Genomic DNA, 56,387 nt, shown 5'->3' with positions numbered 1-56,387 from the left:
CCAATCTGCAACCTGGCGAGACCTTGCTGGTGCTTGGTGCCTCCGGCGGTGTCGGTCTGGCTGCGGTGGAGATCGGCAAGGCCATGGGCGCGCGAGTCATCGCGGCCGCCTCCAGCGCCGAGAAACTGGAGGTAGCGAAGAACGCCGGTGCCGACGAGCTGATCAACTACAGCGAAGGCAGCCTGAAGGAGCGCCTGAAGGAACTCACCGGCGGCCAGGGCGTGGATGTGATCTACGATCCGGTGGGCGGCAAGCTGTTCGAGGAAGCCTTCCGCAGCATCGCCTGGAACGGCCGCATGCTGGTGGTGGGATTTGCTGCCGGCGGGGATATCCCGGCGCTACCGGCTAACCTGCCACTTCTCAAAGGAGCTTCGCTGATCGGCGTTTTCTGGGGCGCCTTCGCCCAGCGCCAACCGCAGGACAACGCCGCGAACTTCCGCCAGCTGTTCGCCTGGCATGCCGAAGGCAAGCTCAAGCCGCTGGTATCGCAACGCTTTGCCCTACAGGACACCGGCAAGGCCATCGCTACGCTGGGGCAGCGCAAGGCGGTCGGCAAACTGGTGGTGCAGGTGCGCTGACGCGCAGAAGGAGGATGCAGGAAGCGTCAGACGCTTCCTGCACGATCCGTATCAGTGGGCGGTGCTGGGTGCTTCGCCGGCGCCCTGCATACGCGCCATTTCCTGGGCGTAGAGCGCGTCGAAATTCACCGGCGCCAGCATCAGCGCCGGGAACGAGCCGCGGGTTACCAGGCTGTCCAGCGCCTCACGCGCGTATGGGAAGAGGATGTTCGGGCAGAACGCGCCAAGGGTGTGGCTCATGGCGGCGGCTTCGAGGCCTTTGATCAGGAAGATCCCGGCCTGCTGCACTTCGGCGATGAAGGCAACTTCTTCGCCGGTCTTCACGGTGACCGAAAGGGTCAGCACAACTTCATGGAAGTCGCCCTCAAGCGCCTTCTGCTTGGTGTTCAGGTCCAGCGCGACACTCGGATTCCATTCCTGACGGAAAATTTCCGGGCTCTTCGGCGCTTCGAAGGACAGGTCGCGGACGTAGATGCGCTGCAGGGAGAACTGCGCGCCCTGTTCGTTCTGCGACGCTGCGCCGCCGTTGTTAGCTTGTTCGGTCATTTCTGCAACCTTCTATCCAGTTGTGCGTGTCGTTTGAATTGTTCGCGGACCCGCGCTGCCGGCCTCAGGCCTGCAACAACGAGTCGAGACGTCCGGCGCGCTCCAGAGCGTGCAGCTCGTCGCACCCGCCGACGTGTTTATCGCCGATCCATATCTGCGGTACCGAGGTGCGTCCGGCCTTGCTGGCCATTTCGGCGCGCAGGGACGGATTGCCATCCACGGGAATTTCCTCGTAGGCGACACCCTTGCGATCGAGCAGCGCCTTGGCGCGGATGCAGAACGGGCACCAGGCGGTGGTATAGATGACGACGTTGGGCATGATTACTTGACCACTGGCAGATTGTCGCCGCGCCAGCTGGAAATCCCTCCCGACAACTTGGCGGCGGTGAAGCCTGCCTTCTGCAACTCACGGCAGGCCGTTCCGGCGTGCTGCCCCATGGCGTCGACCACGATGATGGTCTTGGCCTTGTGCTTTTCCAGCTCGCCTGTGCGGCTGACCAGCTTCTCGTAGGGAATGTTCAATGCATCGACGATATGACCGGCGTCGAACTCCTTCTTGACGCGCACGTCCAACACCACGCCCTCGCCACTGTTGACCAGTGCCGTCAGTTCGCGATTGCTCAGGCTCTTGCCACCCTTGCGTGTCTCGGTGATGAACAGAAGGATCAACAGCACCACGAACAGGCTGCTGAGTACATAGTGGTTAGAGACAAATTCAATCAGGTTAGCGAGCATCAACGGGTACCCGGACGATAAAATGCGGGCCAGTATACACAGCCCCTCCTACCGGCTGAACCCTGATGATTCGTGACCTCGCCCCGGCCAGCCAGTAGACTGGCCGCCCTTTTCCGCCCCCGTGCAAGGAGCCCGAAAGCATGTCCGTCGCCCCCACCGCCGCGCCCAAACCTCTGGTACTGATCATTCTCGATGGCTTCGGGCACAGCGACAGTCCGGACTTCAATGCCATCCACGCCGCGCGCAAGCCGGTCTACGATCGCCTGCTGGCCAGCCAGCCGCACGGATTGATCTCTGGCAGCGGCATGGATGTCGGTCTGCCGGACGGGCAGATGGGCAACTCCGAGGTCGGCCACATGAACCTGGGCGCCGGGCGCGTGGTGTATCAGGACTTCACCCGCGTGACCAAGGCGATCCGCGACGGCGAGTTCTTCGCCAACCCGACCATCTGCGGTGCAGTCGACAAGGCCGTGGGTGCCGGCAAGGCGGTGCACATCCTCGGCCTGCTCTCCGACGGTGGCGTGCACAGCCATCAGGATCACCTGGTGGCCATGGCCGAACTGGCTGCCCAGCGCGGCGCCGAGAAGATCTACCTGCATGCCTTCCTCGATGGCCGCGACACCCCGCCGAAGAGCGCACAGCACTCCATCGAACTGCTCCAGGCCACCTTCACCCGCCTGGGCAAGGGCCGCATCGCCAGCCTGATCGGCCGCTACTTCGCCATGGATCGCGACAACCGCTGGGACCGCGTGCAGCAGGCCTACGAGCTGATCGTCGAGGGCAAGGCCGAATACCGCTCCGACTACGCCGTGGACGGCCTGATCGCCGCCTATGAGCGCGGCGAAAGCGACGAATTCGTCAAGGCGACCACCATCGGCGAACCGGTGCGCGTCGAGGATGGTGACGCCGTGGTGTTCATGAACTTCCGCGCCGACCGCGCCCGCGAACTGACCCGTTGCTTCGTCGAACCTGGCTTCAGCGAGTTCCAGCGGGCCCGAGTGCCGCAACTGGCCGAGTTCGTCATGCTCACCCAGTACGCCGCGAGCATTCCCGCGCCGGCCGCCTTCGCCCCGGAAGCGCTGACCAACGTGCTCGGCGAGTACCTGGCCAACAACGGCAAGACCCAACTGCGCATCGCCGAAACCGAGAAGTATGCCCACGTCACCTTCTTCTTCTCCGGCGGCCGCGAAGAGCCCTTCCCGGGCGAAGAACGCATCCTCATCCCGTCGCCACAGGTCGCCACCTACGACCTCAAGCCGGAAATGAGCGCTCCCGAGGTCACTGACCGCATCGTCGATGCCATCGAGAACCAGCGCTACGACGTCATCGTGGTCAACTATGCCAACGGCGACATGGTCGGCCATACCGGCGTGTTCGAGGCGGCGGTCAGGGCGGTGGAATGCCTGGACAGCTGCGTCGGTCGCATCGTCGAGGCGCTGGACAAGGTCGGTGGCGAAGCGCTGCTGACCGCCGACCACGGCAACGTCGAACAGATGGAAGACGTCATGACCGGCCAGGCGCACACCGCGCATACCTGTGAGCCGGTGCCGTTCATCTATATCGGCAAACGCAACGTCTCGATCCGCCAGGGCGGCGTGCTGGCCGACGTCGCCCCGACCATGCTGACCCTGCTCGGCATGCCGGTGCCAGCAGAGATGACCGGTCGCTCGATCGTTGAGCTGAACTGACTGCGCCAGGTGGGAAGCGGATGGCGTCAGCCGCCGTTTCCCGCTACAGGCTTCAAGCTTCCAGCTTGCTTTTTAGGCATACTACGTCGGTCATAACGCTCGGTTGACGCCCTCCCATGCCTCGTACTTTTCTCGCCCTCGCCTTCCTCTGCCTGCTTGGCCCTGCCGTGGCGGACGAACGTGCCGCAGCGCGGCAGCAGATCGAAGCCGCTCGCCAGGACATTGCCGAACTGCAGAAGCTGCTCAAGCAGATCGAGCAGGAGAAATCCGGCGTCCAGAAGCAGCTGAAGACCACCGAAAGCGAGATGGGCCAGCTGGAAAAGCAGGTCGATACTCTGCAGCAGGAGATCGACCGCAGCGAGGCTGAGCTGGAGCGCCTGAACGACGAGAAAACCACCCTCGAAGGCGCCCGTCTGGAACAGCAGCGGCTGATCGGCCTGCAGGCCCGTGCGGCCTACCAGAACGGCCGCCAGGAGTACCTCAAGCTACTGCTCAACCAGCAGAATCCGGAAAAATTCAGCCGCACCATCACCTATTACGACTACCTCAACAAGGCGCGTCTCGAGCAGCTCGACAACTTCAACGAGACGCTGCGCCAGTTGGCCAACGTAGAAGCCGATATCGCCACGCAGCAAAGTCTGCTGGCGGAGAAGAAGGATGGCCTGCTCGAGCGCCGCAACCAGCTCGCCGAGGTGCGCAAGGAACGCCAGCAGACCCTGGCCAAGCTCAACAGCGACTTCTCCAGCCGCGAGCAGAAACTGCAGGCCCGCCGCCAGGAGCAGGCCCAGTTCGAACGTGTGCTCAAGACCATTGAGGAAACCCTGGCGCGCCAGGCACGTGAGGCTGAGGAAGCACGGCAGCGCGCATTGCTTGCCGAGCGCCAGCGCCAACAACAGCAGCAACAATCCCAGACCGGCGCCAGCAGCGCGCCGAGCGGCCCGCTGGTGTCCAGCGCAGGAGGCAACTTCGGCGGCCCGTTCGCCAAGGCCAAGGGCAAGCTGCCATGGCCGGTCGACGGACGCCTCGTCGCCCGCTACGGCACTCCGCGCGGCGGCGACGCTCGAACCAAGTGGGACGGCGTGCTGATCGGTGCCAGCGTCGGCACTCAGGTCCGCGCCGTGCACGGCGGCCGGGTAGTATTCGCCGACTGGCTACGTGGTGCCGGGCTGCTGGTGATACTCGATCATGGAAATGGTTACCTGAGCCTGTATGGTCACAACCAGAGCCTGCTGCGTGACGCCGGCGACATCGTCAAGGCCGGCGATCCGATCGCCACGGTAGGCACCAGCGGCGGCCAGGAAACCGCCGCACTGTATTTCGCCATTCGGCAGCAGGGCCGCCCTAGCGACCCCGCCCAATGGTGTCGCGCGCAAGGCTAGCGAGTCGCGGCTTCGGTCCTTGCCGAGCCGTCCGCATCGCCAAGCACGCCCTCTCATAACTGGAGTTCGACATGTTGCACCTGCGCCGTTTCGCCCGCCCATCCACGCTCGCCCTGGCCATATTGCTGGGGATGCAAGGCGGTGCCTGGGCCCAACAGCCACCGGCAGAGGCTGCGGCGCCGAACTCCAAGGCTCCCCTGCCACTGGATGAGCTGCGCACCTTCGCCGAGGTGCTGGACCGCATCAAGGCCGCCTATGTCGAGCCAGTGGATGACAAGACCCTGCTGGAAAATGCCATCAAGGGCATGCTCAGCAACCTCGATCCGCATTCCGCCTACCTGGAGCCCGAGGCATTCGCCGAACTGCAGGAAAGCACCAGCGGCGAATTCGGCGGGCTCGGCATCGAGGTCGGCATGGAAGATGGCTTCATCAAAGTCGTCTCGCCGATCGACGACACCCCAGCCTCGAAGGCCGGCATCGAAGCCGGCGACCTGATCGTCAAGATCGACGGCCAGCCGACCAAGGGCCTGTCGATGATGGACGCCATCGCCAAGATGCGCGGCAAACCGGGCAGCAGTATCAGCCTGACGCTGGTGCGCGAGGGCGGCCAGCCGTTCGATGTCAAGCTGACGCGCGCGGTCATCAAGGTACGCAGTGTCCGCAGCCAGATCCTCGAACCGGGCTACGGCTACCTGCGCGTCACCCAGTTCCAGGTCAATTCCGGCGAGGAAGTCGGCAAGGCGCTGGCCAAGCTGAAGAAGGACAACGACGGCAAGAAGCTGAACGGTCTGGTTCTCGACCTGCGCAACAACCCGGGCGGCGTGCTGCAGGCGGCAGTGGAGATTTCCGACCACTTCCTCACCAAGGGCCTGATCGTCTACACCAAGGGCCGCATCGCCAACTCCGAGCTGCGCTTCAACGCCGACCCGGCCGATGCCAGCGAAGGAGTACCGCTAGTGGTGCTGATCAACGGCGGTAGCGCTTCGGCATCCGAGATCGTTGCCGGCGCACTGCAGGACCACAAGCGCGGCGTGGTGATGGGCACTGACAGCTTCGGCAAAGGCTCGGTACAGACTGTGCTGCCGCTGAACAATGATCGCGCGCTCAAGCTCACCACCGCGCTCTACTACACCCCCAAAGGCCGCTCGATCCAGGCCCAAGGCATCGAGCCGGACATCAAGGTCGAGCGTGCCAAGCTGACCCGCGAGCAGGCTGCCGATGGCTTCCGCGAAGCCGATCTTGCTGGCCACCTGGGCAACGGCAACGGCGGCCCGGACCGCCCGACCGCCACCCAGATCGCCAGCGACTCGCCGCGACCGCAGGACGATGACTACCAGCTCGGCCAGGCATTGAATCTGCTCAAGGGATTGAACCTCACCCGCGGCCAATGAGGATGGCAGGCTGGGCTGCAGGCCTGGCGCTGTTGCTGACGCTCGCCAGCCAGGCGCTGTACGCTGGCGAGCCTGCGGCCACGCCGGAGCATTCCGCGAGACCCCGGCTGACCCTGATAATCGACGACCTCGGGCAGAACCCGGCACGCGATCGCCGTGTGCTGCAACTACCAGGGCCGGTCGCGCTGGCGATTCTTCCCGACACCCGCCACGCCGCAGACTTGGCCGAGCAGGCCCATCGTGCCGGCAAGACGGTCATGCTGCACATGCCGATGGCGCCTGCTCAGGGCCGCTTCGCCTGGCACCCCCAGCTACCCCATGACGAACTGGCCCGACGCCTCGATGCAGCCTTGGCGGCAGTGCCGCATGCCAGCGGCCTGAACAACCACATGGGCAGCGCCATGACCGACCAGGCGCAGGCCATGGGCTGGCTGATGGGCGAACTGCAGCGCCGCCACCTGTTCTTCCTCGACAGTCGCACCAGCCCGCGCACCGTGGCCGCTGCCAGCGCCCAGCGCACGGCACTGGCCAGCCTGTCGCGGGATATCTTTCTCGATGACGACCCCTCGGCGAATGCCGTAGCCGAACGCTTCCAGGCTGCGATCGCACTGGCGCGCAAGCAGGGCTCGGTGGTGATCATTGGCCACCCCCACGAAAGCACGCTGGCGATGCTGGAGCGCGAGCTACCGAGGCTGTCGGCGCAGGGCATCGAATGGATCGACGTGGGGCAGATGATCGCCACACGGAGCAACCGGGCCATGGCCGCGCACGGTCGCGGTGGCGTCTATCGCTGAGCTATCAGAGATAACGGCGCAGCAGCGCATCCACCGTGCCGTCGGCGCGCATCGCATCCAGCGCTCTTTGCAAACGCTCGACCACCTCGTCCGGCGTCGCCCGGTTAAGCGCAAGGAACAGCCGCGCTTCGTTGAAGCGCAACACCGGTTTCAGCCCGGTCACGCCTTCCTGCTTGGCCAGGTAGGGCCCGACCGGATCGGCGGTCGCCCAGACGTCGATCTGCCCCCTGAGCAGCTTGCCGACGTTCTCCTGGTCACGCAGCGAGTTGATCGGCGCCAGCCCCTTGCTCTCCAGATGCTGACTCACTGCATCGTTCTTGTAGGCACCGATACGCAGGTTGCGCGCCTCGTCCAATCCAGAGAGGCGTAAAGGGCTGTCGGCTGGCGCGAGCAGTACCCAACTGATGCTGGCTAGAGGGCCGACCCACTTGAATTGCGATTCACGTTCGGCGGTGAAGGTAGTGGAAAACAGGCCCTGATCGGGCTGTTCTAGCACCTGCTTGTAGATGCGATCCCACGGGAAGCGCAGGCTCAGCTCGTAGCGTATCTTCGCCCGGCGGAACATCTCACGCACGATGTCGGCATTGATGCCGTGGATCTTTCCATCGGCCGCGTAATTCTTGTTGTCCTCGGCCATGTTGAACGGTGGAAAGTTTTCGGTCAGCAGCACGACACGATAGTCATCAGGCAGCCCGGCGTGGGCGTGACTGCAGAGCAGTAGCGCGATGACGGCTAGGATTCGTTTAAGCATGGCTCGCTCCCCTTGTTCCGGTTTTCCCGACCCGCCCCTCCGCGGATCAGCAAGGAACGGTGGAAAGCAAGATGCGAACCAGCGCAGCGCCGCAGCCGCGTAGCTCAGGAAGCGGTAAAACATGGCAGCGATGGATGCGCCAGAACGGCACGAGAGGACTGCGCGACGCACCCAGCTGGCGCGTCGCTATTACATCCTGGTTGCCCGAGGGCGACCGGAGCGGTCAGAGGTAACGTGCGTTGATCGCGTCGATCACACCTTCGCTGCGCATCTGGTCGAGCGCTTTCTGCAGCTTCTGTACCGTCTCGTCGGCGACCTGCTTGTTCAGTGCCAGGTACAGCTCGGCACTGTCGAAGCGCAGCACGCGCTTGAGTCCGGTCACGCCTTCCTGGCGCGCCAGGTAACGACCAGCGGGATCACCGGTGGCCCACAGGTCGATCTTGCCGTCGATCAGCTTCTTCACGTTCTCCTGATCGCGTAAGGCGAGCGCCGGCTGCAGGCCCTGGCCTTCCAGGTGTTCGGCGATGGCATCGCCCTTGTAGGCGCCGACGTTGTACTGGCGGGCCTGGTCGAGACTGGTCAGATTGATCGGGCTGTCGCCACGGGCCAGCAGCACCCAGTCGTCCGGGCCGATGGGGCCGACCCACTTGAACAGCTCTTCACGCTCGGGCAGCCGCGCGGTGACGAACACCCCATAGTTGGCCTGCTCCAACGCCATGCCGTAGATGCGCTCCCAGGGGAAACGCAGTGTCAGCGTGTAATCGACACCGGCGCGCTTGAACATCTCGCGCACGATGTCCACGGCGATACCGCTGATGTTTTCATCGCGGGCGAAGTTCTTGCCGTCAGCCGCCATGTTGTAAGGCGGGAAGTTCTCCGTCAGCAGATCGATCTTCACCGGTGTCTGCGCATGACCCAGCGAGGCTCCGAACAGCAGTGCCGCAGCGACGAGGGAAGCGATGGTCTTGAGCATGCGTGAAATCTCCTGATTGTTTGTCCGCAACAGCGGCGGACATGTCCTTATTTCGCCATTAAGCCTTGTTCAGCTGCACGTTGAGATCAACGCATCACGATGCCGCGGGCCGCCAGATAGGCCTTGGCTTCCGGAATCGTGTATTCGCCGAAGTGGAAGATGCTCGCGGCGAGCACCGCATCGGCCTTGCCTTCGAGGATGCCATCGGCCAGGTGCTGCAGGTTGCCGACGCCACCGGAGGCGATCACCGGAATGCACAGCGCCTCGCTGATGGCACGGGTTACGCCGAGGTCGTAGCCGCTCTTCACGCCGTCCTGATCCATGCTGGTCAGCAGGATTTCGCCGGCGCCGAGGTCTTCCATCTTCTTCGCCCAGGCCACCGCATCCAGGCCGGTGGGCTTGCGCCCGCCATGGGTGAAGATTTCCCAGCGTCCCGGCTCACCCGGCGCGGAGACCTTCTTCGCGTCGATGGCGACGACGATGCACTGCGAGCCGAAGCGGTCCGCGGCCTCGCCGACGAAATCCGGGTTGAACACCGCGGCGGTATTGATCGAGACCTTGTCCGCGCCTGCGTTGAGCAGGTTGCGGATGTCCTGCACGCTGCGCACGCCACCGCCGACGGTCAGCGGGATGAACACCTGGCTGGCCATGCGCTCGACGGTGTGCAGGGTGGTGTCGCGGTTGTCGACGCTGGCGGTGATGTCGAGGAAGGTGATCTCGTCGGCGCCCTGCTCGTCGTAGCGGCGGGCGATCTCCACCGGGTCGCCGGCGTCACGGATGTTCTCGAACTGGACGCCCTTGACCACGCGGCCGTTGTCGACGTCGAGGCAGGGAATGATGCGTTTGGCCAGGGCCATGGCTTTCTCCGATAGCGGCTTCTTTCAAGCCGCAGGCTTCAAGCTGCAGGTAGCGTGTAGGGTGGATCACGCTGCGCCGATCCACCACGGATCAGCGAATCACTCGTCCTTGTACTTCAGGTCGCAGAGCGCCTGCGCCTCGGCCACATCCAGCGTGCCTTCGTAGATTGCCCGGCCGGTGATGGCGCCGACGATCCCGCGGGTGTTGGTGTCGAGCAGCTTTTGGATATCGCCGATGTTGTGAATGCCACCAGAAGCGATTACCGGGATGCGGCTGGCATTGGCCAGGGCCACGGTGGCCTCGACGTTGCAGCCCTGCATCATGCCGTCCTTGGCGATGTCGGTGTAGACGATCGCCGAGACGCCATCGGCCTCGAAGCGGCGCGCCAGATCGACCGCCTGCACGCTGGAGACTTCGGCCCAGCCATCGGTGGCGACAAAGCCGTCCTTCGCATCCAGCCCGACGATGACCTTGCCCGGGAACGCGCGGCAGGCTTCACCGACGAACTCAGGCTCTTTGACCGCCTTGGTGCCGATGATCACGTAGCTGACGCCGGCGCGCACGTAGTGCTCGATGGTTTCCAGGGTACGAATGCCGCCACCGATCTGGATCGGCAGGTTCGGATAACGCTTGGCGATTGCCGTGACCACCTCGCCGTTGACCGGCTGGCCTTCGAAGGCGCCGTTGAGGTCGACCAGGTGCAGACGGCGGCAACCGGCCTCGACCCACTTGGCCGCCATGGCCACCGGGTCGTCGGAAAACACCGTGGCATCGTCCATCAGGCCCTGACGCAGACGCACGCAGGCGCCGTCTTTGAGATCGATAGCGGGGATAATCAGCATGGCTCGAACCTGTTCAAATCAAGTGTCGGTTAAGGGTCAGCTCTTCTCGAGTGCCCACAAGTCGCTTTCGATGCTCTCGAACCGTTCCTTCAGGTGGCTCTGCACGTCGAAGATCGCCTTGTTGTAATACAGCGGCGCGATTTCACGGGCGAACAGATCGAGCACCTCCTGCGCCTCGAACGAGCCCAGCTCGAGTTCGAAACGCTCTTGCAGAAAGCGCTTGATGACCTGTTGCGCCGCCTGCTCCTGAGCGGCATCCAGCGTCAGGACTGGCGGCTTGAGCTTGGCCCGGCTCATCTACCAGCGGCCATCCCAGGCGGCGAAGTTCTGCAGCAGCTGCAGGCCGTGGGTGTGGCTCTTCTCCGGATGGAACTGCACCGCGAAGCGCGAGCCATCGGCCAGTGCGGCGGCGAAGTCGTTGCCGTAATGGCCGCGACCGACCACCTGCCGCGGATTGCCGGCTTCGATGTAATAGCTGTGCACGAAATAGAAGCGGCCATTGTCCGGGATCGCATGCCAGAGCGGATGGTCGACCACCTGCTTGACCTCGTTCCAGCCCATGTGCGGCACCTTCAAGTGCTCGCCGTCCTCGTGCAGGTCCTTGCCGAAGAAGCGCACCTGACCGGGGAACAGGCCGATGCAATCGACGCCGTCGTTTTCTTCGCTGCGCTCCATCAGCGCCTGCATGCCGACGCAGATGCCGAGAAATGGGCGGTCCTGGCTGACTTCGCGGACCAGCTCGTCGAAGCCCAACCGGCGGATCTCCGCCATGCAGTCGCGAATCGCGCCGACGCCGGGAAACACCACGCGGTCGGCCTCACGGATGACCTGCGCATCGCTGGTGATCAGCACGCGGCCAGCGCCGACGTGCTCCAGCGCCTTGGCCACCGAGTGCAGATTGCCCATGCCGTAGTCGATGACGGCAACGGTCTGCATTACAGGCACCCTTTGGTGGAAGGCATCTGCCCGGCCATGCGCGGATCGAGCTCGACGGCCATGCGCAGCGCGCGGCCGAAGGCCTTGAACACGGTTTCGATCTGGTGGTGGGTGTTGATGCCGCGCAGGTTGTCGATGTGCAGGGTCACCAGGGCGTGATTGACGAAGCCCTGGAAGAATTCCTGGAACAGGTCGACGTCGAACTTGCCGACCACCGCGCGGGTGTAGGGCACGTTCATGGTCAGCCCCGGGCGCCCGGAGAAGTCGATCACCACGCGCGACAGCGCCTCGTCCAGCGGCACGTAGGAATGCCCGTAGCGGGTCATGCCCTTCTTGTCGCCGATGGCCTTGGCGAAGGCCTGGCCGAGGGTGATGCCGACGTCCTCGACGGTATGGTGGTCATCGATGTGCAGGTCGCCGTTGCATTCGATATCCAGGTCGATCAGCCCGTGACGGGCGATCTGGTCGAGCATGTGCTCCAGGAAGGGCACGCCGATGGCGAAGCGCGCCTTGCCGGTGCCATCCAGATTGATGGTGACCTTGACCTGGGTTTCCAGGGTGTTGCGCTCTACGTAAGCCGTACGTTCGGACATCAACAGCTCCGCTGATCGTGGGCGAAAAGGGGCACATTATAGGCGCAAACGCCGCAGCACGGATACGCGCCGGGCTTACTGGACTGCATCTTGCAGGAACCTGCGCGTCAACCCGCGGAGGTGCCGCCCATGCACGGACGGAAAATGCCTGCGACCCTGCGCTTCATGCTGGCGTCCCGGCGCAGCGAACTGCTCGGCCTGGAAGACCTGGCGCGCACCTGCGAACTGGTCACCCGCATCAGCCAGCTGGTGCACGCGCTGCAGAAAGAGCGCGGCTACTCGAACATCTACCTCAGCGGCAACGCCGCCCATCAGCGCCAGCAGTTGGACGTGCTCAGCCTGGAAGCCGAGGCGCTGGAGCGCGAGGTGCGCCTGGATCTGGATCGCATCGATCTGGATGCCGTTAGCACTGCGGACAAGACCCGGCTGTTCACCCGCATCGCCTATGCCCTGCACAGCCTCGACGAGCTGCCCGCGCTGCGCCGGCGCATCCGCGAGCACGCCATCAGCATGCAGGACGCCACGGCAACACTGGTGCGGCTGATCGGCGGGCTGCTGGCCGTGGTGTTCGAGGCGGCCGACACCGCCGCCGACCCGGACATCACCCGCTGCCTGGTGGCGCTGTTCAATTTCATGCAGGGCAAGGAACTGGCCGGCCAGGAGCGCGCGCTCGGCGTTGTCGGCTTCGCCAGCGGCTATTTCCGCGCGGATATGCTGGAACGTCTGGAACATCTGCTCGAAGGCCAGGAGCGCTGCTTCGCCACCTTCAGCCGCTTCACCAGCCCGGCAGCGCAGACGCTTTGGCAAGCGCTGTGCGCCAGCGAGACGAACATCAACGCCTGCCGCCTGCGTGACATCGCCCGCCGGACCAGCCCGGGCGCGGCGGTCGAACCGCAGTTGTGCGAACTCTGGTTCGAACTGCACACGCACCGCATCGACGCGATGAAGCAGGTCGAAACGCGCTTGGAGCAGGACCTGTTGCAACAGTGCCGCTACAGCATCGAGCGCATCCGCAAGGATCTGCAGAGCCATCGCAAGCTGCTCGATGGCATCGCCGACATGCACGCCGCTGCCGAGCAGGCCAAGCTGTTCAGTGTGCAGGCCAGTGATCTCGACACGCCACCGCCGGACGGCATGACCGCAATGGTGGCTCGCTCGACCCTGGAACTGCTGCTGACCCAGAGCGTGCGTCTGCAGGGCCTCAATGAAGAATTGCGCGAGGCTCGCCAGGCGCTGGATGAGCGCAAGCAGGTGGAGCGCGCCAAGCAGCAGCTGATGCGCCAGCAGGGCTTCTCCGAAGGCGAGGCCTACGGCTGGCTGCGTCAGGCGGCAATGAATCAGGGCCTGCGCCTGGAGGAGGTCGCCCAGCGGCTGCTGGCACTGGCACAGCCTTCGGCCGAACTCGCCCCGGCCCGCACCCTGGGCCAGCGTTCCAGGCACTGAAAACAGGCACGCCGCACCATCAGGCCAGCCTGCCTGCCCCGCGGCTGTGCATGCGCCGCCAGCCCTGCAGGATCGCCGAGCGCAATTCATCTCGAGCAAGCCAATCACGGAGCTGGTGGCGCGCTGTCTGCGGCGGCGCCGCAAGTGCTTGATTTGCCGGAAACCTCCCGGCAATTCGATGCCACTGCAACAGCCGTTCCGCGTCAGCTAAGCAGTTCTGGCACAGCTTTCGCAAAGCTCAGGCAAGGCCGGATCTTTCGGCTTTCACAACTCCTCATCAGGACAACGGTGTCCACGCTCTCCGGTTCCAGCCGGGCGGTGTGGCGCCGTTTTTTTTCGCCCAAAGGAAAACCCGACCATGACCGACAAGCCGAACAACGACCAGCCCAGCAGCGTCACGCTGGCCTCGCGCCGCAGCTTTCTCAAGCACTCGATCATTGCCGCCAGCGGTGTCGCCCTGTTCGGTGGCATGTCCCTGGGCATGCGTTCGGCCGCCTGGGCGGCGGGCGGGGATGTGGAAACCAGCAAGGCCAAGCTCGGCTTTATCGCCCTGACCGACGCCGCACCGCTGTTCGTCGCCGCCGAGAAGGGCTTCTTCGCCAAGTACGGAATGACCGAAGTCGAAGTACTCAAGCAATCGTCCTGGGGCACCACCCGCGACAACCTGGTGCTCGGTTCGGCGAAGAACGGCATCGACGGCGCGCATATCCTCACGCCCATGCCGTACTTGATAAGCGCCGGCATCGTCACGCCGAACAACCAGCCGGTGGCCATGTCGATCCTCGCGCGGCTGAACCTGTCCGGCCAGTGCATCTCGGTCGGCGAGGAATATCGCGACCTGAAGATCGGCCTCGACAGCACACCATTCAAAGCCGCACTGGAAGCGAAAAAGGCCAGCGGCAAGAAAGTCAGTGCGGCGATGACCTTCCCCGGCGGCACCCATGACCTGTGGATGCGCTACTGGCTGGCGGCCGGAGGCATCGACCCGAACGCCGACATCAACACCATCGTCGTGCCGCCGGCGCAGATGGTCGCCAACATGAAGGTTGGCAGCATGGACACCTTCTGCGTCTGCGAGCCGTGGAACGCCCAGCTGATCAACCAGAAGATCGGCTACACCGCCAACACCACCGGCGAGCTGTGGCACAACCACCCGGAAAAAGCCTTCGCCCTGCGCAGCGACTACGTGGCCGCCAATCCCAACGCAGCCAAGGCGCTGACCATGGCGATCATGGAAGCCCAGCAGTTCTGCGAGAAGCCGGAGAACAAGGAGGAAGTGGCAAAGATCTGCTCGCAGCGCAAGTGGATCGGCGCGCCCTACAAGGACATCGTCGACCGCATGAAAGGCAACTTCGCCTACGGCACCGGCAAGGTCATCGAGAACCATCCCGAGCAGATGCGCTACTGGGACGACCACGCCTCCTACCCCTTCCAGAGCCATGACCTCTGGTTCCTCACCGAGAACAAGCGCTGGGGCTACCTGCCGGCCGACTTCGACAGCCAGGCGCTGATCGCCAAGGTCAACCGCGAGGACATCTGGCGCGCCGCCGCCGGCGAACTGAACCTGCCCGCCGAGCTGATCCCGGCCTCCACTTCTCGTGGGGTCGAGAAGTTCTTCGACGGCAAGGTATTCGATCCGGAAAACCCGCAAGCCTATCTGGACAGCCTGACCATCAAGGCCATGGCCTGATAACCGCAACCCGCGAGGAAAAGCCCATGAATGCCAACGTCAAACTGCAGCCCGCCAGCGCCGAGCCGGTATCCATCGTCCGCCCTTCCCGGCTCGCCGTACTGGTTCGGCGCAGCGGCCGCTACGCCGTGCAGCAGCTGGTGCCGCCGCTGGTGATCCTGCTGCTGCTCGGCTTGATCTGGGAAATGCTCTGCTCCGGTGCCGATGCCGCGCTGCCGCCGCCCTCGCAGGTGGTCGCGGAAACCTGGGAGCTGATCATCGATCCGTTCTACGACAACGGCGGCAATGACGTGGGCCTGGCCTGGCAGCTGCTGGCGAGCCTGCAGCGGGTTGCGGTGGGTTATATGCTGGCAGTGGTCGCCGGGGTCGGCCTCGGCGTGCTGATCGGCCAGTCGGACTGGGCCATGCGCGGCCTCGACCCGATCTTCCAGGTGCTACGCACCGTGCCGCCACTGGCCTGGCTGCCGCTGTCGCTGGCGGGCTTTCAGGACAGCCACCCCTCGGCGCTGTTCGTCATCTTCATCACCGCGATCTGGCCGATCATCATCAATACCGCGGTGGGCATCCGCAACATCCCGCAGGACTACCGCAACGTCGCCCAGGTGCTGCAGCTCAACGGTTTCGAGTACTTCAAGACCATCATGCTGCCGGCCGCCGCGCCGTACATCTTCACCGGCCTGCGCATCGGCGTCGGCCTGTCGTGGCTGGCGATCATCGCCGCGGAAATGCTCATCGGCGGCGTCGGCATCGGCTTCTTCATCTGGGATGCGTGGAACGCCTCGCGCATCAGCGACATCATCCTCGCGCTCGTCTACATCGGCGTGGTCGGCTTCGTGCTCGATCGCCTGGTGGCCTTCGTCGGCCAGCGCATCACCCGCGGCATTCCGGCCAACTGAGGAGCAACGCCATGAGCTATCTCTCCATCGAACACCTGGACAAGAGTTTCGTGCGCGGCAACCTCGCCTCGCAGGTGCTCAAGGACATCAACCTGAACATCGCCAAGGGCGAGTTCATCTCCATCATCGGGCACTCCGGCTGTGGCAAGTCGACGGTGCTGAACATCGTCGCCGGCCTGCTCGACCCAAGCCTCGGCGGCGTGATCCTCGACGGCAAGGAAGTCCGCGGGCCGGGCCCGGATCGCAGCATGGTGTTCCAGAACCACTCGCTGCTGCCCTGGCTGACCGTCTACGAGAACGTCGAAGTGGCGGTGAACAAGCTGTTCAAGCGCAGTATGAACAAGCGCGAACGGCGCGAGTGGATCGAGCACAACCTGGCGCTGGTAAACATGAGCCACGCGCTGAACAAGTATCCGCAGGAAATTTCCGGCGGCATGAAGCAGCGCGTCGGCATCGCCCGTGCACTGGCGATGAAGCCCAAGGTGCTGCTGCTCGACGAGCCGTTCGGCGCCCTCGACGCACTCACCCGCGCGCACCTGCAGGACGAGGTGATGAAGATCCAGAAGGACCTGGGCAACACCATGATGATGATCACCCACGACGTCGACGAGGCCGTGCTGCTCTCCGACCGCATCGTGATGATGACCAACGGCCCCTCGGCAACCATCGGCGAAATTCTCGAGGTGAAGCTGCCGCGCCCGCGCGACCGCATCGCCCTGGCCGACGACCCGGAGTACAACCACTATCGCCGTGCGGTGCTGAGTTTCCTCCACGAGCGCCATCGCCTGCACTGAGCAAACGCGCCCACCGCCGGCGTCTCGTGCGCTGGCGGTGGTTCGGCGTATCCTTGCCGGCACTTCTGCTCAGCCGTCGCAAGGTCGCCATGCCCGTCTACGTCGAATCCGTCACCCAGCCCAGTCCGCAGGATTTAACCGATCTGGCGAAAATCTACGCCGATGCGCCCGAGTGGCTGCTGATGCCCTATGCCACAGCCGCGGCGCTGATCGAAGCGGCGCTGGCCGATGGCAGCCTGATCGCCGGTCGCTTCAACGACCGCTTGCTCGGCGCTGCCCTGCTGCAGCGCGGCGACGATGCCTGGCGCCTGTCGCACCTATGCGTACGCAAAGTCACCCGCAAGCGCGGTGTCGGCCGCCGCCTGCTGGAAGAAACCCAGCGCCTGGCCAGCGAAGCCGGCAAACCGCTGCGCCTGGCAGCCCCTGCAGGTCATCTGGAAGCCAGCGCGCTGGCGGCGCGAACCCATTTGCCGCTGGATTCGCTCTAAGCTGCCCATGACTGCGCCGCAGCCGCCGCTGCCCGACCTGGTCGGCCGGCGGGCCGCGCCTGGCCGGCACAGTGGCCATCTGCGGAACCCGCACTCCTGATGCCACTCCAACGCCGACCGCGTTCCCGACATGCCCAGGCACGGGGCTATACTCGGCACCTTTCAGATCGCTCATCTACAAGGACTCGTCCATGAAATCGCTCGGCAAAATCCTGGGTCTGGTCTTTCTCGGGCTGTTGCTGATCCTGGTGGCGGCAGGCTTCGCCCTGACCCACCTGTTCGATCCCAACGACTACAAGGACGAGATCCGCGACCTGGCGCGCAGCAAGGCCGGGCTCGAACTGGACATCAAAGGCGACATCGGCTGGAGCCTGTTCCCTTGGCTCGGCCTGGAGCTGCACGAGACCACCCTGGCCAGCGCCCAGACACCGGAGCAACCGTTCGCCGACCTGCGCATGCTCGGCCTATCCGTGCGAGTAATGCCGCTGCTCAGCCGCGAAGTGCAGATGAGCGACATCAAGGTGAACGGTCTCAACCTGACGCTGAACCGTGACGAGCAGGGTCGCGGCAACTGGGAGGGCGTCGGCCAGCCGGCCAAACAGCCAGAGCAGTCCGCGCAAACCCCGAAGGCCAGCGAGCCAGGCCCAGAACAGGCCGACCAAGCGCCAGCTTCGCGCAACAAGCCGCTGACGCTGGATATCGACAGCCTCACCATCAGCGATGCCCGCGTCACCTACCACGACGCCAAGACCGGCCAGCAGTACAGCGCAGAGAGCATCGAGCTGACTACCGGCGCCATTCGCGAAGGCAGCTCGATCCCGGTCAAGCTCAACGCCTTCTTTGGCAGCAATCAACCGGTCATGCGTGCACGTACCGAACTGCAGGGCGCGCTGCGCTTCGACAACCAGCTCAAGCGCTACCAGTTCGAGGACATGCGTCTGTCCGGCGAGGCTTCCGGTGAGCCCCTGCAAGGCCAGACGCTGACCTTCAGCGCCCAGGGCCAGCTGCTGGTAGACCTCGCTGCGCAGATCGCCGAATGGAACAGCCTGAAGTTCACCGCCAACCAGCTGCGCGGCCTAGGCGAGTTGAAGGCGCGTGATCTGGACAAGGAGCCGAAGATCAGCGGCGCGCTGACCGTGGCGCAGTTCAACCTGCGCGAATTCCTCCAGGGCACCGGCCAGCAACTGCCAGCCATGGCTGACGCTGCCGCACTGGGCAAGGCCGAACTGGTCAGTCGCCTGAGCGCTACGCAAAACAGCCTGGCGCTGGAAGAGCTGACCCTGAAACTCGACGACAGCACCTTCACCGGCCGCCTCGCCGTCAGCGACTTCGCCCGCCAGGCGTTACGCGTCGACCTCAAGGGCGACCGCTTCAATCTGGATCGCTATCTGCCGCCCCCGAGCAAGGAGCAGCCGGCCGAGGCGGCGCGCAAGAGCGAGGTCAAGAGCACTCAGGCCAGCGCAGTCGGCAGCGGCACCACGCCGCTGCCCAAAGCGCCGACCCAGCAAGCCTGGAGCGAGGCTTCGGTATTGCCGCTGGATCAGCTGCGCAAGCTCGACACCGAGGTCAACCTGGCCATCGGCAGCCTGACCGCAATGAAGATCCCGCTGGACGGCTTCAACCTCAAGGTACGCACCCGCAACGGCCTGCTGACCCTGCAGGAAATGCGCGCTGGCTTGTATGGCGGTCGCCTGGACGGCGCGGCCAGTCTCGATGTACGCCCGGCCCTGCCATTGCTGACCGTGCAGCACCGTTTCAATGGCGTGCCAGTCGAGCGCCTGCTGGAAAGCCAGGGCGAGGACGTGGTGATCAAAGGCCTGCTGAACCTGGATGCCGACCTGCGCACCCAGGGCAACAGCGAAAAGGCCTGGATCGACAACCTCAACGGCAAGGTCGGCTTTCTCATCGACAACGGCATGCTGGTCGATGCCAACCTCGAGCAGCAGCTGTGCCGAGCGATCGCCACGCTCAATCGCAAGCCGCTCGCCAGCGAGCCACGCAGCAAGGACACGCCGTTCCGCGAACTCAAGGGCAACCTGACCCTGCGCAACGGCGTGGCCAGCAACCCCGACCTCAAGGCCAGCATTCCGGGCCTGACCGTCAACGGTAACGGCGATGTCGATCTGCGCGTGCTGGGCATGGACTACCGCGTCGGCATCGTCATCGAAGGCGACAAGGGCGCCATGCCGGACCCAGCCTGCCAGGTCAACGAGCGCTACGTCGGCATCGAATGGCCGCTGCGCTGCCGCGGCCCACTGGAGCTGGGCGCCAAGGCCTGCCGCTTCGACAACGACGCCCTGGGCAAGGTCGCCGCGCGGCTGGCTGGTGAAAAACTCAACGAGAAGATCGAAGAGAAGCTCGGCGGCAAGGTCAGCCCGGAACTCAAGGATGCGCTCAAGGGCCTGTTCAAGCGATGAATCCCGAGCAGTTCGGCGCGGCGGTCCTCGACTGGTTCGACCGCCACGGCCGCAAGGATCTGCCCTGGCAGCAAGGCATCACCCCGTATCGGGTGTGGGTGTCTGAAATCATGCTGCAGCAGACCCAGGTCAGCACCGTGCTCGGCTACTTCGACCGCTTCATGGACGCGCTGCCCAGTGTCGAAGCGCTCGCCGCCGCCGAGGAAGATGAGGTGCTGCACCTGTGGACTGGCCTCGGCTATTACAGTCGCGCGCGCAACCTGCACAAGACTGCCAAGTTGATCGTCGCCGAACATGGCGGCGTGTTCCCGGCCAATGTCGACAAGCTCGCCGAAATGCCGGGGATTGGCCGCTCCACGGCAGGCGCCATCGCCAGCATCAGCCTGGGCCTGCGCGCGCCGATCCTCGACGGCAACGTCAAGCGTGTGCTGGCCCGCTATGTCGCCCAGGAAGGCTATCCCGGCGAGCCGAAGGTGGCCCGCCAGCTGTGGGAGGTGGCCGAGCGTTTCACCCCGCAGCAGCGGGTCAACCATTACACCCAGGCAATGATGGATCTCGGCGCCACGCTGTGCACCCGTAGCCGCCCGAGCTGCCTGCTCTGTCCACTCAAGAACGGCTGCCGCGCCCATCTGCTCGGGCGCGAAACCGACTTCCCGGTGCCCAAGCCGCGCAAGGCGCTGCCGCAGAAGCGCACGTTGATGCCGTTGCTGGCCAATCGCGACGGCGCCATCCTGCTCTATCGCCGCCCGTCGACGGGCCTGTGGGGCGGGCTCTGGAGCCTGCCGGAGCTGGACGACCTCGCCGCCCTTGATCCCCTGGCCGAACGGCATGCCCTGCAGCTGGAAGATCGCCGCGAGCTGCCAGGCCTGACCCACACATTCAGCCATTTCCAGCTGGCCATCGAACCCTGGCTGATCAGGGTCAAGTCCGCGCCCGACGCCGTGGCCGAGGCGGACTGGCTCTGGTATAACCTCGCCACCCCGCCGCGCCTCGGCCTCGCCGCGCCGGTAAAGACACTGCTCAAGCGCGCCGCCGCTGAATTGCATGCAGGAGAGAACCCATGACCCGCACCGTGAACTGCCGCAAGTACAACGAAGAACTCCCCGGCCTCGAGCGCCCGCCGTTTCCAGGACCGAAAGGCGAGGACATCTACAGCAACATCTCCAAGCAGGCCTGGGATGACTGGCAGAAGCACCAGACCATGCTGATCAACGAGCGCCGGCTGAACATGATGAACGCCGAGGATCGCAAGTTCCTCCAGGGCGAGATGGACAAGTTCTTCTCCGGCGAGGATTACGCCAAGGCCGAAGGCTACGTGCCGCCGAGCGAATGACCTTCGGCTGCGCTAAGCGCCCGTCCGGATTAAATATTTTTCCGGACCACGCTTGACAGGCAAAAGCCAAATCCGTCTAATAGCGCCCCGTTGCCCAGGTAGCTCAGTCGGTAGAGCAGGGGATTGAAAATCCCCGTGTCGGCGGTTCGATTCCGTCCCTGGGCACCACCTTTCGTTTTCAGGTGGTGCCAAAACCACCCGAAAGCCCACAAGAAGCCCGCCTAGTGCGGGTTTTTTGTTGTCTATACTTCCCGTGGAAACCCTTGTAAGCCCCAATCTTTAGGGGCATTCTTTGGGGCATGACCGGTTCGGTCAAATTTATGCCCCTACGAGGTGCGCCCCATGCCACGGAAAGCCACGCCGCTGACGGACAGCGCGATCAAGGTAGCCAAGCCCAAGGACAGCCCCTACAAGCTGACGGACGGCCAAGGGCTGTATCTGGAGGTCACGCCCAACGGCTCGAAGCTGTGGCGCCTCAAGTACCGTTTCGATGGAAAGGAAAAGCGGCTGGCCTTGGGCGCTTACCCTGCCGTGTCGCTACAGCAAGCCCGCCAGAGGCGCACAGATGCACGCGAACTGCTGGCCCATGGGGCTGACCCCAGCGCAGAGAAAAAAGCCGCCAAACAAGCGCAACGGGCCGATGGCGTGACGTTCGAGACACTGGCGCGGGAGTGGTACGCCTACAACGCGCCACGCTGGGCCGAAAGCACCGCCTACAAGTCGCGGCTGTATATGGAAAACGACCTGATACCCGGCATCGGTGCGCGTCCGGTTAAAGCCATCACCCGCCCGGAACTGGTCGAACTGGTGCGCAAGGTCGAAGCGCGGGGCACGCTGAACGCCGCTGGCAAGATTCGCCAATGGCTACACCAGATATTCCGCTTCGGTCTGGCTAGTGGCGTGGTCGAAGCCAACCCGGCCACCGATCTGGACGTGGTAGCCGCTCCACCGAAAGCCACCCGCCACCATCCGCACGTTGCCTTTGCCGAACTGCCCGAGCTGCTGGGCAAGATCGAATCGACCACGCTTAACACCCTGACCCGCTGCGCCATCCGCTTGCTGGTGCTGACTGCCGTTCGACCTGGTGAGCTGCGCCAGGCGCCCTGGTCGGAGTTCGATCTAGACGGCGCGACCTGGACCATTCCGAAAGCGCGCATGAAAGCCCGCCGCCCGCATGTGGTGCCCCTACCCCGCCAAGCCGTCGCCATCCTGCGCCAGCTCAAGGAGATCACGGGCGATTACCCACTAGTGTTTGCAGGGCAGCAGAACCCCGACAGGCCAATGTCGGAGAACACGATAAACAAGGCGCTGCGCCTGATGGGCTACGAAGGGCGCCAGACCGGCCACGGCTTCCGCCACTTGCTGAGCACCGAACTCAACGGACGCGGCTATAACCGGGACTGGATCGAACGCCAGTTAGCCCATGGCGACAACGACGAAATCCGCGACACCTACAACCACGCCACCTATCTGGAGCAGCGCCGGGAGATGATGCAAGCCTGGGCCGACTCGATAGACGCGCTATGCGGCGGCGCCAACGTGGTGAGCATCAAGCGCAAGGCTTAAGCAACCAGTGCAACCCGTAAGCGCAACAGAAACAATTTGATACATATAGATTGAAGCGTACCAATACGTACTATTGGGTGCGCTGGGGTGCTTTAGGGTGCTTTAAGGTGTTTTAGCTTTATCTAAGGGCACTTGCTGGGCGCAAGTTTTAGACAGCACCGCGTAGACAGGCTTTGAAACTCAATAACGGCACAAGTAACATCGGGGCCACTGGCTAGACATACAGCAACCGTGCGGTGGTCGCAGTAACACCACGGTACAGCACGGCAGCTGTAGGATCGCAGACAAAGAAAAGCCCAGCGCTACCAACGCTGGGCCTTCGATGGGGATAGACGCTACCAACGTCTGTAACCGGCAAGCCAGTTAACGACCCCCGAGGGATGAAGCTTTTGAGATGGGCTTCTACAACACGCAGTTGTATGCGTGTGCCGCAGACTGTATTGCCACCGGCATTGATACGTCAATGCATGACCCCGCCTAGGGGACCGGAGGCATACTGTCCCCCTCGGGTTTTTGACCAACTGCACAAGGACCAATCCATGCAGACCAAAAACCCTATCTACCGACCTGTAGCCGAGCTGTGCGAACGCTATCAGGTTTCCCGCACGACTTTCTGGCGCTGGAGCAAGGCTCCAGGCTTTCCGTCCCCGGTTCGCTTTGGGCGCTCGGTGCGCTGGAATCCCGAGTTCGTTGACGCCTTCCTGACCAAACGGGAGGCTTAACAATGATGACTTCGAAGCCCCGCGACGGGGTTATGGGATCGGCTTGCCTAGAGAAAGTCACACCCCCTCGCCGCTTTATCAAAATGGCCAAGGTGAAGGACTACACCAGCCTTTCCACATCCGAAATTTACCGGCGCATTGCTGCCGGAACCTTCCCGGCTCAAGTAACACTTGGGCCGAAGTCGGTCGCTTGGGTGGAATCGGAAATTTTGCAGTGGTGCGATTCGCTCGCTGCTCAACGCGGGGAGGCTGCATAAATGGCTGACAAAACAACACAGCGCCATAGCACCAGTGTCGAAGCACAGCGCGCCCGCCTGCTGGCACGGCTACGGATCGGCGCCCTAGACACGTTCACCGCCCGCCGTGAGCTTCACGTCATGCACCCTGGGGGGCGCATCAAGGAGTTGCGCTCTGCTGGCCACCCCATCCGCACCGAGCGGGTCACTCTGACGGATGAGGACGGCATCACCCACAACGGCGTTGCCCTTTACTACCTGAGCAGCACCAGCGCGGAGGCGACCGAATGAACACACCGCGCTTGCGCTTCCCGATTGCCAATAAGCACCAGCGGCGCTATGGTTCGCCCGTTGCTGCAAATTCAGCGACCGGGTTTGGCGACCCGAACTATCCAAGGCGCACAAGCGCCGCACCGCAGACAGCTGGCGCTTTTTTTGTGCCCGCAGTCCGTTATGGCGGCTGTGCGTGGGAGACCGAAAGGTCTGCCGGTTCCCTTGGATGCCGGTTCGCCAACCCGCGTACAGCTGCCACCCTTAATCGTTTGGCGACGGTTCGTGGCAGCTCCACAATCCAAGGAGCTACACCCATGCAAACCACCCGCAATCCGTCCACCCATGCCGCCGCCTGGAAGGCCCGCGCCTTCGCCGCGCTGCGCGCTGATTCGTCCCTGTCCGTCCGCCTGCGCCGCTACAACGAAGCGATGGCCCGCGCCCGCTCCCTGGAAACCGTAGGGGGTGTGCAATGAAGCCCGTTTGCTGGAGCCACCTACTGCCCGATCCGATGGTTCTTAACGATTACTCGGATGACAAGCTCGAAGCCATCGAGCGCACAGCCGATTGCGAGGTTCTGAACCTGACGCTTGGAATCGCCGCAATTGGTGAGCTGCTGGCCTTCACCGCCGACGCTGGCGAGTTGGAGAAGGACACCGCCCGAAATATCGGCTGGCTGATCAACTCGCTGGGCAAGCTGTCGAGCAGGCTGGTCGATACCTCGAACGGCGCGGTGGAGGAACAACACTGCCGCAAGGCCGTCGCACCGTCCCCGACCGCAGAGGGCTAAATCATGACCATTCAAAACGGCGCCCGTGCGCCGAGGGGATCGGCTTGCCTGGAGAAAGCCGAACTGGCCTTCCGCGACGCCCTGCAAGCCACGTTCGGGCCGCTGGATTGGCTGCCAGTAGCAGACGGCACCATTCACCGTTTCCGCGTGCCAGACGACAAGCCCGGCACGCTTAACGGCTGGTACGTCCTACACCTGGACGGCATCGCGTCGGGTGCGTTCGGTAGCTGGAAGGCGGGAGGTTCGAGCACCTGGAGCAGCCGCAAACCAGCCGACCCGATGGAGGCCGAATTGATCCGCCAGCGGGTTGAGCAGGCCCGCCACCAGCGCGAAGCGGAGCAGCACCAGCGCCAGCAAGCCGCAGCCATCGAGGCGCAGCGACTGTGGAGCACCAGCGCCCCGGCTGATCCGCATCACCCTTACCTGAGCGCCAAGGGCTGCCGGCCGCACGGCCTGCGCCAACGTGGCGACGTTCTATTGGTGCCGCTCTACCTGGGGCGCGTACTGGTCAACCTGCAACGCATCGCAGCGGACGGCGGCAAGCGGTTTCTGTCCGGGGGCCGGGTGAAGGGCTGCTATTCGCCCATCGGCGCACTGGAGCCAGGCCAACCGCTGTACGTCTGCGAAGGCTGGGCAACCGGCGCGACCATCCACGAGCACAACGGCGCCGCCGTGGCCTGTGCCATGAATGCGGGCAACCTGCTGGAAGTCGGGCGCCAGCTCCAACGGCACTACCCCGAGAGCCCGTTGATTATCGCGGGAGACGACGACCGCCAGACCGAAGGCAATCCCGGACGCACCGCAGCCACTCAAGCCGCCGCCGTGCTTGGCTGTGGCCTGGTGCTGCCGCCCTGGGGTGGAGCGGAGCCGCTGAACCTTTCCGACTTCAACGACCTGCGCCAGTGGCGGGAGGCGAACCAATGAGCAACCTGGCCGAACTGATCCCCGAACCTGTACCGGCACCCGATCCCATCGCGGACGCGCTCGCCAGGAGCAAACAAGATCCCGGCGCCATCTTCGAACCCGAGGTGCTGGCCTTGCTGCGCCAGGTGAGAGACGCCGACCCGGCGCGCTGGGCACGCATTCGCCACGCGGTAAAGGAAGCCAAGACGGTAAGCATGGCTGACCTGGACAAGCTGACCAGCGCCGCCAACGAAGCTACGGCGGGCACCGACGAGCTGTTCCCCGAAGTGACGCTATGGCCTGAACTGGTAGACGGTGCCGAGCTGCTGGAAGCGCTGACCACGATCATTCGACGCCATGTGATAGCCGACCCGGCCACGGTCCACGCCGCCGCGCTTTGGGCCGCCTTCACTTGGTTTGTGGACGTGGTGAACGTCGCACCGATTGCCAACATCACCGCCCCGGAGAAGCGTTGCGGGAAAACGGTAATGCTTGGCGTGCTGTCGCGTCTCGCCTGCCGTCCGCTGGCCGTTTCCAATATCGCACCGGCTGCGTTGTTCCGCGCCCTGGAGCTGTGGACGCCGACACTGCTGATTGACGAGGTGGACGCCTTCTTGGCCGAGCATGAGGAAGCGCGGGGCATTCTCAATGCCGGGTTTACCCGCGACTCCGCTTTCGTGATTCGCTGCGTCGGCGATGACCACATGCCCACCCGGTTCAACGTATGGGGCGCAAAGGCGCTGTGCGGCATCGGGAAGATTGCAGACACCCTGTCCGACCGGAGCATTCCGCTGCGCCTGCGCCGCAAGCTGCCGGGGGAGCGTACCGTAAAGATTCGCCACGCCGACCCCGCTGCCTTCGCCGAGCTGGTAAGCAAGCTGGCGCGCTTCGCCATCGACAATCGGGAAGCCATCCGAACGGCCAGGCCCGCCGAGGTGGATGGCTTGAACGACCGCGCCAACGACTGCTGGGAGCCGCTGCTAGCGGTTGCCGAAGTGGCCGGGGGCAATTGGCCACGCATTGCCCGCAACGCCGCCGCGACACTTCACGGCCTGGAGGAAGACACGCCGAGCATTGGCGCTGAGCTGCTGGCTTCAATCCGCGACGCTTTCGACACCCGCCGCACCGAGCGTCTGGCGACCGCTGATCTATTGGAGGCACTTGCCGAAGATGAGGAAGCACCGTGGGCAGCGTGGAACCGGGGCAAGCCCATGACACCGCACCAGCTTTCCAAGCGGCTTTCTGAGTTCGGGATCAAGCCCGGCGCCCATCGCATCGGCTTCAAGACTGCCAAAGGGTACAAACGGGAGCAGTTCGAGGAAGCCTTTAAGCGGTATCTGTCCGCCGACACCCCCGGAAAATCGGTAACACGGTTACAAGCCAGCAACCATGCGGCTTCCAGCGATTTTGAAACCGTAACACGGAGCGCTGCCGTTACCGATCAAAACGGGCTGAAAGCCAGTAACGGCGCGGGTTGTAACCATGTTACCGATCCAAAGGGGGTACAGACCGAAGACAACGCGGAGTACTTCGGCTAATGGCCGCCTTGGACTACCTGCGCCGGGCTGGTCTGACTGTCGAGAGCGTGGCCGACCGGCTGCGCGTCTCGCCCGTCGAGCGCATCACCGACCCCTTGCGCCACTTCATACGCGAGCACCTTGCCGAGCTGCTGGCCGAACTGAACGCGGCCAACGACTCGACGCACTTGCCCACCAGCGAACCGAAGCGCACCGCCTGGAGGATCACCCGAGCAGGCCAGCCGATTGGCTACATGGTCGGCCAGCCAATGACCTATTCCGAAGCCCTGGCCGCCGCTCGCTGGCGCTGGGCTGATGCCGAACTAGACGGCGCACCAAAGGAGCCGAACCCATGAAAGCCAGCCAGATTCGAGCACTCGCCAACATAGCCGACAAGCCAGGCGCCAGCGTGAGCACGCAACTAATCGCCATGCGCCGGGTGTGTCGCCTTTTTTGTCATGAGCGCGCAACGATCCACCAAGAGCGCCGCGCATTGCGACGTAAAGCCGCCAAGCTGAAAGCCTTTTTGCCATTCACTGCCGCAGCCGTTGCCAACCTGGAGCAGCAAGCCAGGGCGCACGAAGCCGAATCGCTGGAAGGTATGAACCGGGCGCTGATCGGGATAGGCCGGGCCGTCATCCTGCAAAGCACCAGTACCACGGCGGCACTTGGATTTGATCGGCTGTGCGATCTGCTGAGCGTGAACCCCGCGCATCGAGCACAAGCGATCCGCGACGGCGACACCAACATTACGGCGCTGGTCTTTATTGCCTGCCTGGAGGACAGCGCAACGGGGCACGGCGCCGCCTGGGGCAATGGCGGACCGCTGTATAAAGCCTGCCTACTGGCTATGGCTGACTTCATCCGCACCGCACCAGAGGGAGCGCTACCCGATCCGTTCGCACCCGGCGCACCCTTCGGGCCGAAGCTGCCGCCCGTGCTGCGCGTGGTTTGATCGCTGGCGCCACGGACGGCGCTACCCCCCCCGTTAGGTTCTCCCCCGCCCCGGCACCATCACGGGTGATTCGCGCCCCGCCTTTTCGCTTCATACGGACTTTTCCAGCCTGACCCCGCTTCCGGTTCCGCCTTCCGTTGGAAGCCCAGCCAGCACGCCCGCAACGGACACCAGCAAGGCGGAAACGACCGGCACCAGTTGGCCTATTGCCCAGCACCAGCGCCCGACATATGAAGCCTGGCGCGAGACAACGAAACAACAACCAACCCACCAGCCAGCGCCGTATATAGCGAACGGTCACGGCACGAATCACCCGCAATGGGGGCGCCCCCTTGGGAGGACCCAACACCACGGGGAGGGCCGGTTGAAAGTCTGAGCAAGCGCAATGCCCGAACGACGGGGGGAGCCAGATTTTCGCGCCGTCATAATTCAGATTTAAAAACGGGCAATGCGATGGCGCTGTAAATCCCCCTGATTCGGGGCATTTAAAGTGACCCTGAACCACCTTTGCGCCTGACAGCAGGTCACAGGTTCGCAACCGCTTCGCGCAACTGGTTCGCAAAGCCGGTACGCACGGAAACTACGCACTTTCACGCGCACTTTTCACGCACTACCCCGTTTTGGGGAATCGACCCATGAATGCCAGTTAAGTGACCAGTACGCGCGCGAGGCCGAAAGGCTTTTAGGGACTCCGAAAACACCGGAGGGCGATATTGGGGCGAGGTGAACATCGAGATCGCAACAAGGCGAAATGGTAAGGACACTGTATGCCATGAGCAGCGCGTCGCATGCGGCTTGGATCATTCAACCTTATCTGGCAGATTCCAGAGTCAGTTATTCAAAGTCTATGGAGAGGCGAACTATGGAGCTTTACCGGCTAACCGAAGCGGGACGCAAATTGGAGATAGGCTATCGCCGCAACGCACGGATAGCGCTCGAAGCACTCGGACCCACGTTTACTGAGACCAGAGCTATGGACGCACTAGCCGTGCTCGACGCATTCAATATGCTTGGCGAGGGGACACCGGCCAGCTTTTGGCATCGATTCACGGCGCAAGGTGCCCACTCGCACAAGACACCGTTTATCGAGCACGTTTCTGATTGAGATAGGGGCACTTTTCGTTTTGGGGGCATTTTTGGGGGCATCGACAAACAAGCGAACCACACAAACCCAGCAAATACGCCGCCTTTAGCGAATGGTTCGGTTCCGTCCCTGGCACCACTAATACCGAGAAACCCCAAGCGAGCTTGATCTCCTTGGGGTTTTTTATTGCCTGCGATTCGTTCCAGTGGCCCGCCGTGCACCAGTCAGGCTGCGCAGAGCGGCTCAAGATGCACGCTTATGTTGCGGCCCCTAGCCTGCGAGTATTGCGTGACGCCCTACCTCGCTGGTTGAAGGCCGATGCGGATCGACACCCTAGTCGCCCACTGCGAGGGATACTCTCAACACTGGCGCGCACGGCTGGCAAAGCGTTATGCCTCATTCAGCGCGATGCGTTGACCTGGTTGTGCGCTAGGCTAATGCTAACGGAGCGGGCCGCGCGGGATGTTGCCCGGCTGCGTCGAACTGCCAAGGAACGCCGCGCAGTGCAAGGAGCCGAACGGTGCACAGGATTCTCTCGATTCTGCTGATATGGCTGACGTCGACGGCCGCCCTAGCCGGTGCGGCGCAGTGGCGTTTCGTAACCGAAGAGTTTCCCCCATTCACCTATCCTGCTAGCGCCCCAGTCAGCGAAACCGCAGGCGTCGCTGCGGCCGGCCCGTTTGTAGAGGTGGTAAATGCCGTCTGCGCGCGCTTGCAGCGCCAGTGCACGATCACCCTGTATCCGTGGCAGCGAGCATTCCGCCTGGCCGAACAGGGGCGGGCGGACGGGATCTTCACGCTGGCACCTTCACCGCAGCGCGAGCAGATCTTCCATATCAGCCGGATGCTGGTCACTTCTCGCTACAGCGTTTTCGCCCAGGCTGACAGCAGCTTCGTCTTCAACCAGCCAGCTGACATGGCTGGCCGGCGGGTTGGCGTCTATGGCCCATCCGGAACCTCGTACGTACTGTCCGAACGTCTGAAGTCGGTGCCTGACGTACGCCTGCACCTGACCACCGACAATCGCCGACTCTTGCGCATGCTGCAGTCCGGGCGCTTTGGCGCGGAGGGCCTTGCGGTCCTCAATCAGGATGTCGCCTGGCATCTGATCGAGGACGAGCTCCTCGAAGGCATACGGGAGGCCGGCGAAATGGGGCCAATCAGCTATGGCATTGGCCTTTCGCGCAAAACGGTAAGCGCGGCACAGTTCGAAGCCTTCGCCCAGGCGCTCGACGCGGCAATAGCCGACGGCACGGTGCCGAAGATCCTGCGCCGGCACCAACTCGAAGCGGCCTACTGAGCGCAGCGTGCACCGCACCATTGCCGGCTACGAAGCGGCAGATGAGCCGCGCTGCTGCTCGGCGAAATGCCTCCGCTGTGCGTGATCTGTTGCGCGCTCGCCAAGCGAAGCAAACCATCTGAGACCTGGCTCCGGTCCGGCCGGCGGGTGCCCTGTTACCCTCGCCCGCCTTTGAACCGCACGGACGCCATCATGCTGCGCTATCTATTCGCCGCCCTGCTCATCACAGCCATGCCTGTCGCAGCGGAAACAATCGATTGTCGAGTGATCGGCATCGCCGATGGCAACACCTTCAGCTGCCGTACCGACGAAGGTGAAAGGCTCAGGGTGCGGATGGCGGAGACCTATGCGCCAGAGCTCAAGCAGCCTTACGGCAGCCAAGCCAGGCAGGCGCTTTCAAGCTACGTCTTCGGCAAGAAGGTGCAGCTGACGATCAAGGGCCGCGACGAACAAAATCGGACCCTCGCGCGGGTCAGAGCGGGCGATATCGACGTCAACTCGCAAATGGTCCGAACCGGCAGCGCCTGGGCCTACCGCGGTCAGCTGGACGATCGCACACTGCTCGATCTCGAGGCCGTGGCAAGAGAATTCAGACGTGGCATCTGGTCATTGCACAAGACCGAGCAACAACCCCCATGGGAATGGCGCAAGGAACCTCATAGCGGCATGCGCTAGCGATCTGGCTGGCCCCGCCCGCCTGGCGAGGCCGGACCTCTGCGCTTCAATGGGGCGCTGACCGCTGATGACACCGTTGCCCAAATTCTGCGAAAAGCACCGGCTGGATCCTGCGCTCCAGGCAGCTCTACCCGGCATTCGAGCTTTCCAGACGTATTTTCTCTGAATCATTCGGCGCTTCGGGCCGTCTACCCAGAAGGCAGCGTTCGGGCACTCCGGAGGTTTCGCCGCGTACATCCCGCTCATCACCCGCGCAAACGGAGGCTGACCGTCCATGGACGCCGCCAAGAAAATGCCCAAGGCCATCATTCTGTTCCCCGTGTTCATTCCAGCAGTGATCGTCACACTGCTGCTGGTGATCGGAACCATCAGCAATCCGGAACTGGCCGGTGAAGTATTCAGCTCGACGCTGGCTTTCATCACCACCAACTTCGGCTGGTTCTACATGCTCTCGGTGGCGTTTTTCCTGGTGTTCATCGTCGGCATCGCCATGACGCCCTGGGGCAGCATCAAGCTGGGCCCGGATCACGCCGAGCCGCAATACAGCTTCCCGGCCTGGTTCGCCATGCTCTTTTCCGCCGGCTACGGCATCGCCCTGCTGTTCTTCGGCGTGGCCGAACCCGTGCTGCACTATGCCTCGCCACCCGCCGGAGCCGGAGAAACCGTCGACGCGGCCAAGCAGGCGATGCAGATTGCCTTCTTCCACTGGGGCTTTCATATCTGGGCCATTTATGGCCTTACCGGTCTGGTGCTGGCTTACTTCTCGTTTCGCCACGGCCTGCCGCTGTCGATGCGCTCGGCGCTGTACCCGATCATCGGCGAACGTATCCATGGGCCGATTGGCCATGTGGTGGACATCTTCGCCATTCTCGGCACGCTGTTTGGTATTGCCACCACGCTGGGCCTGTCGGTTACCCAGATCAACGCGGGCATCAACTACCTCTGGCCGTCGATACCGATCAGCATCAACGTGCAGATCATTGCCATCGCGATCATCACCGGCCTGGCGATCTGCTCGGTGGTCGCCGGCCTGGACAAGGGTGTGAAGAACCTTTCGCTGCTGAACATGATCCTGGCGATCGGCCTGATGCTCTTCGTGTTTCTGGTCGGGCCGAGCATCTTCATTCTCGAAACCTTCCTGCAGAACACTGGTAGCTACCTGAACAACATCATTGAGCGCACCTTTAACCTGCAGGCTTACAGCCGCAGCGACTGGATCGGAAACTGGACGCTGTTCATCTTCGGCTGGACCATCGCCTGGTCGCCCTTCGTCGGCCTGTTCATCGCCAAGATCAGCCGCGGCCGGACCATTCGTCAGTTCGTGTTTGGCGTGATGTTCGTGCCGACCATCTTCACCTTCCTCTGGTTCTCGGTGTTCGGCGACACGGCGCTGCACATGATCATGGTCGAGGGCTATACCTCGCTGATCTCGGATGTGCAGGCGGACAACGCCATCGCGCTGTTCAAACTGTTCGAACTGCTGCCGATGACGTCCATCGCCTCGTTCCTCGCGGTGGTGCTGATCATCACCTTTTTCGTCACCTCGTCGGACTCCGGCTCTCTGGTGATCGACTCGCTGGCCGCAGGCGGCGCGCTGCACACACCAGTGTGGCAGCGAGTGTTCTGGGCCAGCATCGAGGGCATCGTGGCATCCGCACTGCTCCTCGCCGGCGGCCTCAGCGCGCTGCAGACCATGACCATCGCCAGCGCGCTGCCCTTCGCGATCATCATGATGATCGCCGCGCTGGGCATGTGGCGCGCACTGGTCATCGAAGGCCACCACGAAACCAGTCTGCAAAGCCACATGCAGGGCAGCCGACTGGCGAGCAATGCCGGACCAGGGCTGTGGAAGAAGCGCCTGGCCGGGATGGTCAGCTTCCCCAGCCGGGAAGAGGTCGACGGCTTCATGAACACCACGGTACTGAAAGCCATGCGCCGCGTGCAGCGCGAACTCAGCGGCCAGGAATGGGCTGCCGAAGTGCACACCGATGAAGCTCATTCGCGGCTCTACCTGGAGGTCATCAAGGACGACCAGGTGGACTTCATCTACGAGATCCGCGCGGTCGGTTACGCCATGCCGGCGTTCGCGCTAACCGAGGATCCGGAGACCGACGAGCAATACTATCGCGCCGAAGTGTTCCTGCGCCGCGGCGGTCAGCATTACGACGTCTACGGATACGACCAGGCGGACATCATCAGCGACATACTCGACCAATTCGAGAAGTACCTGCACTTCCTGCACATCTCACCGGGCAGCTTGCCGTGGAAGATGGCCGAGCACGACGAAATGCTCTCCGACGATCAGGACGCGCCCAAGCCTGAAGCAAGCTGAGACCGTTTCAGCTTCCGCCCGCACGGAACGGGCCGAACCTGCCATTTGCGCCACGCACCGGAGTGCGCCCGCGCGTGCAGCGTTGATTTCATCTATACAGATGGAGTCGCACCGTTGGCCAGGGAAACGTGACCGATCGGTCATACCGCTCAACGCCGCATCGCGCTTGGCGCATGCCGCATCGCATGCTAGGTTTGCGCCTCGCCAGGACGGCGAGCAGTTCGCGCGGAGCGCACCATCAGATATCTAGACCATGGCGGCCTTCGCCGGTCTGTAAGAGGACCCCACATGGCCGAGGCCATCCCTGCACTGGAAATCCGCAACCTGCACAAGCGCTACGGCGATCTGGAAGTTCTCAAAGGCATTTCGCTGACCGCCCGCGATGGCGACGTGATTTCCATCCTCGGCTCTTCAGGCTCCGGAAAATCCACCTTCCTGCGGTGCATCAACCTGCTGGAGAACCCCCATGAGGGCGAGATTCTGGTGGCTGGTGAGCAGCTCAAGCTGAAGCGCGACAAGCAGGGTGACCTGGTCGCTGCCGACGGCAAGCAGCTCAACCGGATTCGCAGCGAATTGGGTTTCGTGTTCCAGAACTTCAACCTCTGGCCGCACATGACCATCCTCGACAACATCATCGAGGCCCCACGCCGGGTGCTCGGCCAGAGCAAGGCCGAAGCCACCGAAGTGGCCGAAGCCCTGCTGGCCAAGGTCGGCATTGCCGACAAACGCCACGTCTACCCCAACCAGCTTTCTGGTGGTCAGCAGCAACGCGCGGCGATCGCCCGCACGTTGGCGATGCAGCCCAAGGTGATTCTGTTCGACGAGCCCACCTCGGCGCTCGACCCGGAAATGGTACAAGAAGTGCTTGCAGTGATTCGGTCGCTCGCCGAGGAAGGCCGGACTATGCTGCTCGTCACCCACGAGATGAATTTCGCCAAGCAGGTATCCAGCGAAGTGGTATTCCTCCACCAGGGCCTGGTCGAGGAGCAAGGAACGCCCGAGCAGGTATTTGACAACCCTCAATCGGCGCGCTGTAAACAATTCATGTCCAGCCATCGCTAATGGAGCAACACCGCATGAAGAGCTATAAAAAGATCCTGCTGACCGCTGCTGCCTCGCTGATCATCAGCACCCAGGCATTCGCCGCGGAAAAACTACGGATTGGTACCGAAGGCGCTTACCCACCCTTCAACCTGATCGACGCCAGCGGCAAGGTGGTCGGCTTCGACCTGGACATCGCCCACGCACTCTGCGCCAAGATGCAAACCGAGTGCGAAGTGGTCACCTCCGATTGGGACGGCATCATTCCCGCGCTGAACGCCGGCAAGTTCGACTTCCTCGCCGCCTCGATGTCGGTCACCGAAGAGCGCAAGAACGCCGTCGATTTCACCGACCACTACTACACCAACAAGCTGCAGTTCGTGGCGCCGAAGAACGTCGACTTCAAGACCGATGAAGGCTATCTGAAAGGCAAGGTGATCGGTGCTCAGCGCGCCACAATCGCCGGCACCTGGCTGGAAGACAACCTGGATCGCGTCGTCGACATCAAGCTCTACGACACCCAGGAAAACGCTTACCTGGACCTCGCCTCCGGTCGCGTCGACGGCATCCTGGCTGACACCTTCGTGCAGTGGGAATGGCTCAAGAGCGATGCTGGCAAAAGCTTCGAGTTCAAGGGCGAGCCGGTATTCGATGACGACAAGATCGCCATCGCTGTACGCAAGGGCAACGACGAGCTGCGTGAGAAGCTGAACAAGGCGCTGGCCGAGATCATCGCTGACGGCACCTACAAGCAGATCAACGACAAGTACTTCCCGTTCAGCATTTACTGATCCAACCGAGCCGAAGCCCGGTCGCCTGAAACTGGCCGACCGGGCTTCGGTGTTTGAGCTCCTATGATTCCTGACCTTCACGGATTCGGTCCGGCCCTTATCGCCGGCACCTGGATGACCATCCAACTGGCCCTCGCCTCCCTGGCGCTGGGGCTGGTGCTCGGTCTGCTCGGCGCTCTCGCCAAGACCTCGCCCTACAGCGCGCTGCGCTGGCTCGGCGGCACCTATTCGACCATCGTGCGCGGCGTACCCGAACTGCTCTGGGTGCTGCTGATCTACTTTGGCACCATCAGTCTGATTCGCGGCATCGGCGAGCTGTTCGGCATCGCTAATCTGGCCCTCAGCCCGTTCGCCGCTGGCACCATCGCCCTGGGTTTGTGCTTCGGTGCCTACGCCACCGAAGTATTCCGCGGCGCGCTGCTGGCCATTCCCAAGGGGCACCGCGAGGCTGGCCTGGCATTGGGGTTGGACAAGCGGAGAATCTTCACGCGGCTGATCCTGCCGCAGATGTGGCGCCTGGCGCTGCCGGGACTGGGCAATCTGTTCATGATCCTGATGAAGGACACGGCATTGGTATCTGTCATCGGCCTGGAAGAGATCATGCGCCGCTCGCAGATTGCCGTGACCGCCAGCAAGGAGCCCTTCACTTTCTTCCTGGTCGCCGCCTTCATCTACCTGTGCCTGACCATCGTCGCCATGATCGGCATGCACTTCCTTGAAAAACGTGCCGCCCGCGGCTTCGTGCGGAGCGCAGCATGACCTGGGAAATCTTCATCAAGTGGCTGCCGAGTTTCATCGATGGTGCCTGGCTGACCCTGCAACTGGTCGGCGTATCGGTCATCGCCGGCCTGATCGTCGCCGTGCCATTGGGCATCGCCCGTTCGTCACGGCACCTGGCGGTTCGCGCCCTGCCCTACGGCTATATCTTCTTCTTCCGCGGTACGCCGCTGCTGGTCCAGCTGTTCCTGGTCTATTACGGCATGGCGCAGTTCGAGGTGGTGCGCCAGAGTGCGCTCTGGCCGTACCTGCGTGATCCATACTGGTGCGCGATCATCACCATGACGCTGCACACGGCCGCCTATATCGCCGAGATCATCCGCGGTGCGATCCAGAACGTGCCGCCCGGTGAAGTCGAAGCCGCCCGGGCGCTGGGCATGTCCCGCGCACAGGCGCTGCTGCACATCATCCTGCCACGCGCCACACGCATCGGCCTGCCGGCCTACAGCAACGAAGTGATCCTGATGCTCAAGGCCAGCGCCCTGGCCAGCACCATCACCCTGCTGGAACTGACCGGCATGGCGCGCAAGATCGCCGCACGCACCTACCTGCATGAGGAGATGTTCCTCACCGCCGGCCTGATCTACCTGCTGATCGCCTTTATCCTAATGCAGGGCTTCAAGCTGCTGGAACGCTGGCTGCGCGTCGACGCCTGCCAGGGACGGTAAACCGCGGGACCGGTGGGGTGGATCGCGCTGCGCCGATTCACCGGGTGGCGTCCCACCCAATGGAGCCACGGCGGATGTAGCGCAACATCCGCCCTTCTCGGCAGGCAGATGAAATCCCGCCATGCGCCCGTTGTCAGACGAACGCCCATTCACACTACGGGACAGCTCATGCCACTCGACATCCAACGCATCGAAAAGGATCAACTCACCTGCTGGCACATCCGCCGCGGTGAGGACGAACTGCTGGTCGCCGAACAGGGCGCGCAGATCCTCAGCTATCGCCAGGGTGACGCACCGCCGATCATCTGGCTCAGCGAAGAGGCCGCCTTCCAGCAGGGCCAGTCGGTACGCGGCGGTGTGCCGGTGTGCTGGCCGTGGTTCGGCGACCTGGCACGTAACCCGCAAGCCGTTCAGGCGAGCTACCACGGCGAACAACCCGCACCCTTCCATGGCCTGGTGCGCACGCTGCCCTGGCAACTGCGGGAACAACGCAGCGAAGGCGACGTTGCCATTCTCGAGCTCCACTGCCCACAGGCGCTCGGCGAATTGCCGGGCTGGCCACACCGGGTCGAACTGACGCTGCAGATTCGCCTCGCCGATGACCTCCAGCTCAGCCTCAGCAGCCGCAACGACGGCGACGAAAGCGTTGCCATCAGCCAGGCGCTGCACAGCTACTTCGCCGTCAGCGACATCCATCAGGTGCGCGCAGAAGGTCTGTCCGGCTGCCCGTACATCGATACGCTGCTGGACTGGAAAGAATGCCAGCAACAGGGCGACCTGCATTTCAGCAGCGAGACTGATCGCGTCTACCAGCAACTGCCAAACACCCTCAGCCTTATCGACCCGACGTGGCAGCGCCGTATCCAGCTGACCACCAGGGGTTCACGCTCCGCCGTGCTGTGGAATCCGTGGATAGACAAGTCCAAGCGTCTGTCCAGCTTCGCCAACGATGCGTGGCAGCGCATGGCCTGCATCGAGACAGCCAATGTGCTGAACGATGTGGTCGAGCTTCAGCCAGGGCAGCAGCACACGCTGGGCGTGTCCATAACGGCGGTGCCTACCGGGTTCTAACTCGGTATCGTCGATAGCGCTATAACATCTTCCCATCATCTTCTGTGACCGAGTAGCTAGTTGCCTGTAAGTGATCACTTACAAGCAACTAGCTTATTTCGCACATCATTAATTGCCTCGCAGACAGCACTTTCACAGCAGCTTTGAATTAGTTCCGTCGAGAGCCGGTTAATATTCCCTGCTGCAACAGAGATCACACTTCTCGCCTTGAATGGCGCATACCCCCCGTCTAGGATGCCCACCCCATAAGGTCCTGTGCAATTTGTTGCGCAGGGACCGTGCGCAAAAAGTTGCGCACCTCCTTTCTCGGAAACTTGCCTATTACTTATATAAGGCTTGTTTCAAAGTTCACGGATCGAACTTGAGCGTCACGGAAGACCCAATGCACGCCAGCGCACTCAGCAAGCATTATCTGGAACTTGCCAGAAAGCCGGTCAATGACAGCAATTTCGCTGGCGACGATATTCGCTACAGCAGCGAGTTCGAATTGCTCGAGACCGAACTGGCCAAGGCCGGCGCACTGCACCAAACCGCCGGTATCGACTGGCAGAAGGTCCGCGAAGGCAGTGAGATGCTGCTCGCCTCGCTCTCCAAGGATCTGCGCGCCGCCGCCTGGCTGACCTGGAGCCTGTTCCAGCGTGAATCCTTCGCCGGTTTGCAGGCCGGTCTAAGCGTTCTGCAGTACCTGTGCAGCAATCACTGGGCCGAGCTGCATCCGCGCAAGCCACGCACCCGGGCCGCCGCGATCAACTGGTTGCTGCCGCGCCTGGAACAGACCTTTTCCGAAGACGTGCCTATCGGCGAACAGCTACCGCTGTTCCGTGGCCTCGCCGAGCAGCTGCACGCACTGGAACAATGCCTGTCCGGCCATCTGGGCGAAAACGCACCGCTGCTGCTGCCGCTGTGCCGTCAGCTCGACGGCATGGTCAAGCGCGCCAGCCAGGGGCAGCCGCAGCCAGGTACGGTGGGCGCGGCCATCGCCCAGGTCAAGCAGGTCGCCAGCCAGGTCTTCGCCCCCGGCTCGCCGATCGAGAACGACAAGGAAGCGCTCAAGGCTCTGCGCAACCTGCAGGAACAGGCCCGCCCGCTGACCGCCTGGTGGCTCAAGCAGCGCACCAGCGACCTGCGCCCACTGCGCCTCGCGCGTACCCTGCTCTGGCTGAGCATCGACAGCCTGCCGGAGCACAACAACGAGCAGGTCACCGCGCTGCGTGGCGTCCCCGCCGATAAACTGGCCAGCTATCGCGAACGCTTCGCTCAGGGGCAGTACGCCGACCTGCTGGTGGATCTGGAAAACAGCACCGCGCGTGCCCCGTTCTGGCTGGATGGCCAGCGCCTGGCCTGGGAATGCCTGCAGGAGCTGGACGCCGAGCAGGCCATGCGCGAGGTGGAGATCCAGCTCGCGCTGTTCCTGCAACGCCTGCCGCGTCTGGAAGAACTGTGCTTTCACGACGGCACCCCGTTTGCCGATGCCGAAACTCGCGCCTGGATCAGTGGCCAGGTCATGCCCCATGTGCAGCCGTCCACAGCCGCCAGGCAGGACGAGCCGCCCGTAGCCGGCACCCCGCAACCGAGCTGGGAGCTCGCGCTGCAGGAAGTCGTGCCGCTGCTGCGCAAGGACGGCCTCAAACCCGCCGTGCAGCAGCTCAAACAGGGCCTGGCGCGCGCCCGCGGTGGCCGCGAGCGTTTCTTCTGGCAGCTGAGCCTCGCCCGCCTGTGCTACCAGGCCAAGAAATACGAGCTGGCCAAAACTCAGCTCGAAGCACTCGACCAGCAGCTCGAGGCCAGCGGCCTGGGCAGCTGGGAACCCGATCTCGCCCTCGAGGTACTGCGCCTGCTGCACAGCTGTTGCGAGCTGCTGCCGCAGAACCACGCCGTGCGTGAAAGCAAGGATGAGATTTACCGCAGGCTGTGCCACCTCGATCTCGAAGTGGTGCTGGATTAACGCAAAGGAGAACACCATGGCCAAAGAAGGCTCGGTTGCACCCAAGGAACGCATCAACGTCACGTTCAAGCCGGCCACCGGCAACGCTCAGGAAGAGGTCGAGTTGCCCCTCAAGCTGATGGTGCTGGGCGATTTCACCCAGCGTGCCGACGACCGCAAGATCGAAGACCGCAAGCCCATCGCCATCGACAAGAACAGCTTCGACGAGGTCCTGGCCAAGCAGGAGCTGAACCTGACCTTCGGCGTGCCGAACCGTCTGCAGGACGAGCAGACCGATGACGAGCTGGCCGTGCAGCTGCGCATCAATTCGATGAAAGACTTCAACCCGGCCAATCTGGTCGAGCAGGTTCCGGAGCTGAAGAAGCTGATGGAACTGCGCGATGCCTTGGTCGCCCTGAAGGGCCCGCTGGGCAATGCCCCGGCCTTCCGCAAGGCCATCGAAAGCGTACTCGCCGACGACGATTCGCGTGACCGCGTACTCGGCGAACTGGGCCTGGCGGCCAAAGAGAAGCTGGACGCCTGATATCACCGACAAGGAAGCACATCGACATGACCACTAGCGCAGCCGCCGTCGAGCACGGCAACTCCCTCGCCGAAGGCGGCATCCTCGACCGCATCATCGCCGAAACCCGCCTGACCCCGGATGACGAGGCCTACGACATCGCCAAACGCGGCGTCTCGGCCTTTATCGAAGAATTGCTCAAGCCGCAGAACGAAAACGAGCCGGTGAAGAAGGCGATGGTCGACCGCATGATCGCGGAGATCGACGCCAAGCTCAGCCGGCAGATGGACGAGATCCTCCACCACCCACAGTTCCAGGCACTGGAATCCTCCTGGCGCGGCCTCAAGCTGCTGGTGGATCGCACCAACTTCCGCGAGAACATCAAGCTCGAGCTGCTCAACGCCTCCAAGCAGGACCTGCTGGACGACTTCGAGGACAGCCCGGAGATCGTCCAGTCCGGCCTGTACAAGCACATCTACACCGCCGAGTACGGCCAGTTCGGTGGCCAGCCGGTCGGCGCGCTGATCGCCAACTACTTCTTCGACCCCAGCGCGCCCGACGTGAAGACCATGCAGTACGTCGCCAGCGTCGCCAGCATGTCCCACGCGCCGTTCATCGCCGCTGCCGGCCCGAAATTCTTCGGGCTGGAAAGCTTCACCGGCCTGCCGGATCTGAAGGACCTCAAGGATCATTTTGAAGGCCCGCAATTCACCAAGTGGCAGAGCTTCCGCGAACAGGAAGATGCCCGCTACGTCGGCCTGACCGTACCGCGCTTCCTGCTGCGCAACCCCTACGATCCGGAAGACAACCCGGTGAAGAGCTTCGTCTACAAGGAAAACGTCGCCGGCAGCCACGAGCACTACCTGTGGGGCAACACCGCCTACGCCTTCGCCAGCCGCCTGACCGACAGCTTCGCCAAGTTCCGCTGGTGCCCGAACATCATCGGCCCGCAGAGCGGCGGCGCAGTGGAAGACCTGCCGCTGCACCACTTCGAGAGCATGGGCGAGATAGAGACCAAGATCCCAACTGAGGTTTTGGTTTCCGACCGTCGCGAGTACGAGCTGGCCGAAGAAGGCTTTATCGCCCTGACCATGCGCAAGGGCAGTGACAACGCCGCGTTCTTCTCCGCCAACTCGGCACAGAAGCCGAAGTTCTTCGGCAACAGCGAGGAAGGCAAGACCGCCGAACTGAACTACAAGCTCGGCACCCAGCTGCCCTACCTGTTCATCGTCAACCGCCTGGCGCACTACCTGAAGGTGCTGCAGCGCGAGCAGATCGGTGCCTGGAAGGAGCGCACCGACCTTGAGCTGGAACTGAACAAGTGGATTCGCCAGTTCGTCGCCGATCAGGAGAACCCAAGCTCCGAAGTACGCAGCCGTCGTCCGCTGCGCGCCGCCCAGGTCAACGTCAGCGACGTCGAGGGCGAACCGGGCTGGTACCGCGTAAGCCTCAGCGTGCGTCCGCACTTCAAGTACATGGGCGCGGATTTCACCCTGTCGCTGGTCGGCAAGCTGGACAAGGAATAAGCACTTGAACGGATACGGCAGCCTCTTCGAACGCCTCGGCGGCGACGCCGCGCGGCGTTCCGGCTGGAGCCGCGAAGTCGCGGCGATGGCCTCGGTGGCTGCCCATCTGGCCAAGATGCTCAGCACCCGGGCGGGCAGCGTGCAGACGCTGCCCGACTACGGGTTGCCCGATCTCAACGATATGCGCCTGTCGCTGCACGACTCGCTGCAGCAGGCGCGTATCGCTATCGAACGCTTCATCGAAGCGTACGAACCCAGGTTGACCCAGGTGCGCGTGCTGTCGCTGCCGCGAACCCACGACCCACTGACCCTCGCCTTCACCATCGAAGGCCTGCTGGAAGTGGATGGCCTCAAGCGCCAGGTCAGCTTTTCCGCCAGCCTGGATGGCAGCGGACAGGTCAAGGTCCAGTAAGGAGACAACGGATGTCCGGCAAACCCGCAGCCCGCCTCGGCGACCCCACCGCCTGCCCGAAGACGGGCCACGGCACCAACCCCATCGCCGCCGGCTCACCCGACGTGCTGTTCGACGGCCGGCCGGCCGCACGCATGGGCGACGCCTCCGCCTGCGGCGGCGCAATGGCCAGCGCAGTGATTCCCAACGTGCTGATCGATGGCAAGCCGGCGGCGGTGGTAGGCAGTGTGGGTAACCATGGCAACGTCGTCACCGCCGGTTCGGGGACGGTGATTATTGGCGCAAGTGGCGGCGGAATGCCGGCCAGCCCGGTTTCTTCGCTTTCCGTTGCAGCAACCGCCGCAGCCACCCTCATCAATGCCATTGTTCCTGCTGCGCAAGCCTCAGAACAAGCGGCGCTGAACTACAGCATCCGGCTTATGCATGGAGGCAACCGAGTGCTGACGCCCCTTATGATTTCAGACTTTGCAGAATTGCCTTCGGGCACCACGAAAAACCGGGAAACCATCGACTTCCTAGTACAGAACCGCAGGCAGAAGGCTGACAGTTTGGCTCTCGAAGTTTTCGACAGGGGAACGTTGATATATAGCGAAACAGATACCTCTCGATTACTACCCGCAGGCGAGCACCTCTGGCAGTGGGACGGCTATGACCTGAACGGCGTACTCGATACGCGTGTGCTCAAGAGTGAGCAGCTAGTAGTACAGCTGACAGCCCGCATCGGTGGCGAAGAGCAGGTGACAGCGTTACGCCTGAGCAACTCTGCTGAGGAAGCCACCTGGGTCGATGCACGTGTTAATCGCAACGGGAATACGGTAGAGCTCACTGTCCGTCCGAGCTTTTCAAACGGCGGGATCAAGGGCCGTAATGAACAACTGACGGCAAGAAATTTCGAGGAACTCAAAGCTTTAGCGAAGAGCGGTATTGAACGCTACTGGTCGCGTGATGGGAGTCGTGGCGCCATTGGAGCGGCCGTCCAAACTGACAAGGGCGTCTTCCGAGTCAAGGTGTCGGCGCGGGTAAACGAAAAGCCTAGCGCCAAAGACTTCCCCTTGATTGCGTCGATTAGTGATGACTTCGGACGTTCCACCAGCTTTGCGATATTCAAGAAGATCTACCACAACCACGGCTGGTGGGCCGCGGCCAACTATCCGGTCGATTACGCCGACCGGGAGTTCGAGCATACCGCGGCACATGAGCTGGGCCACCTCATCCTTAACGAGTACGGGGATGGCGGGATGATTCCTGAGTATTCGTGGAGCCACAAGTCGACCTCCACAGTCCTGACCCAGAAGCCTTTGGACAACAACCCGGTCCCTGCCGGAGGGGAAATAGACCTTATGCATTACCACTCTGATGGTCCACGCAACATGTTGGACTATTGGGCGCGCACCGTAGCTTCGGAGAACGATGTAAAGGGGCTGCTCTGGTTAGCAAGGGTGAAATTCAATGCTTAAGCGAAGCCTACTGCTCTGCTCATTCTTTATCGCCGGCTGCAGTGCGCAACCGAAATCCGCTTTCGTAGCCAACTTCGAAAACATGTGCGCCTATCCCGTCGAAATATCCGTCCACGAATATTCGAATGGCAAGGAACCCTTTAGCCCGGGTCAAAAACTCGATTCAGGCGAATCCATAGAAGTTCTGTCCCAAATCACTTTCAGCGATAGCATCGAGCAGAGTGTTCCACCTGGTTACCGTTTGGACATCGTCGCTCGAGGCAAGTCGATCGTGCTCGATAAAGCGCGTTTTCTAGCGCAGTTAGCGCATTCGCCAATCGAGCGTAAAGGCCGCGGCATAACGATTTGGCGGGTCCGCGACATGGCGCTATGCCCATGATTTCAAATGCTAAGGCGAGCAACAGCATGCCGCTTGAACGCTATGTCCAGAGTGCGCTGAAAAGAAATTTCCTCGCTTGCGTGCTCGCTCTGCTCAGCGGCTGCGCCACCAGCCAAGCCCAACCTAAGCTGCCTTTTGACGCGTGGTACGCCGGCACTTTCGCGCCGGACCATATGGAAGTATGGGTAGAAAGCGTGGACGTGATCGACCGCCGCGGTCTCGCATACGAAAGAGTTAACGGCGGAGTGCCATCCTATGCCAGCACGACCGCGGGCTGGCCTTCACACCCGGCAGGAGGAGCAGGAAAAGGCCTGCGCGGCATTGACCTGCCAGAAATTATCTTCGTGCGCTGGCAATCGCTAGTCGAGCCGCAGACCTATAACGTGCGCATCAACGTTCCCGAGTGGGTACGGGAGGAGATGCTCAAGCCACAGGCGCCTTACTGCCGTGGCGAGAAGCGTGTCGTCGAAGGAATGTATCGCCGATTCATCACCATCGGCCTCGCTCCCGGCGGCATCGCCAAGGCCTGGTTAGGCGGACCCTGCCTGCAATCCATTGAGATTGGCCGCTTCGAGGCTGCAGTTAGCAAGCTAGGGCCGAGCCTTGGACAGAACGAGGGACGCTACGCCTACCCTCTCTCGGACAAAGCCAAGGCCTATATCGAGCAACACGGGGTGCCCTATGGCTCGTGGTAAATCCTCCTTCCCCAGCGTCCGTCTGGCGCTCGCCGCCCTTGCGCTGATATTGGCCGCCTGCACCAACACTTCCCCACCGCCGCGAGAACTGGCCGGGCGTTACGAACTGGTCGGTGTGATGGAAATGGGCTCACAGCTGCTGCCATGAACAGGGCAGGTTCGAGGCTGTGCTCTATTACGGCAGCCTCGACATCCAGGGTCGAGGGCGCTGGGTAATGGTGGACGGGCAAGTCGAATTGCACGAACGCGGGCCGAGGGCCTTCTTCGACAAGATGAGGCTGAAGCCACACGGCAACTGCCTGCTCGTGAACATGGACACCTCCACGGGATGCTACCGCCGACGCTAGGAGTGCCGCCGCGCAAGCGCGCCGGACACGAAACGACAAGGATGAATCGTTAGACATGTCTTTCAACCATTACTACCAGAGCGAACTGACCGCCCTGCGCCAGCTGGGCAAGCGCTTCGCTGAGCGCAGTCCGGCACTGGCGCCATTCCTCGGGCAGGCCGGGCGCGACCCGGATGTCGAGCGGCTGCTCGAAGGCTTCGCCTTTCTCACCGGGCGGCTGCGGCAGAAGCTCGATGACGAGTTGCCGGAGCTGACCCACTCGCTGATGCATCTGCTGTGGCCGAATTACATGCGCCCGCTGCCGGCCTTCAGCATGCTGCAGTTCGATCCGCTGAAGCGCCCCGGTCCTGCGCTGACGGTACCGCGCAACACCCCAGTGGAGTCCAATCCAGTGCAGGGCGTCAGCTGCTGCTTTCGCACCGCCTACGCCACCGAGGTGCTGCCGCTGGCGTTGCAGGCGCTGGAGTATTCGGTCAAAGGCACTGGGGCGCTGCTCAGCCTGCGCCTGCAGATGAGCGCCGACGGCCATCTTGGCGAGATCGGCCTCAGTCATCTGCGCCTGCACCTGGCCGGCGAGCCCTATATCAGCCAGCTGCTCTACCTGAGCCTGTTGCGTCACCTTGGCGGCATCGAACTGGTGCCGCTGGACGATCAGGGCAAACCGCTGTCCGGCCCCGATGGCCGACCGCTGGCGCCCTTGCAGCTCAACGCCAAGCAAGTCGAACCGGTAGGTTTCGCTGAAGATGAGGCGCTGATCCCCTACCCGCTCAACACTTTCCGCGGTTATCGCTACCTGCAGGAATATTTCGCCTTCCCGGACAAATTTCTCTTCGTCGACCTCAAGGGTCTGGAGGTCATCCAGCGCATCCCCGAGGATTTGCTCAAGCAGGCCCGCGGCTTGGAGCTGCGCTTCGACATTCACAAGGCCGGCGTGCAGCGCATACGTCCGACGCTGGACAACGTGCGCCTGTACTGCACACCGGTGGTCAACCTGTTCCCGCACGATGCCATCCCGATCCGCCTGGACGGCAAGCAGGACCAGTACCTGCTGTTACCCGCCGAGTACGATTCGCAGCAGTGCGGCGTGTTCTCGGTGGATCGGGTCACCGGCTGGAAACCCGGCGGCATGGGCTACGAAGAATACGTGCCGTTCGAATCCTTCGAACATGACGCCAGCTTCGATGTGCCGGTGGCGCGGCCGCACTACAGCGTGCGCCAGCAACCTTCGCTGCTCGGAGAAGGACAGGAAACCTGGCTCAGCTTCGGACTGCGCAACCTCGACCAGCACGAGACGCTGTCCATCGAGCTCACCTGTACCAACCAGAACCTGCCGCGCCAGCTGAAGCTCGGCGACATCTGCAGGTCCAGCGACGACACGCCGGAATTCCTCAGCTTCCGCAACATCTCGGCGGTCACCCCGAGCTACGCGCCGCCGCTGCAGCGTGACTATCTGTGGAAGCTGATCAGCAACATGTCGCTGAACTACCTGTCGCTGGCCAATGTCGAGGCGCTCAAGGTGATCCTCGAGACCTATGACCTGCCGCGCTATTACGACAAGCACGCCGAGAACGTCAGCCGGCGGCGCCTCGGCGGCCTGACTCACATCGCCCACCAGCACGTCGATCGCCTACATCGCGGGCTGCCGGTGCGCGGCGTACGTACCGAACTGACCATGAACCAGGACGGCTTCATCGGTGAGGGCGATCTGTTCCTCTTCGCCTCGGTGCTCAACGAATTCTTCGCCCTCTACGCCAGCCTCAACTCGTATCACGAGCTGCGCGTGCAGAGCACACAGGGAGAGGTGTACCAATGGACGCCGCGCATGGGTCAGCAACCGCTGCTCTGAAACCGCTCAACCGTGGCATCCGCGAGTACAGCCTGTTCCAGGGTGTGCTGCTGGTGCTCGATCGCCTGCGCCAGCTCGACCCCGGCCTGGACGACGAGGCGCTCTACGAGCGCCTGGAGTTTCAGGCCAATCCGAGCCTGGGCTTTCCCGGCAGCGATATCGAGCAGGTGCAGTTCTTCCAGGAGCACGGCGAGTGGCGCGCGCGCCTGCGCATCAACCTGGTCAGCCTGTTCGGCGCCGGCTCGCCGCTGCCGGCCTTCTACGGCGAACAGGCGCTTGGCGACAGCGAGGACGGCAACCCGACCCGCGACTTCCTCGACCTGTTCAACAACCGCCTGCAGCGCTTGCTGCTGCCGATCTGGCAGAAATATCGCTACCGCGCCCGCTTCACCAGCGGCGCCCATGACCCGTTCTCGGAGCAGCTGTTCGCTCTGGTCGGGCTCAGCGGCGAGGCGATCCGCAGCGCGCCGGAGCTGAACTGGAAGCGCCTACTGCCCTATCTCGGCCTGCTCAGCCTGCGCGCGCACTCGGCAGCATTGATCGAATCGGTGCTGCGCTACTACTTCAAGCACGCCGAGCTGAACATTGAGCAATGCCTGGAGCGCCAGGTGGAAATCCTCGGCGAGCAACGCAACTGTCTCGGCCAGGCCAACAGCCAGCTGGGCGAAAGCCTGGTGCTCGGCGAGCGGGTCCGCGACCGCGGCGGCAAGTTCCGCATCCATATCCGCCAGCTGGACTGGAATCGCTTCCACGAATTCCTGCCCATCGGCAGCGGCTACCAGCCGCTCTGTGCGCTGGTGCGCTTCACCCTGCGCGATCCGCTGGATTACGACCTGCGCCTAGAGCTTCGCCCGGACCAGATCCGTGAACTGCGCATCGGCGCCGACAACAACTGCCGCCTCGGCTGGACCAGCTGGCTCGGACGCGACCGCGCCGACGGCCTGGTCACCCTCGGCAGCCAGACCCATTAAGGAAGATGAAAATGATCAATGTCGATCTGCAACAGCTGGTACAGGCGCTGGATGCCGAAACCAAGCGCGATCTGGAAGGCGCGGCCGAACGCTGCGTGGTACGTGGCGGCAGCAAGATTCTCGTCGAGGACCTGCTGCTCGGCCTGCTCGAGCGTCCCGATGGACTGCTCAAGCGAGCCTTGCTGGATGCCGAAGTCGATGCCGGCACACTGGCGCAGGCGCTGCAACCGCGCGGCGAGCACAGCGAGTCGCGCAACCCGGTCTTTTCCACCGAACTGGTGCAATGGCTGCAGGATGCCCTGCTGGTGGCCAGCCTGGAACTCGGCCAGAGCCAGATTGACCAGGCCGCGCTGATTCTCGCTCTGCTGCGTAATCCGCTGCGCTATGCCGGCAGCCATTACCAACCACTGCTGGCCCGGCTGGATGCCGAGCGCCTGCGCGACTTCGCCCTCAGCCAGCAGCCGCAAGGCAGCACTGGCAAACCTGCCGCAGGTGGCGAGTCAAACCTGGCGCGCTTTACCCACAACTTCACCCAACAGGCCCGTGACGGCAAGCTCGATCCGGTGCTCTGCCGCAACTCGGCGATCCGCCAGATGATCGACATCCTCGCCCGGCGGCGAAAGAGCAATCCGATCGTGGTCGGCGAAGCTGGGGTCGGCAAGACCGCCATCGTCGAAGGCCTGGCGCTGCGCATCGCCGCTGGCGAAGTGCCTGTGGCACTCAAGGGCGTCGAGTTGCTCTGCCTGGACCTCGGCCTGCTGCAAGCCGGTGCCAGCGTGAAAGGCGAATTCGAACGCCGTCTGCAGGGCGTGATCGACGAGGTGAAGGGCTCACCCAAGCCGATCATCCTGTTTATCGATGAGGCGCACACGCTGATCGGCGCCGGCGGCCAGGCCGGCAGCGGCGATGCCGCCAACCTGCTCAAGCCGGCGTTGGCACGCGGCGAGCTACGCACCATCGCTGCGACGACCTGGAGCGAATACAAGAAATATTTCGAGAAGGACCCGGCGCTGGCCCGGCGCTTCCAGCCGGTGCAATTGCACGAGCCGACCGTTCAGGAAGCCGTCACCATTCTGCGCGGGCTGGCGCCGGTCTATGAAAAGAGCCACGGCATCTACCTGCGCGACGATGCCGTCGCGGCCGCCGCCGAGCTATCGGCTCGTTACCTGGCTGGCCGACAGCTGCCGGACAAGGCGGTGGACGTACTGGATACCGCCTGCGCACGGGTGCGCATCAGTCTCGCCGCCGCGCCCGAGGCGCTGGAACGTCTGCGTGGCGAAATCGCCGAAGGCGAGCGCCAGCGTGAAGCCATGCGCAGCGATCTGGCCGCCGGCCTGCCGGTCGATGCGGCTGCCCTGGAGCGGCTGGAGCAACGCCTGATCGCGGCGGGGGACGAGATCGAGCTGCTCGAATCCCGCTGGGCCAATCAGCGCCACCTCGCCGAGCGCCTGCTCGACCTGCGCAAACGCACGGCCGAAGCGCGCAGCGATACGAACGAGGACGGAGAAGCTCCATCGCTCGATGAGCTGGAGGCCGAGCTGCGCGCCGTGCAGACCGAACTTGCCGCGGCCCAGGCCGAGCAGCGACTGGTCAGCCATGAGGTCTGCCCGCGCCTGGTGGCGGAGGTGATCAGCCACTGGACCGGCGTGCCGCTGGCGCAGCTGGCCCGTGAACATAACGCACAGGTCGCCAACTTCGCCGCCGATCTTCGCGCCCGGGTGCGTGGACAGGAACAGGCCGTCGAAGCGCTGGATCGTGCTATGCGCGCGGCAGCAGCCGGGCTGAACAAACCCGACGCTCCGGTGGGCGTGTTCCTGCTGGTCGGCCCCAGCGGCGTCGGCAAGACCGAAACCGCACTGGCCCTGGCCGACCTGCTGTACGGCGGCGAACGTTTCCTCACCACCATCAACATGTCCGAATTCCAGGAGAAACACAGCGTTTCCCGCCTGATCGGCGCGCCTCCGGGTTACGTCGGCTACGGCGAAGGCGGCATGCTCACCGAAGCGGTGCGGCAGAAACCCTACTCGGTGATCCTGCTCGACGAGGTGGAGAAGGCCGATCCGGATGTGATGAACGTCTTCTATCAGATCTTCGACAAGGGCGTGGCGAATGACGGCGAAGGCCGCGAGATCAACTTCCGCAACACCCTGATCCTGATGACAAGCAACCTCGCCAGCGAGCGCATCGCCAGTTTCTGCACCGCCGGGCAGCGGCCGACTGCCGAGGACCTGGAACTGGCGATACGCCCACAGCTGTCGCAGCACTTCAAGCCGGCGCTGCTGGGGCGCATGCGGGTGGTGCCCTACTACCCTATCGCTGGCGCGGTGCTCGACGAATTGGTCGCGCTCAAGCTTGCGCGCTTCGGTGAGCGGTTGCAGCGGCGCCAGCTGCAGTTCAGCCACTGCCCGGCGCTGGTCACGCACCTCTCCGAGCGCTGCGGCGCCAGCGACAGCGGTGCGCGACTGATCGACCATCTGATCGAGCAGCACCTGCAACCGCTGGTGGTGGATCGCCTGCTCGATGCCATGGCCAGTGGCGAGCCGCTGCAGCGGGTGCATGCCACGCTGGATGGCGAGGGTGCCCTGGTCTGTGAGTTCGCCTGAGATGTCCGCGATGTTCAATCAGGTGCCACAGCCGCTGCGCTATGCCGAGGCCCTGCTGGGCCGCTTTGCCGGGCTGGCGCGCGCAGCGAATGCCGATAGCCTGCTCGGCGGGCTGGTGGAAACCGCCGCGCAGCTGAGCGATTGCCAGCTCAGCCAGCTCTATCTGCTGGACGCCACCCATACCCGTCTGACGCTCTCGGCCGAGTGGCACAACGGCCTGCTACAGCCGCGCGAAGCCACTAGCCTGCCGAGCGATTACGACGGCGAGCAGCTGCTGCAGTACTGCCTGTGCCAGAACCAGACCCTCTGCCTCAGCGAACTGGACAGCAGCCTGCATGCTTCGGGTTTCCTGCCGGATAGTCCGAAACCGTGGCGCAGCCTGCTCTGCCTGCCGCTGCAGGACGAGCAGCAGCGCGTTGCCGGCCTGCTGCTGACGGCCAGTACCGAGTCGCGCGAGCTGCACGGCTTCAGCGGTTCGCTGGCCCAGCTCGGCGCCTTCGGCCTCGCCCAGCTGCATCTGCTCCAGCGCCTGCGTGCACCCGGCAGCACCGCGCCGCCCGCCGCGCCGGTCAGCCCCTGCGCCAGCGGTTACGGCCTGATCGGCGACAGCGCACGCATGCGCGCGGTATACCAGTTGATCGGCAAGGTGCTGCACAGCCCGGTCAACGTGCTCCTCACGGGAGAAACCGGCACCGGCAAGGAACTGGTGGCGCGCGCCATCCATGACTGCGGTTTCCGCCGTAGCAAGCCCTTCGTCGTGCAGAACTGCGCCTCGCTGCCTGAGCAGCTCTTGGAAAGCGAACTGTTCGGCTATCGCAAGGGCGCCTTCACCGGCGCCGACCGCGACCGCAGCGGCCTGCTCGATGCGGCGAACGGCGGCACGCTGTTTCTTGACGAGATCGGTGACATGCCGCTGCTGCTGCAGGCCAAGCTGTTGCGCGTGCTGCAGGAAGGCGAAGTGCGCCCGCTGGGCTCCACCGAAACCCACAAGGTCGACGTGCGCATCGTTGCCGCCACCCATCGCGACCTGCGCAGTCAAGTTGAGAACGGCCTGTTTCGCGAGGACCTGTTCTACCGCCTCTCGCACTTCCCTATCGAACTGCCGCCGCTGCGCGAGCGTGACGAGGACATCCTGCGCCTGGCCCGGCATTTCGCCGACAAGGCCTGCGCGTTCCTGCAGCGCGATCTGTGTCGCTGGTCCGACGCTGCGCTCGAACGTCTGGCAGGCTATGCGTTCCCCGGAAACGTGCGGGAATTGAAAGGTCTGGTAGAGCGCGCCGTGCTGCTTTGCGAGGGCGGTGAGCTGCTGCCGGAACACTTCAATCTGCATGTGGAAGCGAGCCTGGACAGCAGCCTGAACCTGCGCGAACGCATGGAGCGGGTCGAACGCAGCCTGCTCATGGATTGCCTGCGCAAGAACGGCGGTAACCAGAGCCAGGCCGCCCGCGAACTCGGCCTGCCACGGCGCACGCTGCTGTATCGCATGGAACGACTGAATATCAGCCCGGCCGATCTCTAAGGAAGGAACGACGCCATGTTCAACCCCGCCAACCAGGCCCACTTCACGCTTTCCCTCGAGGGCATCGAGCACGACTTCAAGGTGCTCGAATTCCAGGGCCGCGAGGCGATCAGTCAGCCCTATCGTTTCGACCTGGAACTGGTCAGCGAGCACCCCGATCTGGATCTGGAAAGCCTGCTGCATCGCCCGGCCTCCCTCGCCTTGGCGCCGGACGGCAGCGGCATCCACGGGCTGGTGCATCAAGCCGCCCAAGGTGAATCCGGCAAGCGCCTGACCCGCTATCGGCTCACGCTCGTGCCGCAGCTGGCCTACCTCGCCCATCGCACCAACCAGCGCATCTTCCAGCACCTGACCGTGCCGCAGATCATCGCCCAGGTGCTCGAGGAGCATGGCATCCAGGCCGGTGCCTACCGCTTCGGGCTCGGCCCGGTGATCTACCCGCCGCGCGAATATTGCGTGCAGTACGACGAAACCGACCTGCACTTCATCCAGCGCCTGTGCGAGGAAGAAGGTATCCATTACCACTTCGAGCACAGCACGGCCGGCCATGTGCTGGTCTTCGGCGACGACCAGACCGTCTTTCCCAAGCTCGCCGCCACCGCCTATCAGCAGGACAGCGGCCTGGTCGCCGACCAGCCGGTGATCAAGCGTTTCGGCCTGCGTCTGGAAACCCGTACCAGCCGGGTCACGCGCCGCGACTACGACTTCGAAAAGCCGCGTCTGACCATGGAGGCCGCGTTCCATAGCGACTTCCAGCCCGACCTTGAAGACTACGATTACCCCGGCCGCTTCACCGAGCGCGCCCGCGGCAAGCACCTGTCGCAACGCGCCCTGGAACGCCATCGCCACGACTACGAGCTGGCTGAAGGCGAAAGCGACCAGCCACGACTGGCGAGCGGGCATTTCCTCCCGCTCACCGAACACCCGCGCAGCGACTGGAACCAGCTCTGGCTGCTTACCGAGGTGCTGCATGAAGGCAAGCAGCCGCAGGTATTGGAGGAGTCGGTCACCAGCAATAGCCAGTCATGTGACGGCTTCACTCAGGGCTACCGCAACCACTTCACCGCTACGCCGTGGGATATCCCTTTCCGCCCGGCACTAAACCATCCGAAGCCGAAGCTGCTCGGCAGTCAGACCGCCGTGGTCACCGGCCCGGCCGGCGAAGAAATTCACTGCGACGAGTACGGCCGCGTGCGCGTTCAATTCCACTGGGATCGCGAAGGCCAGGCCGACGATAAGACCAGCTGCTGGCTGCGCGTCTCTTCCAGCTGGGCGGGCGACCGCTACGGCGGCATCGCCATTCCGCGGGTCGGCATGGAAGTACTGGTGACCTTTCTCGAAGGCGATCCCGATCAACCGCTGGTGACCGGCTGCCTCTACCACAAGGAACACCAAGTCCCCTACGACCTGCCGGCCAACAAGACCCGCACGGTGTTCAAAACGCTCAGCTCACCGGGTGGTGGCGGCTACAACGAACTGCGCATCGAAGACCGCAAGGGCGCCGAACAGATCTACATCCACGCCCAGCGCGACTGGGACGAAAACATCGAGCACGACCAGAAGATCCGCGTCGGCCACGAGCGCCACGACACCGTCGAGGCCAACAGCTACAGCGAATTCAAGGCCGAAGAACACCGCACCACCCACGCCGACCGCAAAACCGAAATTCGCGCCAACGATCACCTCACTGTCGGCAACAGCCAGCACCTGAAGATCGGCTCCGGGCAATTCATCGAGGCGGGCAACGAGATCCACTACTACGCCGGCAGCAAGGTCGTCATCGACGCCGGCATGGAACTCACCGCCTCCGGCGGCGGCAGTTTTCTCAAGCTCGACCCCAGCGGCGTGACGCTGAGCGGCGCGACGATCCGGATGAATTCGGGTGGCGCTGCCGGAAAGGAGTCGGGGCTGAAGATTCTGGCGCCGGTAATGCCATGGCTGGCAACCAGCGCCGTTGCCGGCAGCCTCACCTTGCCTGCCCTGATCAACATGTCGCGGCAACTCAAACAGGCCGCGGCCGCCAAACTGCTGTTGGTCAAGCAGTGCGGAATGCAAGCCGATGGCTCATGCCAGTTGGAGGTTTGCCCATGCGGCAAGAACGCGAGCACCGCCTGATGCAGGCTGTAGAAGACCCGGATATCGAGCGCGACGACCTCTACCTACTGCTCGATGGTGCCGCATTACCGGCTCTGCAGATCATCTACCAGCACGACGACGAACCCCGCCTGGAACCGCTGTACCGAGGTACGCGCCATGAGTCCATGCTGGAATGCAGCCCCATTCTGTACAGCCTCGCGGGGCAGCATCTGATGTGGCAGAACCGGGAGCGCTGGCAATCGGCAGGGCTGCTGTTGAAAAGCGCGGCGAGCATCGATGAACTGGCGAGCCATTTACGCAGCCTGCTGAGCGTCAGGCTGCCCTCCGGTGAACTGGCATTCTGCAGGTTCTACGACCCGGCCTTGAGCGAGCGCTTCTTCGACAGCCTCACGCAAGACGAGCTGAGCGCTTGGCTCGGCCCGATCAGCGGCGTCTGGCTGACCACCGAGCACAGCGAATGGCGAGGTTTCACCACAAACCAGATTTCTCTCGGCAGAACTGCTGACGACGAGGGCTGGTTTTCGATCCGTCCCGAGCACCTCGTTCATTGGCAACAGCAGGAGCGACAGCGCTTCATCCAGCGCCTGATCAACCACTTTTCTGCGGATGACTTTCATGAAAAGTCCGCCCCGGAGCTGGAAGCGGTCGTCAAGCAGCGCGTGCACGAAGCCGAGACATTCGGTATCGAGGCCGAACAGCACCTGCTCGCGTACGTTGAATTAGCACTGCAGTTCCCTGATGCCATCGACAGCCCCGAGGCTCGAATAGGTCTGACCAACAAGGAAGAAGCTGCCGAGCACCGGCTGGCTCGAATCGAAGCCAGTCTGCTTGGCCTACATGGATAAAGCGAATGGAATACACGATACAAAAGGGTGACAGCCTGACCCGGATCGCCAGCGATCACGGCACCACCGTCAGCAGCCTGCTACGCCTGAACCCGCAGATTGAAGACCCCAACCAGATCCAGGCTGGCCAGGTCTTGCGCATGCCTGCCACGAGCAGCCCAGCACGCCCCGGCTGCACCACAGGGCAGGTCATGCAGGAAAGCCAGTGCAGCGGGGCATTCGACGTCGCCTTCTACTGGAACGAAAGGGTGCAGAGTCGCCAGGCGATCTATGAGGCGATCTACGGGCGTGAAATGCACTTCCTCCACCGCTCGTTGTTCCAGCGTAATAACGAGCATCTCAACGAGACGGTACTGCCTGGGGAGATCGTCATCATCTCCAACATGCCGCGCACCGATGCTGACCGACAGCGCCTCGAGATGCTGAGAGAGCAAGCAAGGCTTGCAAGTGAAGGCATCCAACAGCTGACACCCGCCGAAGCCATGACGGTCAAGCGACACCTGGAAGTTCTGGACTACGTCTCGCTGGAAACCGTTGCATCCCATCAAAGCACTGCGTTGGGTGTACTGAGTGCAGCAGCCGGACGCCAGCTAGGGGACGTCAAAAGCATGCTGGAGAAGATCAACGTCGCGTATGTCGAGGAGCTGCGCCGCACCGGAAACCCCAACCGATTTTCGCCGGAGTTCTATGCAAAGCGTCAGCAACTATTCGGCCAGCTGAATCATTCCCTTGGCCGCCTAACCCTTTCAACCGTCAATATCCGTAATTACGAAAGCATCAAGACCACGCTCGGCCTATCTACAAAATCGATCCTGCATAACGCCTCTGCGATTACTGAAAAAGGCGAAGTTCCGCAGCTTGGGCAACGCATCAATACGGTTTCGAATTGGGCGAAAGGCGCTGGCCGCTTAGGCTATTTGGGCATCGCCATCGACGGTGGTGTTCGGTTGAGCAGAATCCATGACGCCTGTTCCGTGGGGAGCAGCCAAACTTGTAGCCAGACGAGTTATCAACAGGTGGGCGGCTTTGTATGGAGCGCCGGCGGTGGCGCGGTGGGTGGTATTGCAGGTGCCAAACTGGCTATGGCCGTATTAGGCGGGGTAGCAATCGCATTCGGCGTTACGGTTGGAGCGCCTGCTCTAGCGGTAATAGCAATTACTGGCGCAGCCACAGGAGCATATTTAGCCGGTTCTAGCGGCGGTGCTTTCGGCGAATATTTAGGCAATGAAATTTATACGTGGGTAAATCATGAGTGACGCAACACTATTAGAACGTATCGTAGTGCTTTCTTGGGTGTTTCTTGCGCTTTCCGGCAGCTTTAACGGAATATATATTTGTTTTCATGGAATTCGCCGGCTCGACCCATATTTCTCTACTAAACCCAATGTAGAATGGGAGTCGTATAGTCCCTTTGATAGTT

Annotated in this window: 56 protein-coding genes and 1 tRNA gene (1 of these 57 cut by a window edge); 47 read left to right on the top strand and 10 right to left on the bottom strand. The window is 63.1% G+C overall.

Translation table 11 applies throughout. The annotated features are described in order from the left end of the window. Positions 1–578 carry the 3' portion of an NADPH:quinone oxidoreductase family protein gene (locus tag UIB01_RS00840; protein WP_038655964.1) on the top strand. It extends 403 nt beyond the left edge of the window, so the window shows 578 of its 981 coding nt (coding positions 404–981); its start codon lies off the left edge, out of view; it ends in the stop codon at positions 576–578. Positions 579–629: 51 nt separating this feature from the next. Here the strand turns inward: UIB01_RS00840 and secB are convergent, their stop codons facing one another. The 3 genes from secB to UIB01_RS00825 all read right to left on the bottom strand — a co-directional run bounded on the left by secB (position 630) and on the right by UIB01_RS00825 (position 1,859). Continuing rightward, positions 630–1,124 (bottom strand): protein-export chaperone SecB, encoded by a 495-nt coding sequence (secB, locus tag UIB01_RS00835; RefSeq protein ID WP_003303313.1) that lies wholly within the window; start codon positions 1,122–1,124, stop codon positions 630–632. A gap of 64 nt (positions 1,125–1,188) precedes the next feature. Next, the gene (gene grxC / locus UIB01_RS00830; protein ID WP_038655962.1) at positions 1,189–1,443 is read right to left on the bottom strand and encodes a glutaredoxin 3; all 255 of its coding nucleotides are present in this window, start codon (positions 1,441–1,443) and stop codon (positions 1,189–1,191) included. A gap of 2 nt (positions 1,444–1,445) precedes the next feature. Further along, positions 1,446–1,859 (bottom strand): rhodanese-like domain-containing protein, encoded by a 414-nt coding sequence (locus UIB01_RS00825; protein ID WP_014818641.1) that lies wholly within the window; start codon positions 1,857–1,859, stop codon positions 1,446–1,448. A 140-nt stretch (positions 1,860–1,999) separates the two neighbouring features. On the opposite strand from UIB01_RS00825, the gene gpmI reads away from it, so the two are divergent. The 4 genes from gpmI to UIB01_RS00805 all read left to right on the top strand — a co-directional run bounded on the left by gpmI (position 2,000) and on the right by UIB01_RS00805 (position 7,111). Further along, on the top strand, positions 2,000–3,547 hold the full coding sequence (gpmI, locus tag UIB01_RS00820) for a 2,3-bisphosphoglycerate-independent phosphoglycerate mutase (protein WP_038655960.1): 1,548 nt from the start codon (positions 2,000–2,002) through the stop codon (positions 3,545–3,547). A gap of 116 nt (positions 3,548–3,663) precedes the next feature. Beyond that, entirely contained in the window at positions 3,664–4,926 is a 1,263-nt protein-coding gene (locus UIB01_RS00815; protein ID WP_038655958.1) for a murein hydrolase activator EnvC family protein, read from the top strand. A 71-nt stretch (positions 4,927–4,997) separates the two neighbouring features. Continuing rightward, entirely contained in the window at positions 4,998–6,317 is a 1,320-nt protein-coding gene (locus tag UIB01_RS00810; RefSeq protein ID WP_038655957.1) for a S41 family peptidase, read from the top strand. Then, complete coding sequence (locus tag UIB01_RS00805) at positions 6,314–7,111, top strand: divergent polysaccharide deacetylase family protein (protein ID WP_102856622.1); 798 nt, start codon at positions 6,314–6,316, stop codon at positions 7,109–7,111. Before UIB01_RS00810 ends, UIB01_RS00805 begins: the two co-directional genes overlap by 4 nt. A gap of 4 nt (positions 7,112–7,115) precedes the next feature. Here UIB01_RS00805 and UIB01_RS00800 read toward each other — a convergent pair whose 3' ends face one another. From UIB01_RS00800 to hisB, 7 genes are all read right to left on the bottom strand, one after another. Further along, positions 7,116–7,862 carry a substrate-binding periplasmic protein gene (locus UIB01_RS00800; RefSeq protein WP_038655953.1) on the bottom strand — a complete coding sequence of 249 codons (747 nt, stop codon included), beginning with the start codon at positions 7,860–7,862 and terminating at the stop codon, positions 7,116–7,118. A 223-nt stretch (positions 7,863–8,085) separates the two neighbouring features. Continuing rightward, positions 8,086–8,835: a substrate-binding periplasmic protein gene (locus tag UIB01_RS00795; RefSeq protein WP_038655951.1), complete on the bottom strand. Its 750-nt coding sequence runs from the start codon at positions 8,833–8,835 to the stop codon at positions 8,086–8,088. 86 nt (positions 8,836–8,921) lie between these two features. Further along, complete coding sequence (gene hisF, locus UIB01_RS00790; protein WP_014818634.1) at positions 8,922–9,692, bottom strand: imidazole glycerol phosphate synthase subunit HisF; 771 nt, start codon at positions 9,690–9,692, stop codon at positions 8,922–8,924. 99 nt (positions 9,693–9,791) lie between these two features. Then, a complete protein-coding gene (hisA, locus tag UIB01_RS00785) occupies positions 9,792–10,535 on the bottom strand; it encodes a 1-(5-phosphoribosyl)-5-[(5-phosphoribosylamino)methylideneamino]imidazole-4-carboxamide isomerase (protein WP_038655947.1) in 744 nt (247 codons plus the stop codon). A gap of 36 nt (positions 10,536–10,571) precedes the next feature. Further along, positions 10,572–10,832: a DUF2164 domain-containing protein gene (locus UIB01_RS00780; RefSeq protein WP_003303327.1), complete on the bottom strand. Its 261-nt coding sequence runs from the start codon at positions 10,830–10,832 to the stop codon at positions 10,572–10,574. After that, entirely contained in the window at positions 10,833–11,471 is a 639-nt protein-coding gene (gene hisH, locus UIB01_RS00775) for an imidazole glycerol phosphate synthase subunit HisH (protein WP_003282884.1), read from the bottom strand. It lies immediately after the preceding gene. Further along, the gene (hisB, locus tag UIB01_RS00770; protein ID WP_003303331.1) at positions 11,471–12,064 is read right to left on the bottom strand and encodes an imidazoleglycerol-phosphate dehydratase HisB; all 594 of its coding nucleotides are present in this window, start codon (positions 12,062–12,064) and stop codon (positions 11,471–11,473) included. The genes hisH and hisB overlap by 1 nt, the downstream gene beginning before the upstream one ends. Before the next feature lie 129 nt (positions 12,065–12,193). Here hisB and UIB01_RS00765 point away from each other — a divergent pair, with 129 nt between their 5' ends. From UIB01_RS00765 to UIB01_RS00555, 42 genes are all read left to right on the top strand, one after another. Then, positions 12,194–13,507, top strand: coding sequence for a nitrate regulatory protein (locus tag UIB01_RS00765; protein ID WP_038655943.1), 1,314 nt, complete (start codon positions 12,194–12,196; stop codon positions 13,505–13,507). Positions 13,508–13,865: 358 nt separating this feature from the next. After that, positions 13,866–15,197 (top strand): CmpA/NrtA family ABC transporter substrate-binding protein, encoded by a 1,332-nt coding sequence (locus UIB01_RS00760; protein ID WP_038655942.1) that lies wholly within the window; start codon positions 13,866–13,868, stop codon positions 15,195–15,197. Positions 15,198–15,223: 26 nt separating this feature from the next. Further along, positions 15,224–16,093 (top strand): nitrate ABC transporter permease, encoded by an 870-nt coding sequence (gene ntrB / locus UIB01_RS00755; RefSeq protein ID WP_038655940.1) that lies wholly within the window; start codon positions 15,224–15,226, stop codon positions 16,091–16,093. Between the two features lie 11 nt (positions 16,094–16,104). Further along, a complete protein-coding gene (locus tag UIB01_RS00750; RefSeq protein ID WP_038655938.1) occupies positions 16,105–16,887 on the top strand; it encodes an ABC transporter ATP-binding protein in 783 nt (260 codons plus the stop codon). Positions 16,888–16,976: 89 nt separating this feature from the next. Continuing rightward, positions 16,977–17,375 carry an aspartate 1-decarboxylase autocleavage activator PanM gene (panM, locus tag UIB01_RS00745; protein WP_038665285.1) on the top strand — a complete coding sequence of 133 codons (399 nt, stop codon included), beginning with the start codon at positions 16,977–16,979 and terminating at the stop codon, positions 17,373–17,375. A 191-nt stretch (positions 17,376–17,566) separates the two neighbouring features. Further along, positions 17,567–19,792: an AsmA family protein gene (locus UIB01_RS00740; protein WP_038655936.1), complete on the top strand. Its 2,226-nt coding sequence runs from the start codon at positions 17,567–17,569 to the stop codon at positions 19,790–19,792. After that, entirely contained in the window at positions 19,789–20,856 is a 1,068-nt protein-coding gene (gene mutY, locus UIB01_RS00735) for an A/G-specific adenine glycosylase (RefSeq protein WP_038655934.1), read from the top strand. The genes UIB01_RS00740 and mutY overlap by 4 nt, the downstream gene beginning before the upstream one ends. After that, complete coding sequence (locus UIB01_RS00730) at positions 20,853–21,125, top strand: oxidative damage protection protein (RefSeq protein ID WP_038655932.1); 273 nt, start codon at positions 20,853–20,855, stop codon at positions 21,123–21,125. Before mutY ends, UIB01_RS00730 begins: the two co-directional genes overlap by 4 nt. A gap of 92 nt (positions 21,126–21,217) precedes the next feature. Beyond that, positions 21,218–21,293: transfer RNA gene (locus tag UIB01_RS00725), tRNA-Phe, on the top strand. A 174-nt stretch (positions 21,294–21,467) separates the two neighbouring features. Beyond that, positions 21,468–22,691 (top strand): tyrosine-type recombinase/integrase, encoded by a 1,224-nt coding sequence (locus UIB01_RS00720; RefSeq protein ID WP_038655930.1) that lies wholly within the window; start codon positions 21,468–21,470, stop codon positions 22,689–22,691. A 539-nt stretch (positions 22,692–23,230) separates the two neighbouring features. Beyond that, positions 23,231–23,413, top strand: a complete 183-nt coding sequence (locus tag UIB01_RS00710) for a helix-turn-helix transcriptional regulator (RefSeq protein ID WP_038655926.1) — start codon at positions 23,231–23,233, stop codon at positions 23,411–23,413. Positions 23,414–23,418: 5 nt separating this feature from the next. After that, positions 23,419–23,670 (top strand): helix-turn-helix transcriptional regulator, encoded by a 252-nt coding sequence (locus UIB01_RS00705; RefSeq protein ID WP_439900406.1) that lies wholly within the window; start codon positions 23,419–23,421, stop codon positions 23,668–23,670. Beyond that, positions 23,671–23,940 (top strand): helix-turn-helix domain-containing protein, encoded by a 270-nt coding sequence (locus UIB01_RS00700; protein ID WP_038655924.1) that lies wholly within the window; start codon positions 23,671–23,673, stop codon positions 23,938–23,940. It abuts the gene before it with no gap. 296 nt (positions 23,941–24,236) lie between these two features. After that, the gene (locus UIB01_RS23205; protein WP_181075925.1) at positions 24,237–24,395 is read left to right on the top strand and encodes a hypothetical protein; all 159 of its coding nucleotides are present in this window, start codon (positions 24,237–24,239) and stop codon (positions 24,393–24,395) included. Further along, entirely contained in the window at positions 24,392–24,709 is a 318-nt protein-coding gene (locus tag UIB01_RS00695) for a hypothetical protein (RefSeq protein ID WP_038655922.1), read from the top strand. The genes UIB01_RS23205 and UIB01_RS00695 overlap by 4 nt, the downstream gene beginning before the upstream one ends. Before the next feature lie 3 nt (positions 24,710–24,712). Further along, complete coding sequence (locus UIB01_RS00690) at positions 24,713–25,633, top strand: toprim domain-containing protein (RefSeq protein WP_051605035.1); 921 nt, start codon at positions 24,713–24,715, stop codon at positions 25,631–25,633. Further along, complete coding sequence (locus UIB01_RS00685) at positions 25,630–27,150, top strand: DUF3631 domain-containing protein (protein ID WP_038655920.1); 1,521 nt, start codon at positions 25,630–25,632, stop codon at positions 27,148–27,150. Before UIB01_RS00690 ends, UIB01_RS00685 begins: the two co-directional genes overlap by 4 nt. Further along, the gene (locus UIB01_RS00680; protein WP_038655918.1) at positions 27,150–27,485 is read left to right on the top strand and encodes a hypothetical protein; all 336 of its coding nucleotides are present in this window, start codon (positions 27,150–27,152) and stop codon (positions 27,483–27,485) included. The genes UIB01_RS00685 and UIB01_RS00680 overlap by 1 nt, the downstream gene beginning before the upstream one ends. Continuing rightward, positions 27,482–28,084, top strand: a complete 603-nt coding sequence (locus UIB01_RS00675; RefSeq protein ID WP_038655916.1) for a hypothetical protein — start codon at positions 27,482–27,484, stop codon at positions 28,082–28,084. Before UIB01_RS00680 ends, UIB01_RS00675 begins: the two co-directional genes overlap by 4 nt. 1,604 nt (positions 28,085–29,688) lie before the next feature. Further along, entirely contained in the window at positions 29,689–30,468 is a 780-nt protein-coding gene (locus UIB01_RS00665) for a substrate-binding periplasmic protein (RefSeq protein WP_038655912.1), read from the top strand. Positions 30,469–30,660: 192 nt separating this feature from the next. After that, positions 30,661–31,143 (top strand): thermonuclease family protein, encoded by a 483-nt coding sequence (locus UIB01_RS00660; protein WP_038655910.1) that lies wholly within the window; start codon positions 30,661–30,663, stop codon positions 31,141–31,143. A gap of 274 nt (positions 31,144–31,417) precedes the next feature. After that, positions 31,418–33,475, top strand: coding sequence for a BCCT family transporter (locus tag UIB01_RS00655; protein WP_038655908.1), 2,058 nt, complete (start codon positions 31,418–31,420; stop codon positions 33,473–33,475). 288 nt (positions 33,476–33,763) lie between these two features. Next, positions 33,764–34,537 carry an ABC transporter ATP-binding protein gene (locus tag UIB01_RS00650; protein WP_003281313.1) on the top strand — a complete coding sequence of 258 codons (774 nt, stop codon included), beginning with the start codon at positions 33,764–33,766 and terminating at the stop codon, positions 34,535–34,537. 14 nt (positions 34,538–34,551) lie between these two features. Further along, positions 34,552–35,307 (top strand): ABC transporter substrate-binding protein, encoded by a 756-nt coding sequence (locus UIB01_RS00645; protein ID WP_038655905.1) that lies wholly within the window; start codon positions 34,552–34,554, stop codon positions 35,305–35,307. Between the two features lie 63 nt (positions 35,308–35,370). Next, positions 35,371–36,066 (top strand): ABC transporter permease, encoded by a 696-nt coding sequence (locus UIB01_RS00640; protein ID WP_038655903.1) that lies wholly within the window; start codon positions 35,371–35,373, stop codon positions 36,064–36,066. Then, the gene (locus UIB01_RS00635) at positions 36,063–36,752 is read left to right on the top strand and encodes an ABC transporter permease (protein ID WP_038655902.1); all 690 of its coding nucleotides are present in this window, start codon (positions 36,063–36,065) and stop codon (positions 36,750–36,752) included. The genes UIB01_RS00640 and UIB01_RS00635 overlap by 4 nt, the downstream gene beginning before the upstream one ends. 168 nt (positions 36,753–36,920) lie before the next feature. Continuing rightward, complete coding sequence (locus tag UIB01_RS00630) at positions 36,921–37,823, top strand: D-hexose-6-phosphate mutarotase (RefSeq protein WP_038655900.1); 903 nt, start codon at positions 36,921–36,923, stop codon at positions 37,821–37,823. Between the two features lie 382 nt (positions 37,824–38,205). Next, entirely contained in the window at positions 38,206–39,768 is a 1,563-nt protein-coding gene (gene tssA / locus UIB01_RS00625; protein WP_038655898.1) for a type VI secretion system protein TssA, read from the top strand. A gap of 16 nt (positions 39,769–39,784) precedes the next feature. Further along, positions 39,785–40,291, top strand: a complete 507-nt coding sequence (tssB, locus tag UIB01_RS00620) for a type VI secretion system contractile sheath small subunit (RefSeq protein ID WP_008567243.1) — start codon at positions 39,785–39,787, stop codon at positions 40,289–40,291. Positions 40,292–40,317: 26 nt separating this feature from the next. Beyond that, entirely contained in the window at positions 40,318–41,796 is a 1,479-nt protein-coding gene (gene tssC, locus UIB01_RS00615; RefSeq protein ID WP_038655894.1) for a type VI secretion system contractile sheath large subunit, read from the top strand. Between the two features lie 4 nt (positions 41,797–41,800). After that, entirely contained in the window at positions 41,801–42,208 is a 408-nt protein-coding gene (gene tssE, locus UIB01_RS00610) for a type VI secretion system baseplate subunit TssE (protein WP_003303358.1), read from the top strand. Between the two features lie 11 nt (positions 42,209–42,219). Further along, on the top strand, positions 42,220–43,665 hold the full coding sequence (locus UIB01_RS00605) for a PAAR domain-containing protein (RefSeq protein ID WP_038655891.1): 1,446 nt from the start codon (positions 42,220–42,222) through the stop codon (positions 43,663–43,665). Further along, the gene (locus UIB01_RS00600; RefSeq protein WP_038655889.1) at positions 43,658–44,044 is read left to right on the top strand and encodes a hypothetical protein; all 387 of its coding nucleotides are present in this window, start codon (positions 43,658–43,660) and stop codon (positions 44,042–44,044) included. The genes UIB01_RS00605 and UIB01_RS00600 overlap by 8 nt, the downstream gene beginning before the upstream one ends. A gap of 56 nt (positions 44,045–44,100) precedes the next feature. Further along, complete coding sequence (locus UIB01_RS00595) at positions 44,101–44,739, top strand: DUF2931 family protein (RefSeq protein ID WP_038665276.1); 639 nt, start codon at positions 44,101–44,103, stop codon at positions 44,737–44,739. Beyond that, positions 44,726–44,887: a hypothetical protein gene (locus UIB01_RS23345; RefSeq protein ID WP_230585275.1), complete on the top strand. Its 162-nt coding sequence runs from the start codon at positions 44,726–44,728 to the stop codon at positions 44,885–44,887. The genes UIB01_RS00595 and UIB01_RS23345 overlap by 14 nt, the downstream gene beginning before the upstream one ends. Before the next feature lie 254 nt (positions 44,888–45,141). Continuing rightward, the gene (gene tssF / locus UIB01_RS00585; RefSeq protein ID WP_038655887.1) at positions 45,142–46,932 is read left to right on the top strand and encodes a type VI secretion system baseplate subunit TssF; all 1,791 of its coding nucleotides are present in this window, start codon (positions 45,142–45,144) and stop codon (positions 46,930–46,932) included. After that, positions 46,896–47,903, top strand: coding sequence for a type VI secretion system baseplate subunit TssG (tssG, locus tag UIB01_RS00580; RefSeq protein ID WP_038655885.1), 1,008 nt, complete (start codon positions 46,896–46,898; stop codon positions 47,901–47,903). The genes tssF and tssG overlap by 37 nt, the downstream gene beginning before the upstream one ends. Before the next feature lie 11 nt (positions 47,904–47,914). Continuing rightward, the gene (gene tssH / locus UIB01_RS00575) at positions 47,915–50,506 is read left to right on the top strand and encodes a type VI secretion system ATPase TssH (RefSeq protein WP_038655883.1); all 2,592 of its coding nucleotides are present in this window, start codon (positions 47,915–47,917) and stop codon (positions 50,504–50,506) included. 10 nt (positions 50,507–50,516) lie between these two features. Continuing rightward, positions 50,517–52,025 (top strand): sigma-54 interaction domain-containing protein, encoded by a 1,509-nt coding sequence (locus tag UIB01_RS00570; RefSeq protein WP_038665273.1) that lies wholly within the window; start codon positions 50,517–50,519, stop codon positions 52,023–52,025. Between the two features lie 15 nt (positions 52,026–52,040). Then, positions 52,041–54,140 carry a type VI secretion system Vgr family protein gene (locus UIB01_RS00565; protein ID WP_038655881.1) on the top strand — a complete coding sequence of 700 codons (2,100 nt, stop codon included), beginning with the start codon at positions 52,041–52,043 and terminating at the stop codon, positions 54,138–54,140. Then, the gene (locus UIB01_RS00560; protein WP_038655879.1) at positions 54,113–54,967 is read left to right on the top strand and encodes a DUF4123 domain-containing protein; all 855 of its coding nucleotides are present in this window, start codon (positions 54,113–54,115) and stop codon (positions 54,965–54,967) included. The genes UIB01_RS00565 and UIB01_RS00560 overlap by 28 nt, the downstream gene beginning before the upstream one ends. 5 nt (positions 54,968–54,972) lie before the next feature. Then, positions 54,973–56,223: a LysM peptidoglycan-binding domain-containing protein gene (locus UIB01_RS00555; RefSeq protein ID WP_038655877.1), complete on the top strand. Its 1,251-nt coding sequence runs from the start codon at positions 54,973–54,975 to the stop codon at positions 56,221–56,223. The last annotated feature ends 164 nt before the right edge of the window (positions 56,224–56,387 follow it).

It is taken from the genome of Stutzerimonas decontaminans (genome assembly GCF_000661915.1).
Lineage (GTDB): Bacteria > Pseudomonadota > Gammaproteobacteria > Pseudomonadales > Pseudomonadaceae > Stutzerimonas > Stutzerimonas decontaminans.
The sequence above is the reverse complement of the archived record's forward strand: the minus strand, read 5'-3'. Positions and strand labels throughout refer to the sequence as shown.

Excerpts from the sequence above, each read along its gene's own strand:
- grxC (WP_038655962.1), bottom strand. The coding sequence starts at position 1,443 with ATGCCCAACGTCGTCATCTATACCACCGCCTGGTGCCCGTTCTGCATC.
- UIB01_RS00690 (WP_051605035.1), top strand. The coding sequence starts at position 24,713 with ATGACCATTCAAAACGGCGCCCGTGCGCCGAGGGGATCGGCTTGCCTG.
- UIB01_RS23345 (WP_230585275.1), top strand. The coding sequence starts at position 44,726 with ATGGCTCGTGGTAAATCCTCCTTCCCCAGCGTCCGTCTGGCGCTCGCC.
- UIB01_RS00645 (WP_038655905.1), top strand. The coding sequence starts at position 34,552 with ATGAAGAGCTATAAAAAGATCCTGCTGACCGCTGCTGCCTCGCTGATC.
- UIB01_RS23205 (WP_181075925.1), top strand. The coding sequence starts at position 24,237 with ATGCAAACCACCCGCAATCCGTCCACCCATGCCGCCGCCTGGAAGGCC.
- UIB01_RS00710 (WP_038655926.1), top strand. The coding sequence starts at position 23,231 with ATGCAGACCAAAAACCCTATCTACCGACCTGTAGCCGAGCTGTGCGAA.
- UIB01_RS00750 (WP_038655938.1), top strand. The coding sequence starts at position 16,105 with ATGAGCTATCTCTCCATCGAACACCTGGACAAGAGTTTCGTGCGCGGC.
- UIB01_RS00700 (WP_038655924.1), top strand. The coding sequence starts at position 23,671 with ATGGCTGACAAAACAACACAGCGCCATAGCACCAGTGTCGAAGCACAG.
- tssC (WP_038655894.1), top strand. The coding sequence starts at position 40,318 with ATGACCACTAGCGCAGCCGCCGTCGAGCACGGCAACTCCCTCGCCGAA.
- UIB01_RS00655 (WP_038655908.1), top strand. The coding sequence starts at position 31,418 with ATGGACGCCGCCAAGAAAATGCCCAAGGCCATCATTCTGTTCCCCGTG.
- UIB01_RS00800 (WP_038655953.1), bottom strand. The coding sequence starts at position 7,862 with ATGCTTAAACGAATCCTAGCCGTCATCGCGCTACTGCTCTGCAGTCAC.
- UIB01_RS00635 (WP_038655902.1), top strand. The coding sequence starts at position 36,063 with ATGACCTGGGAAATCTTCATCAAGTGGCTGCCGAGTTTCATCGATGGT.
- UIB01_RS00765 (WP_038655943.1), top strand. The coding sequence starts at position 12,194 with ATGCACGGACGGAAAATGCCTGCGACCCTGCGCTTCATGCTGGCGTCC.
- UIB01_RS00815 (WP_038655958.1), top strand. The coding sequence starts at position 3,664 with ATGCCTCGTACTTTTCTCGCCCTCGCCTTCCTCTGCCTGCTTGGCCCT.
- tssA (WP_038655898.1), top strand. The coding sequence starts at position 38,206 with ATGCACGCCAGCGCACTCAGCAAGCATTATCTGGAACTTGCCAGAAAG.
- hisF (WP_014818634.1), bottom strand. The coding sequence starts at position 9,692 with ATGGCCCTGGCCAAACGCATCATTCCCTGCCTCGACGTCGACAACGGC.
- UIB01_RS00675 (WP_038655916.1), top strand. The coding sequence starts at position 27,482 with ATGAAAGCCAGCCAGATTCGAGCACTCGCCAACATAGCCGACAAGCCA.
- UIB01_RS00780 (WP_003303327.1), bottom strand. The coding sequence starts at position 10,832 with ATGAGCCGGGCCAAGCTCAAGCCGCCAGTCCTGACGCTGGATGCCGCT.
- mutY (WP_038655934.1), top strand. The coding sequence starts at position 19,789 with ATGAATCCCGAGCAGTTCGGCGCGGCGGTCCTCGACTGGTTCGACCGC.
- UIB01_RS00685 (WP_038655920.1), top strand. The coding sequence starts at position 25,630 with ATGAGCAACCTGGCCGAACTGATCCCCGAACCTGTACCGGCACCCGAT.
- UIB01_RS00795 (WP_038655951.1), bottom strand. The coding sequence starts at position 8,835 with ATGCTCAAGACCATCGCTTCCCTCGTCGCTGCGGCACTGCTGTTCGGA.
- UIB01_RS00660 (WP_038655910.1), top strand. The coding sequence starts at position 30,661 with ATGCTGCGCTATCTATTCGCCGCCCTGCTCATCACAGCCATGCCTGTC.
- UIB01_RS00695 (WP_038655922.1), top strand. The coding sequence starts at position 24,392 with ATGAAGCCCGTTTGCTGGAGCCACCTACTGCCCGATCCGATGGTTCTT.
- UIB01_RS00730 (WP_038655932.1), top strand. The coding sequence starts at position 20,853 with ATGACCCGCACCGTGAACTGCCGCAAGTACAACGAAGAACTCCCCGGC.
- UIB01_RS00560 (WP_038655879.1), top strand. The coding sequence starts at position 54,113 with ATGCGGCAAGAACGCGAGCACCGCCTGATGCAGGCTGTAGAAGACCCG.
- hisH (WP_003282884.1), bottom strand. The coding sequence starts at position 11,471 with ATGCAGACCGTTGCCGTCATCGACTACGGCATGGGCAATCTGCACTCG.
- UIB01_RS00565 (WP_038655881.1), top strand. The coding sequence starts at position 52,041 with ATGTTCAACCCCGCCAACCAGGCCCACTTCACGCTTTCCCTCGAGGGC.
- panM (WP_038665285.1), top strand. The coding sequence starts at position 16,977 with ATGCCCGTCTACGTCGAATCCGTCACCCAGCCCAGTCCGCAGGATTTA.
- UIB01_RS00555 (WP_038655877.1), top strand. The coding sequence starts at position 54,973 with ATGGAATACACGATACAAAAGGGTGACAGCCTGACCCGGATCGCCAGC.
- UIB01_RS00825 (WP_014818641.1), bottom strand. The coding sequence starts at position 1,859 with ATGCTCGCTAACCTGATTGAATTTGTCTCTAACCACTATGTACTCAGC.
- UIB01_RS00650 (WP_003281313.1), top strand. The coding sequence starts at position 33,764 with ATGGCCGAGGCCATCCCTGCACTGGAAATCCGCAACCTGCACAAGCGC.
- UIB01_RS00720 (WP_038655930.1), top strand. The coding sequence starts at position 21,468 with ATGCCACGGAAAGCCACGCCGCTGACGGACAGCGCGATCAAGGTAGCC.
- gpmI (WP_038655960.1), top strand. The coding sequence starts at position 2,000 with ATGTCCGTCGCCCCCACCGCCGCGCCCAAACCTCTGGTACTGATCATT.
- UIB01_RS00605 (WP_038655891.1), top strand. The coding sequence starts at position 42,220 with ATGTCCGGCAAACCCGCAGCCCGCCTCGGCGACCCCACCGCCTGCCCG.
- hisB (WP_003303331.1), bottom strand. The coding sequence starts at position 12,064 with ATGTCCGAACGTACGGCTTACGTAGAGCGCAACACCCTGGAAACCCAG.
- UIB01_RS00740 (WP_038655936.1), top strand. The coding sequence starts at position 17,567 with ATGAAATCGCTCGGCAAAATCCTGGGTCTGGTCTTTCTCGGGCTGTTG.
- UIB01_RS00570 (WP_038665273.1), top strand. The coding sequence starts at position 50,517 with ATGTTCAATCAGGTGCCACAGCCGCTGCGCTATGCCGAGGCCCTGCTG.
- UIB01_RS00680 (WP_038655918.1), top strand. The coding sequence starts at position 27,150 with ATGGCCGCCTTGGACTACCTGCGCCGGGCTGGTCTGACTGTCGAGAGC.
- UIB01_RS00810 (WP_038655957.1), top strand. The coding sequence starts at position 4,998 with ATGTTGCACCTGCGCCGTTTCGCCCGCCCATCCACGCTCGCCCTGGCC.
- UIB01_RS00805 (WP_102856622.1), top strand. The coding sequence starts at position 6,314 with ATGAGGATGGCAGGCTGGGCTGCAGGCCTGGCGCTGTTGCTGACGCTC.
- tssH (WP_038655883.1), top strand. The coding sequence starts at position 47,915 with ATGATCAATGTCGATCTGCAACAGCTGGTACAGGCGCTGGATGCCGAA.
- UIB01_RS00705 (WP_439900406.1), top strand. The coding sequence starts at position 23,419 with ATGACTTCGAAGCCCCGCGACGGGGTTATGGGATCGGCTTGCCTAGAG.
- UIB01_RS00630 (WP_038655900.1), top strand. The coding sequence starts at position 36,921 with ATGCCACTCGACATCCAACGCATCGAAAAGGATCAACTCACCTGCTGG.
- ntrB (WP_038655940.1), top strand. The coding sequence starts at position 15,224 with ATGAATGCCAACGTCAAACTGCAGCCCGCCAGCGCCGAGCCGGTATCC.
- tssB (WP_008567243.1), top strand. The coding sequence starts at position 39,785 with ATGGCCAAAGAAGGCTCGGTTGCACCCAAGGAACGCATCAACGTCACG.
- UIB01_RS00640 (WP_038655903.1), top strand. The coding sequence starts at position 35,371 with ATGATTCCTGACCTTCACGGATTCGGTCCGGCCCTTATCGCCGGCACC.
- UIB01_RS00600 (WP_038655889.1), top strand. The coding sequence starts at position 43,658 with ATGCTTAAGCGAAGCCTACTGCTCTGCTCATTCTTTATCGCCGGCTGC.
- hisA (WP_038655947.1), bottom strand. The coding sequence starts at position 10,535 with ATGCTGATTATCCCCGCTATCGATCTCAAAGACGGCGCCTGCGTGCGT.
- secB (WP_003303313.1), bottom strand. The coding sequence starts at position 1,124 with ATGACCGAACAAGCTAACAACGGCGGCGCAGCGTCGCAGAACGAACAG.
- UIB01_RS00760 (WP_038655942.1), top strand. The coding sequence starts at position 13,866 with ATGACCGACAAGCCGAACAACGACCAGCCCAGCAGCGTCACGCTGGCC.
- tssG (WP_038655885.1), top strand. The coding sequence starts at position 46,896 with ATGGACGCCGCGCATGGGTCAGCAACCGCTGCTCTGAAACCGCTCAAC.
- tssF (WP_038655887.1), top strand. The coding sequence starts at position 45,142 with ATGTCTTTCAACCATTACTACCAGAGCGAACTGACCGCCCTGCGCCAG.